This is a genomic window from Thalassotalea loyana (genome assembly GCF_030161435.1).
GTDB classification, from domain to species: domain Bacteria; phylum Pseudomonadota; class Gammaproteobacteria; order Enterobacterales; family Alteromonadaceae; genus Thalassotalea_G; species Thalassotalea_G loyana.
This window is the reverse complement of record NZ_BSSV01000004.1, coordinates 288,356-346,026: the sequence shown is the minus strand read 5'-3', so window position 1 is coordinate 346,026 and position 57,671 is coordinate 288,356. Positions and strand designations below refer to the sequence as shown.

Sequence of the window (57,671 nt, the reverse complement as noted above, 5' to 3'; positions counted from 1 at the left end):
AACCTTTGTTGATGTTGGTACGCCAACTATTTCTGACGATACGGATGAAAATCCAGTCATAAGCGTTGACAGAGACAGTTTTGAATTTTCGTTAGGCGAACATATTGTCACATGGTCAGCCACAGACGAGTCAGGAAATCAAACGCGCCGTGAGCAATTAATTACCGTCATTGATACTACTGCGCCAGTGTTTGAGCAATTATCTAACTTGTCATTTCATGCACAGGGCCGTTTAACTAACATCGCTAACTTAATCGAAGTTATTGCAACTGACTTGGTTGATGGCGAAATTAATGCTTCGATTATTGGTGAAACACGATTGGTTTCTGGGCGTCATACAATTGAGGTACAAGCAAGTGACAAAGAAGGCAATATCGCTATTTCAGCAATAAATGTTGATGTGGTGCCACAGCTAACAATTGCCAATCAATACCCTGTTGAAGCGGGTGGCAGTTATAACGTTAGCGTCCATTTAAGTGGTGTTGCTGCCGATTATCCAGTGCAAATTGCCTATAGTTTGCTAGTTAATGGATTTGTTAATAACCAGCTAGTTGGAAACATAGAACAGGGCCAGTATGGTCAACTAGCTGTCGTTATTCCGGAGGACTTGGATAGTAGCGATGATTTGAAGTTGCAAATAGATAGTAGTGAAAATGCTTTTATTGGTCATACTAGGGAAAGTCAGCTTTTATTAACGCAAGACAATGTTGCTCCTCTACTTGGTTTAAGGGTATTTCAAAATGAACAGCCCGTAAGTGTTATCGACCCTACTAATGGGGTGGTTAAGATTGTTGCAACTGTACATGACATCAACCAGAACGATAGTCATGACATTTTCTGGTCGACAAATCACGCTACTATTACAAATGAAATTAGAGATGCGGATGAGTTAACCTTTGAATTCGATCCTAGCAATATTAATGCAGGGATATATCACCTCGAAGCAAGCGCAATAGAGAGCAACACAAGTGATTCTTTTTCAGTGAGTAGATTTATTCAACTGATTATTGCTGAGCTACCGTTACTTGAAAGAGCGTTTGATTCTGATAATGATGGTATTAATGATGCGGATGAAGGGTATTATGACAGCGATGGTGACGGTATTGCAGATTATCTTGATAACGATGATAACAACACGCGACTGCCTACGAGTGATAATACCCAGCCTTTGCAAACTGAGGAAGGTTTACAGATCTCGTTAGGTTTATTCGTTTCTCGTTTGGGTGTTGAGGTGAATCAATCAGGTATTAGCATTGATGAATTAGCTCAGGTGGTTAGTGATGAAGATGCAGACACTAACGATGAAAGTTTTGAACTCAAAACGCCAGTCTATAACTTTACTGTAAATGGCTTGCTAAAGCACGGTGCAACAGCTGCAATCGTTCTACCGCTAGCAGACGGTGAGTCGATTCCAGCAGAAGCTGTGTATCGAAAATACAGTGTTAGTACCGGTTGGTATAATTTTGTTGAGGATGAAAATAATACCATTAGCTCTGCAGTGTTCGATGACAGTGGCAACTGCCCTGTGGCAAGAAGCACGGCGTATTCTCAAGTATCTGCTCAAGGTCTCGTTGAGGGAAATAACTGTATTCAGTTAATTATTCAAGACGGTGGGCCGAATGATGCTGATGGCATGGCAAATGGTTCTATCGAAGACCCTGGTGCATTAACGACACAAAGAGTAGAAACGGAGCCTAATATTGCACCAGATGTAATAATTGAAGCTCATCAAGTTGAAGTGATAGAAGGTAATAGTATTAGTATTAGTGCCATTGGTAATGATGACAATAATGACCCACTAACTTACTTATGGGAGCAAATTTCGGGACCAGCTGTGTCAATTGATGATGTTTACGGTGCAAATATATCAATTAGCGCACCTGAAGTAAGTAGTGATAGTGTTGTTGAATTGAAAGTGACGGTGTTTGATGGTGAGTTAAGTCAGAGCAAAACAACAAGTTTTACGATTTTGAATAAAGAGGAAGTTATTGTTGTTACTCCTGAGCCGGACGTGGAAACATCAAGTGGCGGCGGTAGTCTATTTTGGTTAACCCTGTTGATGTGGTTCTTGTATATGGGAAAAATATCTATAAAGCTTAAGCGAGGTAAGTAATTGTGTCTTAATCTAATTGTGATACAACATATATTACGCTATGAGTTAAAAAATGCCGCTTGATTAGCAGGTGGCGTTTTTTATATCCAGTATCCAGTCAAAGGTATGTTTTTTGATTATTTTACCTTGTGGACAATAGGTTGTTTCAGATACGTGTATTTTTCCTGATACTGACTGCGTATAAACACAAGACGAGCGTGTTCCGTATTCGGGTCCTTCAATTTTTATTGCACTTAGCTTTCTTTCCCATTCCAGTCCAATACCCGTATCAGGGAGTAATTCATCAGGAGCCCGTTGTGTGTTTTGCAAAATCGATAGTAGAGCATCGTGCTCAATTACTTTATTTTGCGTTACATAGGTTTCTAACGCGATTTCACCTTGCGCCATTTTTGGCCAAATATCGTCGAGAGAGCCATTACATATACTGTGAAAACCACTTTTTATCTCGGTAAACTGCTGTTTTACACTGTCGAAACACATAAGTCCCTGACTATTGCCGTATAGCAAGTTAAAGCCTTGATATTGTCGATGTTCAGTCGTTAGATGTTGATTTATTTCAGCAGAGGAAGATCGTAAAGCCAATAAGGGAAGTTTACCTCGGCTATTGAAGTTCCCTTGAACTAATGGAAGCTTACGGTAATTCGTTAATGCTGATATATCGCCTTGGTTAGTAATGGCTAACCAAGTACCACCTGCCTGCGTATCTTTACCGGCTAACAAATTTTCGCCTTTCCACCAGTGCATTTCCTTAGTAGGCCTTGCGTGAAATTCATCACGGTTTGCGGCGATAATTAATGGATAGTCTGGGTGTTTCTTGACTGCGATAAACAAAATGCACATAGCTGTTTTTTCTTGGCAGAGGGTAGTTGAAAAGTCAACAATACCATCAATTGTCGAAATATGGCGCGATATTGGTGAACTTATTTGATTTAGATTGCGTAGCCGAATAATAAATTGCGTGATAAAGCATACAAATGTTAAAAAAATGTTACAGTAAATATGCTAGAGCTAAAAAGAGCAGTAAGATAAACTGCTTCTGAAGTAAGTATTTAAAATACAAGCCATCATAGTATTTGATGTGTAATTAGTTGAGGAAAAAATCAAATGAAAAAATCATTGGTTGCTGTTGCGTTAGGCACAGCATTATTGGCGGGATGTGGTGAAAAGCCGGCTGACGCGCCAAAAGTTGTAGAACAAAAACAAGAACAAACGACAGCACCCAGTGTTGAACAAGGTAAAGCTGAATTAGGTAGTTTCGGTGTAGATCTAACTGCGCGTAACCTTGATGTTAAACCGGGCGATGACTTCTTTATGTATGCAAGTGGTACTTGGTATGACAACTACGAAATGCCTGCAGATAAAACTCGCTTTGGTGCGTTTACAGCGCTAGCTGAACGTAGCGAGAAGCAAGTGAAGGAAATCATCGATGACATTACAAGTCGTAAAAATTTAAATGCTGAAGAGCAAATGATTTCAGATTTCTATCATTCATTCATGGATGTGGAAACAATTAACAAAAAGGGCATTAGCCCAATTCAAGGTACACTTGACCAAATTGCTGCAGCTAAATCAACCGATGATCTAACAAAGATTTTTGGTAATGCTTGGTTAAATGGCGTCTCTTCACCGTTAGGTGGCGGCATGTGGTTTAACCGTTTAGATCCAAACAAATATGAAATGTCACTGGGTGCTGGCGGTTTAGGCTTGCCTGATCGTTCATACTACCTTGTTGATAGTGAGCGCTTTGCCAAAACGCGTGAAGCTTATGTTGCGCATATTGCAGACATGCTGAAGTTTGCAGGTATTGAAAATGGTACTGAGCGTGCTGAAGCTATCCTAGCATTAGAAACCAAAATTGCTGAAGGACATTGGCCGCGAGAAAAGCGTCGTAATCGTGACTTAACACTTAATCAGATCGAGCGTGCTGACCTTGCAAAAGAATATCTTGGTTTTAACTGGGATTTATACTTTGAACAAACAGGTTACAAGGTTCCACAGTTAAACATGTCGCAACCTGAGCCTATCAAAGCGATGATCGCGCTAATTAATAGCGAAGATATTAATGTATGGAAAGACTACCTGACCTTCCATGCTATTTCGGGCAATTCGAGCATGTTGTCTGAAGACATTTTCAACACTAATTTTGCTTTCTACGGCAAAGAGCTTCGTGGTCAGCAAGAGCCACGCCCTCGTTGGAAGCGTGCTATTTCACAAATGTCTGGTACGCAATCGTTAGGTTTTGCGATTGGTAAAGTCTATGTAGACCGTTATTTCCCAGAGTCATCAAAAGCGCAAATGGCGGAGCTTGTTGAAAACTTACGTACAGCATTAGGTGAACGTATTGATGGTCTTGACTGGATGGGAGATGAAACAAAAGTTAACGCGCGCGCTAAACTTGCAGCGTTCAATCCTAAAATTGGCTACCCAGATGTATGGCAAGAGTTTGATGGTTTAACTATCGATAAGGGTGATCTTGTAGGAAACGTACAAAATATGCGTGAGTTTTTCCGCGCAGACAGTGTTGCTAAAGAGCTTGAAAAAACTGATCGTAACCGTTGGGGCATGACTCCACAACGTGTGAACGCATACTACAACTCGTCATTCAACGAGATCGTTTTCCCTGCTGCGATTTTACAACCACCATTCTTTGATCCAAATGCAGATGCAGCGGTTAACTACGGTGCTATCGGTGCGGTTATTGGCCATGAAATGGGACATGGTTTTGACGATCAAGGTTCGAAATCTGATGCCAATGGTATTCAGCGTAACTGGTGGACAGACGAAGATCGTGCTGCCTTTGATGCTAAAGCAGATGCACTAGCTGAGCAATACAGTAAGTATGAACCAATTCCAGAGAACTTTGTTAATGGTCGTAACAGCTTAGGCGAAAACATTGGTGATGTAGGTGGTTTAGCAATGGCTTATCACGCATACAAACTTAGCTTGAATGGTAAAGAGGCACCTGTTATTGACGGTGTGACTGGTGATCAACGATTCTTCTTAGCTTGGGCACAAGTATGGAAGGAAAAGCGAACTGAGCAAAGTATGTTGAACCAACTAAGAGCGGGTACGCATGCGCCAGGTCAATTCCGTGCATTAGCTCCGCGTAACCACGATGCTTGGTACAAGGCGTTCGACGTAAAACCAGGCGACGCACTATACTTACCTGAAGATCAACGTGTAAGAATTTGGTAATTTTTACGCTAAAAAAAAGCGGCCAATTAGGCCGCTTTTTTATTGTTCAGGGATTTGCTTAAGCATGGGAGTAACTTAAGCAAATGGTTTAAATGTTATGGATTGTAAGTAACATTTAAATCAACACCGCTTGCTGCAGAGTATCCGTAGATGCCAATGTGCCATGTACCTGAAGCTGGGTTGTTGAATGTACAAGTTTCGTTGTTTCCACTCTTATATGGACGACAGTCATACTGTGATGATGTTGGTTGCGAACCTTGACGAATATATAAGTCAGCATCGCCTGTACCGCCACTCATGACAAAGTCTAACGTCGACATACCTGCAGGAATATCAATTGTGTAGTACTGCCATTGACGACGAGATACACTGATGTCAGTAACTGATGCACTACCACCTGTAGCGCCACCGCCACCACCAGTAGTTGGTTCAGTGTAAGAGCCGGTTAATGAAACACCACTAAAAGCAGAGTAAGCAACCACTTTAACGTAGTAGGTACCTGCTTGTACATTTGAGATAGGGCAGCTTTCTGCGTTACCATTTTTGTATGGACGACAGTCGTAGCTATTTGATGTTGGAGCCGAACCAAACTTAACATATAAGTCCGCATCACCTGTACCACCACTCATGTTGAAAGTAAGGTCAGTCGCACCCGCTGGTACTTCCATTGTGAAGTTGATCTCACTGCTTGAACTTAAACCTGTTTTAGCTACACCATTTTCTAATACGTTACCTGTTGGAGGTGGTGGCGTTGTACCGCTACAAGATGAAGCAAGTGAATCAGAAGCAGCTTTAGCTTGCACTAAACCAAAACCAGTTTTGTCATCACGACCCGGTGCATCGATATCTAATGCTGTGCTTTTTAATGCTGAACGAACTTGCTCAGCTGTACAGCTAATATTGTTACTCCATACTAGTGCTGCAACACCCGCGACATGAGGTGTCGCCATTGAAGTACCATTGTAGTATGAGTAATCTTGAGAGCCGACAACATTAACTGTCGCGTTTGAACCTAACTGTCCCATTAATTGTTGACCAAGCGCACGATCTACAGATACTGTTGGTACCGTAACGTCTGAGTTTGCATCAACTAAGAATGGGTTTTGTAAACCAGGGCGATCAGTATTACCGTAAACGATTACCGCAGCTGCACCAGCGTCGGCACAAGCTTTCGCTGGATTAATTTCTGGGTAATTACTACCTTTTTGGTTGTCATTACGCTCAGCTAAACAGATGTTACCATTTACATTACTACAGCTATAGCTACTGCCAGAGATTGTACAGCTTGCTAATGTGCCAGAAGCGCTGCCGTTAATATTAGTTACTGAGAAACTTCCACCACTTTGGATATATCGAGTTTGAGGAACAACAAAGTCATTGCCGTACGTTGTTGAACCAACAGAAATGTAGCCTAATCGACCATCACCAGCCACAGTTGATAATACCGCTTCACCTGGTGCAGAAATTTCTACTTGGCTTGTGTATTGTGAAAATTCAGCGTGTTGGTTATTGCTATCAAGTGCACCTACGGCCATTACTGAGTCGTATGATGCTGGATAAGATAATGTTGTATTACCATCATTACCTGATGCAGCGATTAACAATACGTCTTGATCAGCTGCTGCTTGAAGGGCATTACGCTCAGCATTTGATGAGCCGCTGCCACCTAAACTCATGTTTATCACTTTTGCACCGTTATTTACACAAGTATCAACAGCATCTGTTAAATCGCCAGAATAACCCCAGCCACTTGCATTGAATACTTTAATGATATGCAGGTTAACATTAGTGTTTGGTAAAACACCGACCACACCTTCACTGTTATTTACACCTGCGATAGTACCCGCAACATGAGTACCGTGAGAGCCGCCTGCTTGATACCAATTACCTGTACCTGAGTTATTGGTACCAGAAGCATTGTTAGCCGTTAGATCTGGGTTTGACTGTTGGTAACCTGAGTCAATAATACAGACGGTCATGTTGCCCGCATCGTTATCAGATAGTTGGTCAGATTGCGTTCTTGCAATACCCCAAGGCTGATTTTGTGCCATCAAATAACGTTGGTAGTCAGGTTCAATTGATTCAACAGAAGGGTGTTTGCGCAATTTTTCGATAAACTTTTCAATATCTTTAATTGAGTGCATTTCATCAAGCGCAATAACATGGCTGTTATTTTTCAACACTTTAACGTGTTTCATGTTTAAACCAATTTTCTTGGCTAACCCAGGAGGAACCATTTTTCCTTGGTTCTTATCTTTAAAAGTAATGATTAATCTATCTGTGTAGTCTTGACGATTTAACTTTTCTTGAGCGCGCCATTCAGCAAAGCTTTCTGTAGCATTATCGTTATTACTTACCTTATTAATTTGTGCTTGAGGTGCTGCTTGCGCAGACACACTTGCAATCGCAATTGAGGTCGCTAATGCGCTTAACATTAGCTTTTTATTCTTTCTCATTTTGACAGTAACTCCATCGTTTATTGTATGTTTTCACTGTGCGGTTAAGCTCAGATTTAACACTTTTTATTTTTTGTTTTTTTGACTTTCGTTGATTAGTACAACGTCATTGAGTATTGAATTTTTAAGGCCTCTTTCGATAGCAAAAAAAAGACGTTTTTTACCAAATTTGCGACTTATTACTTTTGTTGGTATTTGTTTAAATTGTTGATTTTAATGAGTTAAGTTGTGTTGTGTCGTATTTGTATGAAAAGCTGTCGGGAAATTGCTAGGGGGGGATTTTGTTGCTGTTACTATCGAGTCAAAGGAAGGCAAAAGCCAACGACGCAGATACTCAAATGGTATCCATTTTATATAACAAAAACATGTCAAAAATATGAAAGTGCGGAATAAGAATAAGCACATTGCATTTTCAATATGAGAGGTAGGTATTTTATGAAAATGAACAAATTCACCACCACGGCTTTAGCGGCTGCATTATCAGTAGCATTTTCAGCTCAAGCAGCTGATGACCGATACATTATCAAAGTTGATGAGAGCAAAAAAGGCGTAGTAAAAGCGTTAGCTAAACAACTTGGTGCAGAATTCAAAGTAGATGGTAATGGCTTTTTTGCTGCTTCATTTGCGGGTAAAAACCTAGAAGATGTAAAAGGGTTAATGAATAACCCTCACATTCAATTAATTGAAGAAGACCACCGTCGTGTGCTGTTTTCAGCTTACAGTGATGACTTAGGTAATCCTATGACTGAGCAGCTGACGCCTTATGCTGTTTATCAGTCTCAAGCAGATCAGGTCAATTTTGTTGCCAATGCAGGCATGAAAGTTTGTGTGATTGACTCAGGCTTAGATCGATCAAATCAAGATTTCGTGTGGAATAACATAACGGGTGATAACGATTCTGGTACTGGTAACTGGGATGAGCACGGTGGTCCACATGGGACACACGTAGCTGGTACTGTAGGTGCTGCAGATAACAACATCGGTGTTGTTGGTATGGCGCCAGGTGTTGATATGCACATCATTAAAGTATTTAACGCAGACGGTTGGGGTTATTCATCTGACCTAGCACATGCAGCAGACAAATGTTCTCAAGCAGGTGCAAATATCATCAGCATGAGCTTGGGCGGCGGCGGTGCAAACAGCACTGAAGAGAACGCTTTCAAATCATTTACTGAAGCAGGTGGTTTAGTATTAGCGGCCGCTGGTAATGATGGCAACTCTGTACGTTCATACCCTGCAGGGTACTCATCAGTGATGATGGTTGGTGCTAATGACAACAACAACGCAATTGCAGACTTCTCTCAACACCCAAGTTGTACAGTAACAACGGGACGCGGAAAGCGCCAAACGACAACAACTGACGAAACGGTTTGTGTTGAGGTTACAGCAGGTGGTGTGGATACATTGTCAACTTACCCTGCTGGTATGGCAACTAGTGCATCAATGAGTGCAGACGGCCAAGCTTTCGCATCTTCTTCAATGGAAAATTCGGGCAATGTTAACGGAAACCTGTATTTCATGGGGACTGCTGAGTCTACAGATGCTGGTGCAAACGGCAATATTTGTTTGATTGACCGAGGCGCAATTTCTTTCCATGACAAAGTGCAGAATTGTGAAAACTCAGGTGGTGTGGGTGCAATTATTGTTAATAACGAAGCGGGTATGTTGTACGGCACATTAGGTGATACGAATGCGACTTCTATCCCAGCAGTTGGTGCTGCATTTGAAGACCGTAGCGCATTGTTAGCGGCTAGTACTGCGACAATTAACATCGGTACAAGTGATTACGGCTTTATGAGCGGGACTTCGATGGCAACACCTGCGGTATCAGGTATCGCTGCGCTTGTTTGGTCAAATCATAACGGTTGTACAGGTACTGAGATTCGTGAAGCATTAAAAGCAACGGCGCAAGATAGCGGCGCTCAAGGCCACGATGTTTACTTTGGTCACGGTATTGTTAAAGCGAAAGCTGCGCACGACTATTTAACACAAAATGGTTGTGGCGGTGACGTAACACCACCTCCATCAGGTGACATTACGTTAGATACATCTACAGGTCGCGCAAAAGGTAAGAACTATGTCGATTTAAGTTGGTCAGGTGCGTCAACATCAAGTGTCGATATTTACCGCAATAGCTCATTACTATCTACAACTGCAAATGATGGCGCTTACCGCGATAGCTTTAGATCATCGGGTACGTTTACATACCAGGTGTGTGATCAAGGAACAAATAATTGTTCGGCTGAAGTCACGGTGACATTCTAACTTTAGAAAGCTAATAAGTACTTGAAGTAGTTCCCAAAGTACTTTTTATCCAGCTCACTTTGTGGGCTGGATGTTTTTGTTTTTAGCGCTCAAAAGATTTCGAGAATTAAAAAACTATTGAGCTGTGTTGGGGATTAGTTTATGTTGCAGTTAAATGTTTTGTTACAATTTGTTAACAATGACTGTGTTAATAAAAGACAAAACAACGGTAATAAAGCTAGTCACCCTAATGTTTATAAAGAATAAGTGATTATTTTTAATGAAGTATTGGGCATAGGGAGTGAATATGAAGAACAACTCTAGATTGAAGCAAACAAGTCTTGTGTCGTTAGTTGCGATTATTGCTTCAGTGTTTTGGTTTACACCAAGCGCTGATGAGCGAGTGAGTGAACGTAAAACGACTTCGTATATTGTTAAGTCAAAAAGCAACCACCAATTAAATGAGGTCATAAAGCAACTTGATTTAACACCAACGCATGACCTTTCAATTATCAATGCGATTGCTGTTCCACTAACGGCTGAACAATTGGCAGTACTTAAGCAAAATAAAGGCTTATCGATTACCGAAAACTATCAAGTAGAGCTAACTAACGGCAATGCATGGGGTAAGCGTAAATGGCAGCCCAAAGCTGTGATCCCTAGTTACATTGATGCTGACTATGCACACATGATTCGTAATTTTGGCGATGGTGTTACGATTGGTTTTTTAGATACAGGTATTGATTCTCTTCCCGGTACCTCATCAGGCTTGGGTTTAGCTACTGACTTGTATGGTAGAGATAAGTTCTGGGGGACGTATGATGCCATTACCAATACATTAAGTAACTACAGTAATGAAGAAAGTGGACATGGTACACACGTAGCCAGTGTAGCAGGCAATGCTGATTACGATGTATATGGAAAAATTTATGGCGTAGCACCTAATGCTGCAATTGTTGGCATTAAAGCGTTTGATTCTGATGGTAAAGCCACCTATGCCGATGTAATCCGTGGAATCGAATGGGCAATTTCCTATAAAGATCAGATTAACTTGCGTGTCTTAAATATGTCATTTGGTGGTCAGCAGCGTTCATACTACTGGGAAGATCCGCTAAACCAAGCTGTAATGAAAGCATGGCAAGAAGGTATTGTGGTTGTTGCATCGGCAGGTAACAACGGACCTGACCCTATGACTATTGGAGTTCCAGGTAACGTTCCGTACATTATCACTGTCGGTGCAATGACTGATAATTTTACTGAAATGAACTTCAATGACGACAAGATTGCAACATTCAGCGCTGCTGGCCCAACACCAGCGGGATTTGTAAAGCCTGATCTTGTTGCTCCAGGCGGTCATGTTGCAGGTTTAATGGCATTTAATACGAAAATAGTTAGCGACCATCCAGAATACCATGATGGTGGTAAATATTTTGAAATGTCTGGAACATCGCAAGCGGCAGCTGTTGTTTCTGGCGTTGCTGCATTAATGATTTCGCAAGATCCAAGCTTGACACCGGACGAAGTGAAATGTCGATTAATTGATAGCGCACACACCGCATTAAATAGTGAAGGTAAAATTGCCTACAGTGTTTTCCAGCAGGGTTCTGGTGTCGTAAATGCGCGTGATGCATTAAAAAGTACTGCATCTAACTGTGCGAACCAATCACTTGATATTGCAAAAGATTTGGCTGGCGAAGAACATTTCTATGGTCCTGCAAACATTAATGAAGATGGTCACTTTTATGTTGAAGGTCTAGGTGATGAGTATGTTTGGAAAATTGATGAAAGCGCTTTGGAAAATGATGCGGTAATCTGGCGTCTTAACTATGATGATAATCCTATGGACTGGAAAAATATGGCATCAACAGATGCAGTAATCTGGCGTTTAGCTTTTGAAACAGATGCTGTAATTTGGCGATTGAATTTTGAAACAGATGCAGTAATCTGGCGACTAAATCTCCATGACCATAACGCAGCACCAATTAGTATTAATAATTGGGTTGAACCTGAATAAAATATCTTAAGCCACTGTTTACAACAGTGGCTTTTCTTTTTATAAGTAATTAACAAGCCTTGTTGTTATAGGACTAGACCTATGTATCGCTTACATTCTTATGTTTTGACACTTGTATTAGCCGTATATTGCCTCGGCATGCCATTGGTTGCACAGGAAATTAAACACTTTAAGAACTTTGGTATCGATAACCCTATGTCCTATAGTTTTGTCCGAGCAATTGCACAAGACAAAGATGGTTTTATTTGGTTTGGTTCATCAGAAGGCTTAGATCGTTTTGATGGTCATCAAACTGTCAGTTTTTATCACGATAAAAGTCGCCCTAATTCACTAAGTTCGAACGTTATTAGCCGATTGATTATTGATAATAAACAGAGACTTTGGGTTGGTACGTTTGGTGGTGGATTGAACCTTTATCAAGAAGCGACACAAGACTTTCTTCACTTTACGACTAAGCAAAAACTCAGAGCACTAAGTAACGATACGGTTAATGCGCTATTTGAAGATACTAATGGCAATATCTGGGTTGGTACTGCCGACGGTTTAAATATTTTAAGCGTAGTCGATGGCCAATGGCAGGTTAAACAGGTTCGTCAGCAGCTTGGTAATCCAAATAGCTTGACCCATAACACGGTACATGCAATTACTCAGACATTTGAAAATCATATTTGGGTTGGCACAAACGGTGGTGGAATTTCGGTATTTGATTTGAATGGTAACTTTATCAAGTCAATAAAATATGGCGATAGTACAAAAAGCCAATATGTGAATAAATTTGTAAGTGCTTTATATGCAGATAATCAGGGACAAGTTTGGATAGGAACCGAAGATAAAGGCTTGCTGCGTTATAGTGCAAACTCAAATGACTTCGTTCATTATCTTTATTCTGAAACAGGTAACACCGACCTGACAAGCAATACGATCAATCATATTTATCAGGACTCAAACAATAATATTTGGGTTGCGACTGATAATGGTTTATCCATTTTTGAACATCGAGAGCAGCGATTTAATCATCATCGCCATTCGCCTCAAAATCCGTTCAGTTTAAGTAATGACTACATACTGACGTTCTTCGAAGATAAAAATCAGATGATGTGGGTAGGTACGTTTACTGGCGTCAATCGTTGGGACCCCAATATTGCGACTTTCAGTCAGTTCACGTCTCACACTAACCCTGTCATGACTAATAATAATGTCACGAGCTTTGCACAACTTAACCAAACCTCGATTTTATTCAGTACCTATGCAGGTGGCATCTACAAAATGTCTACTTATGATCAAGCTATAGAAAAGCTGAGTGACGGTGGGTATTTTGATTCATTGCGTGTGATGAGCCTGTATGTTGATGGCGACAAGCTATGGGTTGGAACTCGTGCTTCCGGTTTGCATGAAATGTCATTATCTTCCGGAGAAGTAAGGAGCTACTTACATGACCCAAAAAACGAGAGCTCTTTGTCTGCTAACAGTGTGACCGACATCATCAAAGATAAACGGGGTAACTTATGGGTATCTACCTTTCATAATGGATTGAATTTGCTCAAATTAGATGGAACGTTCCATCGATTTACCAAAAATGATGCAACACCGGAGCTTGGCCCCTCAAGTAATCATATTTTGCAGCTACTTGAAGATGAACAAGGCTTTATTTGGGCAGCTACTTTTGGTGGTGGTTTAAGCCGATATTCGCACAAATCAAGCTCCTTTTTGCACCTTCGTCATGATGACAATGACCCGCAGAGTTTATCTGATGATTTTACTTGGATTATGCTCCTAGATGATGAGGGTAAACTATGGGTTGGTACGCAAACGACAGGGTTGAACATACTAACCAAAGAGCGCCGATTAAAGAATGAATTCTTATTTGAGCAGATAAATTCTACCGATGGCATGAAAAGCATGACGATTTATGGAATTTTACAGGATTTAAACGGTGATATTTGGTTTACCACGAGTAAAGGTATATCCCGTTATTCTCAGCAGAATATGAGCTTTAAGCACTTTGGTCTTAATCATGGTTTAGTTGATTTGGAATTCACCCATGGCTCTGCATTTAAAAGTCTGGACAACAAATTGTTTTTTGGCTCCGGTAAGGGATTTAACAGTATTGAGCCTGAGAATATTGATTCTTACGTGACACCACCAGAAGTCAGATTAACTAATATTCTCAAGTTAAATGAAGCCATGGAGTTAAATGTTCCATTATCTGAGCTTACCGATTTAACCTTGACGTACACTGATCAAATTGTCTCATTTGAATACGTTGGTCTTCATTATTCGTCACCTGAGTCCACAAGATACAAATATCGATTGAAAGGGTTTGATGAAGAATGGATTGATGCAGGTAAATCTCGACGTGCAACCTATACCAACTTGCCCTCAGGAAGCTATCAATTGGAGATTATTGCAGGGGTAAACGAAAGCTCATGGAGCTCGCCAGGTTTATCATTGAACATTCACGTAATGCCCGCACCATGGCATACATGGTGGGCATATCTACTTTATGCATTGGTTGTAGCGATCGCTTTACTGTCCTATTCACGATTCTTAAACAGAAAGTTAGTGATTGAGCAGGAGCAAAAAGAGTATTTGAAGCAACAGGTTCATAACAAGACACAAGAATTTATGTCGAAGAATATCGAACTTGAACAAGCTAATCACTTACTAGAGGAAGCTGCAACCACCGATAAAGTAACAGGCGTGAAAAGTCGTCGATATCTCGATATATATATTGAGCAAGCGACACAACTAATGACACAAATCCATGAAAATTTGCTTCCTGTACAGCGCCATATTTTACCCAGACTTTATTTATTGATGGTAAAAGTTTCAAGCCAATCATCTATTACTAATAGTCAATTGGTTAACTTGTCAGACTTTTTACTATATAGCCGTAACAATGATGACCTTGTTATTCGGTGGGCAGACGACACGTTTGTGATAATAGGTTTTGAGAAAGAAAATAATGCCCGAGAATTAGCTGAAAGACTGACATCGCGCTGTGAGCAAGCCATAGGAGAGGAGCTCAAAGCCGATGTGGCTTACTCTTTTTATCCATTTAATTTTGAACAACCAATGGCACTTAGTTGGGATCAAGTGAGTGCGATGACAGAACACGCTCTTGGCCTAGCTAAACAGGAAAAATGCCAGTGGATAGGACTATACGGTCCTAAAGTGCAACCATTTAATTATCTCGATGTAATTAAACAAAGGTCGATTAAAGAGCTAAATAACCTCACACAAATAAAGCAAAATTAAGTTTCTTAGTTCAACATTATTCGGATGTTGACTGTTTTATCTCTTGCTGGAATTGCTTGGGTGTCATCCCTGTACTTTCTTTAAAGCATCGACCAAAGTACGTTTGCGAAGAAAAGCCTATGTCAAGCGCTATACGGCCTATTTGAGAGCCATTGGCTAGGAGCTCCTTAGCTTTGCTAATTCTAAACTCTTTTATAAAGTTATTTGGCGTTGTACCCAGTATCACTTTTATTTTTCGCTGTAGTTGGCGTTCACTCATCGCCATATTGTCAGCTAAAAAAGAAATGTCTAATTTTGGTTCGGCGTAATGTTTGGCAATCAAAGATTCAAGTTTATGTAAGAACTTTTCTTCTGCACTAACACTATCGATAGATTGCTCAGTCATTGCATTTGCGTTTTGATAGCTTACTGACATTTTTTGTGCTTTTTGCCCATCAACATAGCTTTCTACATAGCGCTTTTGCAGACGAATGCGATTATCAATTAGGTTCTGAATGCGTGACAAGAGTTCATGATGGTTAAATGGCTTACTTAAGTATTCATCGGCATTTAAATTAAGCCCTTGTAATCGACTTTCTAAGTCTGATCGAGCCGTTAGTAGAATAACGGGAATGTGCGCAGTTATGTCGTTATTTTTAAGCTCCGACAAAACTTCAAAACCGTCAATTCCGGTTAACATTAAATCGCACACTATAAGATCGGGAATGTATTCTTGAGCTAATTCAAGACCAAGCTCTCCACTGCCTGCCAAAATACAGTGATGATGCTGTTCAATTACTTGTTTTATGTGGCTTTGCATGTCTAAGTTATCCTCTATAACTAAGACAACCTGATGAGAGTGATTTACCTGCGTGCTGGAAGCAGAACGCTGTTCGGTTAAGAGAGAGCTAACCTCATTTTCAGATAAGCTCATTTCTACATCGATTTCGGTATCTACTGCACTTGCTAGTGGTATCGACAATGTAAACTTACTACCTTGGCCATATTCACTTGTTAATCCTATTCGCCAATCATGGGCTTTTACTAACTCATGCACTAACGACAGACCAATTCCAACTCCAAAGGTTGCTTTGTTTTTCACATCGTCAGCCCGTTGAAATCGCTCGAAGATTGTTGATTGAGAATTCTTGTTAATGCCTATTCCTGAGTCGATGACGTCGAGGAAAATCGTGTCATTTTCGCTATACGCAAGCACTTGCACTTTTCCACCTTTAGGCGTGTACTTAATCGCATTAGCGAGTAAATTAAAAATGATTTTTTCAAACGCTTGCGCATCACAATCAAGCCAGAGGTCATCTGGTACTTTGCTTTCGAACGTCAGCTCATTTTGACTCGCTAATTGACTAAACGAATCTATTGGCATGGTCATAAGGGTTTTTAAGCGATAAGTATTGAAAGTAAACTCAGGGTTGTCAGTCAAACGAGATAACTCTAGTAGCTGTTCAACCATTCGAACCAGTCTTAAACCGTTTCGTTTGGCAGTCGTTAAGTCTTCATTAGCTTGGTCATGTGTTGCTTGACCTATATAGCGGTCGATTACGCCATTAATGATTGTTAATGGTGTTCTAAACTCGTGAGAGATATTGGCAATAAACTTATCTTTTGATTCTAAGGCGAGTTTTTCAGCATGTTTTCGAGCTGACAAATTGATAAAGGTGATGACAATAAGCGGTTTGTCCGCACGGTCTGCCCACTGTAACTCGGCCTGCGCTGGGAATTCGGTACCATCAGAGCGCAGTGATGTACATTCAACAGAAATACCTATTTCTTTACGTTGTAATGAATAAACATTACTTTGAAAGTCAAAAAAGTAATGCATTTCATCTTTTTCAGCAAAGAGTTGGCTCACAGGTGTGCCACGAAGCTCGTGTTCAAGGCTCTGAAACATCTGCACGGCAGCCGGGTTAGCTGACAAAATATGACCATTGGTAGATGTCGTTAATATCGCATTGTTGGAAGCATTGACAATGGCTTTGAATTCACTATTCGTGAGTGCTTCTTGTAAGCTATCTTTTACCTGCTCTAATTCACTATTGGTTCGATAAAGATGGTTAATCTTTTGCTGACTTTCTTGAGCACCATTTCGCCGGGAAAAGGCATTTAACAAAATAAGCAGGGCACCAGCAATGGCCCAGGATAAGACTATCGTCGTTTGTAAATTGGAGTTAACAATATAAAATAGTTGCTGTTCCTTACCCACTAAATGAAAGCTAATAGGAAGCAACATCAGCAACAGAATATAGGGTTCAGCGATGATATCTTTTTTTGTTGTCGCTTTCTGTTTTTTCGTAATAAGCGTGATAGCACTTGTTAGCGCTAAAAAAGCATATGGCGCCAGATTTAACAACTGACAAAAATATGTTCGCTCTACCTCTGTATTATTAATAATTCGAGTGAAGTTATTGATATTGGCAAAACACAATACAATTGCCCCCACCAACAAAGCCAGGAAAAAATAACGCCAAAATGTAACCTTGCTATCAATAACGCTTAGCAAAATTCTGTAGGTAATGAGCCCGCTAATGACTATGTTAAAAAGTGCTGATGTTCGGCCACTCAAATAAGTATCAGGTGTGAATTGAGCAGAAAGTAAAATGAAGTAACAGAAGCAAACAAGGGTAAAGAATATCGAAGGTATTCGCCCTCCAATATATTTCTCGTCGGCTTTCTTTGATAAGTGTGGTGCACTTTCAATCGCTAAAATAATAAAGAAGTAGGTGAGCAGTGATGTGAAGTCACCAACAAGCACCTTATTAATGTCGTTTGTCATCAATTCATTTGCACTTCCGAGCAATAGCGTTATTAAGGCAAGAAGCATGTATTGCCAAAATAGCTTAAAGGCACGCGAATCTGTTTTTTTAAAACATTTCCAAATTAAAGACACGCAAATGAATTGAATAATAATCAAACCAAAAAACGAAAAATTAGATGAAGGTTGGTTGATAAAGTTAGCCACGGTCGCATGGGGGATTAACACTAATAAGCATATAACTGCAAACATTGAGGTGATGGTGAATGACGGCAAGCGAGTTCCTACTTTTTATTGTGTTATTAGTGAAAGATTGACTGTTAGTCCCTTAGTCTTCTGTTTTACGCATAATTTATAATAACAACATATTAACATCAAGTTTACATTTTTAAGGGGGGGCTTGTAAACTAACGGTTGTTCATGTTGATCAAAATCCAGACTAAGCTCGTATGCCAACCATTGGTAAAAAATAGGAGTGTGGTTTGAGTGGATATAAAAAGGTACCCACTTCAAGGTTGTCGAGATTGGCATCTGTCGGAGGTTTGCTTGCTAAAGTTACCGGCAACGTTATTATCGATGGAACGAAGAAAAAACTCAGTGGTCAATCTCCCACGCTAAATTCGTTAATTTTGCAACCTAAGAACATTGGGAATCTCGCTGACAAACTTGCTGAGTTGCGCGGCGCTGCGATGAAATTAGGGCAATTGTTATCCATGGATGCAGGAGAGCTTTTACCTCCTGAGCTCAGTCAATTACTAGAGAAGTTGCGCTCAAGTGGAAGCGCCATGCCACACAGTCAGTTAGTGAATACGATTGAGGAACAGTGGGGAAAAGACTGGTTAGATAAGCTCGGTTATATGGAGCTTCGACCGTTTGCTGCAGCCTCTATTGGTCAGGTTCACCTGGGATATGGGCTTTCAGGCGAAAAATTAGCAATAAAAATACAATATCCGGGAGTCGCTAAAGCGATAGAGAGTGATGTTGATAATGTTGCAGTTTTGCTTAAGTTATCTGGATTGATACCTCCACAAATTGATATGGAACCTCTGCTACATGAAGCTAAGTTGCAATTAAAGAACGAAGCTGATTATCAATTAGAGGCGAGCTTCTCAAAACGATACCAAACCAAAATTAACGCCAAATACTTCGTTATTCCTGCAGTGATTAATGAACTTTCTACCAACACGGTATTGGCGATGGAGCATGTTGAAGGAATAGAAATACATCACACGATTCATCATGAAGAAGGGGTTAGAAACTTTATTGCCGAACGCCTTATTGAGCTATTCTTTGACGAGCTTTTTGCCTTTCAATTAATGCAAACTGATCCAAATTTTGCGAATTACTTATATCAAGACAGTTCAGGAAAAATCGTCTTACTTGATTTCGGCGCTACTCGGGAAATACCGGAGAAAGTCAGTACAGGTTATCGCCGCTTGATTAGCGCATGTCTGCACAAGGATACTAAGGCAATGATTCAATCAGCGCGTGAGATTGGTTTTTTCAATGACGCAATATCTGAACCTTACCTCAATGACATTCTCGCTATTTTTCAACTTGCGACAGAACCACTGGTCAACGATGAACCTTATGATTTTGCAGAGAGTAACTTAGCTCAACGAATTAAGGATCAAGGACTAAAGATTAATAAGCAGCAGAACCAGTGGCATACTCCGCCGGTAGACGCTATCTTCATTCACCGTAAGCTTGCGGGCTTGTATTTATTAGCGAACAAATTAAAAGCAAGCGTTAATGTCAGAGAATTGTTTGAGGCTTATTTCATTTCAAAAGAGAACTTATGAAAACACCAGAAGAAACTTCAAGAATCATTGAAATGGCGTGGGAAGATAGAACGCCTTTTGAGGCCATTCATGCAACATTTAACCTGTCTGAAGGCGACGTGACCAAGTTAATGCGTCGAGAATTAAATCGCAAAAGTTTTCTAAATTGGCGAGCACGGGTGTCTGGGCGAAAGACAAAACATAAAAAACGTAGCCCCGATACCCACTTACGTGCTTACTGTCCTACTCAATATAAACATCGTTAATTTACATGAAAACGTTTGCATAAAAACATTCATTAGCGTCAACTCGAAAATTCAAAGGGTTTCGCGTAAACTTATTACATTCCTTGGTGTAATGGTGAACTACCATCGCATGTAAATAAGTACGATTGACCTAAGGTATAAGTTGGTTTTCTAGGCGTTATCATGAAAAAACTTTTCTTATCATTGATTCTCATTTTGATGTTTTGCAATACAGTTAGTGCAACAACCGTGCGCTTTGCTGTAGGGCCAGATCATCATGCAATGATGGATAATAATTATGCTATTTATCGGGCTAATTGGGAGTTTTTGGAAAATAGCTTAGATCTATTAGGCGTGAAATTAGTAGCGGTGCCAACGCCATGGGCAAGAGCAAGAGCCTCAGTTGAATCGGGCAAGAATCATGGGCTTTTTTTAGCTGCAAACTTTGCCGAACGAAACCAATGGGCGGAATTATCTAACCCTTTAGGTTACGAAGTATTTGGCTGTTTTTTTCATCGGGATAACCCCGATGGTGACAAGGTTATCGCTGCAGTGCGTCTAGGTGCTAACGACAGGATCTTGTCATATTTGAAGCCTGAAGAGTTATTGAACGTTGCCACTGCGCAACGAGGCTTGCAATTGTTGCAGAACCGCAGGGTTGACCGTTTTATTATGGCAAAAGGATATGGGCAATACCTTTTAAATACAGAGTTGAGTGATATTGAACATGAGCTTTTGTTTGACCCATATCGTGCGGAACTCAGGAGCCTTCATGTCGCGTTTGCTAAAGATAAACCTGAAAGTATTAAGATGTTAAAGCTCGTTGATCAAGCTATCAGTATGGGAATGAAAAGTGGCTTCTATCAGGTCGCTATGGACAAGTATGAAGTGTCAGATGAAATGCGTGTTAAATTAAACTAACATGCCTGGCCTTATCAAAAAGCCCGCTTTACACGGGCTTTTTTACAACATGCCGGTTATCGCTTTGCCGTTGTTGCTTTATTGGTTGGTAATATCACTTGGTCAATCACGTGAATGACACCGTTTGACGCTTTTATGTCCGTCTTAATGACGTTCGCATTATCTACCATAACTTTTCCGTTCATGGCGGTAATATCAATGGCAGCGCCTTGTACCGAGGTCGCGCTATCAATATTGACAACTTGTTTCGCATACACTTTGCCTGGTACAACATGGTAGGTCAAAATAGCAATGAGTTGATCTTTATTTTCTGGTTTCAACAAATTTTCGACCGTACCCGCGGGTAGTTTCGCAAATGCTTCGTTGGTTGGAGCAAACACGGTAAATGGCCCGTCGCTCTTGAGTGTGCTCACCAAGTCAGCCGCTTTTACAGCCGCAACAAGTGTTGAAAATGTGTCATTTGAGGCAGCGATGTCAACGATGTCTTTCTTTTTGTATCCGTAACCGCCTGCAGATACCGTAAGACTGATGAGTAGCAGTAATGGTGTTACTAACTTAACTAAAATTGCTTTTATGCTTTGCATGATATTGTTCCTGTGTAATAAATAATTTGTGTATTTTCATGTTATTTATGGTGAAGCGATCCTGCTTTCTCCCTTCAACCTCGCGCGGTTAATTGTTCTTACGCATGTAGGAAAAAATCAGATTAAAATTTGTTTAAAAAATGTTCATTTTGTTTTTTCTACTAGGCATTAAAGTTAATTTACTTATAGATTAATGACTTATGGTTTGGTTAAAAATTATCGCTTGATCGTTATATAAATAAGAACTATTATCACTTGCGTTTACGTAGAGGTGAGGTGGTTATGTACGTTTGTATCTGCAAAGGTATTACAGATAAGCAGATTAAGAAAATGGTGCTAGAGCAAGGAGTAGGTTCGATCCGCGAACTCAAAGCTAAGCTAGATATCGCATCTCAATGTGGCACTTGTGTTAAGTTAACACAACAGGTGATTGATGACACAATTGTCGACGAATCCCTGTTTGAAAACGTCGGTTAATCGAATAAATTCCGAGTACGTTAGTAAACCTTATTACTAATCATTATCATTTTTATATTATTGAACTTGTTAGCTTTTTTTGCTAAATAGCTAATCCTTTCTATACTGATATTGTCGATCGCTAACTAGGACAATATCATGAAATCAAACACTGAGATTATTGCGACTTTAAACAAAGTCCTAACCTCAGAATTAACCTCGATAAATCAATACTTTTTACATGCACGAATCTACAAGAACTGGGGTTTTTCTCAGTTAAATGATAAATGCTACAAAAAGTCTATTCTCGATATGAAGCAAGCCGATAAAATTATTGAACGTATTTTATTCCTCGAAGGATTGCCAAACTTACAACAACTAGGGCAGCTATCAATCGGTGAAGAGACACCTGAAATGCTTGAGTGTGATTACAAGTTTGAGCTTAACCAGCGCACAACATTGCAAGACGCCATCGCTTTGTGCGAAAGCCAACAAGATTATGTTAGTCGAGATATGTTGACTGAGATTCTCGATGGTGAGGAAGAGTATATTGATTGGATTGAAACCCAGCAATATCAGATAGAGAAAATGGGTATCGAGAAATACCTACAAGCGCAGTTATAAGGAGAGCGTGATGAAAGGTAATAATCAAATTATAGCCGCGTTAAATGAATTACTAGCATTTGAACTTGCAGCAATGGACCAATATTTTATTCACTCTAGAATGTATCATGATTGGGGGTTCAATAAGCTATTTGAGCGCATAGACCATGAATTTGACGATGAAAAAGGGCATGCGTCATTGCTTATCGAACGCATTTTATTTCTTGAGGGAATCCCAGATATGAAATCCCGCGCAGAAATCATTATTGGTCAAGAAGTACCAGAAATGCTGCAGAGTGATTTGAACGTAGAATACGCCGTAGATGCCAAATTGAAAGAGGTTATGGCGCTATGTGAAGATCAGCAGGACTATGTATCACGCGACATGTTGCAAACCTTGATTAATGACACAGAATCCGACCATGCATTTTGGCTTGAACAGCAACTAGGCCTTATTAACAAAATCGGTTTGAGTAACTATTTGCAATCACAAATGTAATTTTTATTAGGTGCTGTGCAATGCAGCACCTAGTGTTTATTATTCACCAAAATTCAACACAATACCTTGTAGCTATCGGTTGTTTTCCAAACAGGAAAACTTCTTTGCTGTGAGCTCCTACTTATATTACTTCCCCCTTGTGTATCTAATTGTTGCTCTATTTTATATCATGTTAAAAATATATGTTTTATCGAAAAACGATAAAAAATGATTGAATATTGGTTTTTGTTATATTATTGTTAATATCGATTTTAGGACTTAATAACAAATAACAGCAACACCAAAGGATGAAAATATGATTGCGTTTCAAAAGTATTGCCAGATTCATCAAACCAAGATGTACTTCTTTACATCGTTTTTAGGCTTCATGACATTTCTGATGTTTATGATGGGGGTAATATCTATTGCAACAGATGGTTTAATCGAAGCAACAAAAGATCCAGTTGTAATGACTGCCTTGGTTGATTTTCCGGTAAGTTTCTTATTGCTATTGCTGTTACACAAGGTCTTCAATTTATATATAAAAGGGCAGTTTTTCACGAGCCATACTCTCAACATCCTGCAAACTATCGCTAAACTTGCCATTTTGTTTGGGATGGTGATTAAGCCGGCAATCGAGATTAGCTTACTTTACTTCACATCTGATCGAGCGCTGTCATTAATGGACTATTTCGCTAGCGTTGATTTAGCCATTTCCATCGTTGGTTATGTTTTACACATAGGTACGGCAACACACAAAATTTCTCGAGAACTTGAGAAAGAACAAGAATTAACGGTGTAGTTATGCCTGTAATAGTTAATTTAGATGTGATGCTTGCAAAACGAAAAATGAAATTAAACGACCTGGCCGAAGCTGTCGGTATCACCGCTCAAAACTTAAGTGTATTGAAAACAGGCCGTGCAAAAGCGATTCGCTTCTCGACATTAGAAGCTATTTGTCACCATTTGAAGTGTCAACCCGGTGATGTTTTGGAATATCAGGAAGAAGAAAAGTAAGAGGGAAAATCATGATTGAGTTCATTTTTAACTATGAAGAACAAGAGATTAAATACACTGTTGACTTACTCGGTCGAGAGAAAGTGTTTGTTGGTGATAAGCTTGTTGCTAAGCCGACAAATATCCTCAGTTCCGTGACTGAAGTTGAGATAACTATCAACAATCAACGGTTGAAGTTAAGTCGAATGGTAAGATCGTACGCAGATGGTGAATATCAAGTTACACTATCGAATGAAGAAAGGATTATTGATAAACAATCTAAATTTGTTATTGATATTTCAATGTCAGGTGAAGAAACAATGTACCGAGGAGATGAGGTAGATTGGTTAAGTGAAGTCAAAGTGCCGCAAGGTGTCATTTATTGTGCTTGGGCACTGTATATGGGCATTATCGTACATTCCTTCGCTGGAGAATTCACTCAAAGTGGCAATATTCTTGATGTGTCGGCATGGGCGATTGTTGGCTTTGCTACAGTATCGGTATGCTTATTCTTTTATTGGGCTGTTAAAGCGATAGCGTCTTCACCAAATGAACAGGAAATAGTTTAACTCAACTCAGTATTATTGAATCATTTGAATTGATGAATGGCTTCAAGACTTTGTTAGCGATTGATAAACTTGAAGAAATTCATCTCGTAACCAGCGGTGGGAAGGGTAGTATTCTACCCCCCAATACCAACTCATATACACACTTGGTTCGTTATAATCAAAAGGTGGGGCAAAGCTTATAAAATCATGAGTTTCACTGAAAGAGTGAGCTAAGGTTGTTGGTAAAGTACAAATCATATCGGTGGCGATAGTTGCATTAAAAATATCGACAAAGCTTTGACTTTTGAATGCTATCTTTCGTTCATATGGAAATTCAGTGAATAAGCTAATGATGTTTTTTGTCGTGTTTCTAGGCAGAATAACGCCATGCTTTTCGTTTAAATATTGTTCTAGTGTTATTTGATAGGTGTTCGCAAGTCGAGGATGTGCTTTGTTTGCAATAATACAAATTTGGTCATTATATATTTTTGTGTAGTGACAGCTTTCATCGTTCAACGGCAACATGTCTACATGTAAATCGTATTCCCTATTTCTAAGTGCTTGTACAGGATCATTAAGGACATTATTCGTCACGATTAAGGTAATGCCAGGAGCCTTTCGATAAAAATACTCGACGATATGTTTCATAAAGTGAGCATTGTAAGGGTTTGTTATATTGATTCTGTACTCGAGTTTTAGTTTATCTGGCGATTGAGCTTCCTTCATTGGTAAAGTACTACCAATATCAAGCAATACCTGATTTAGGAGAGGATAAACTGCCCTAGCTTTACTGGTTGGTTCCATTTTACCCGCTTTTCTCTCGAACAAAGGATCGTTGTAAAGACTTCGTAACCGTTTTAACGCATGTGATACGGCAGATTGGGTCATTCCTAATTCTTCACCGGTACGAGTTAAGTTTTGTTCGTTCATGAGTACCGTGAAAACAACGAGGAGGTTTAAATCTATGCCTCTAAAATTATTCATTGAGTGCTTTGGACTGGTCAAATTTTAGATTTATTATTAATGAAACCGCTAAGTTCTGCTAGTAATTAGTTGTTACTATGAATTAAATTCATGCCTGTGTCTTTTCTTTTCATTTTTTTATCATGCTTCTGCTCCTTATAATCCTTCCATAATTTGCGTTGAACAACACGTTAGAAATAAATCTAATCTTTTGATTTTTATATTTATTTTGAGTTATCTCGAATAGAGGGAGTCAACGCTTAGTTTATAGCAATGGTGAATCAGAGTGGCGAACTCATTTAAATCAAGACAAGCCGCAGGTTTGGCAATGAATTTTCAACAATTTATAGGATAGGTTTATGTCTATTAAGAAAAACTTAAGTCATCTAGCGTTAGGGATCAGTCTGATTGCAGCATCCGGCTTAGCTAATGCTACAACAGATACTTCTCGGCCAAATATATTAGCTATTTGGGGCGATGATATTGGCGTTCACAATATCAGTGCGTATAACCACGGTATTATGGGGTACCATACGCCGAATATCGATCGGCTGGCTAATGAAGGCGCAATGTTCACCGATGCATATGCACAACAAAGTTGTACGGCGGGACGTGCAGCATTCATGATGGGGCAACAGCCATTTCGTACTGGCATGTTAACAATTGGCATGCCTGGCTCATCTCATGGCATTCCTGACTGGACACCGACTATTGCTGATGTTCTAAAGAACAAAGGGTATATGACAGCTCAGCATGGTAAAAATCATTTTGGTGACCAAAATAATCACTTACCAACCGAGCACGGTTTTGACCAATTTTATGGCAATTTATATCACTTAAATGCGGAAGAAGAGCCTGAAACTTATTATTACCCAAAAGATCCAGATTTTCGTAAGTCGTATGGCCCACGAGGTGTGATCAAGTCATTTGCCGATGGCCGTATCGAAGATACCGGGCCAATGACGCGCAAGCGAATGGAAACAGCTGATGAAGAGTTTTTAGCGGAAACCTTGAAGTTTATTGACAAGGCACATCAAGAGAAAAAGCCGTTTTTTATATGGCATAACACGACTCGCATGCACGTCTGGACTCGTTTAAAAGAGGAAGCAAAAGGTAGAACAGGTATTGGGCTATATCCAGATGGTATGGTTGAACACGACGATCACGTTGGTATTTTGTTAGATAAGCTAGATAACTTAGGTATCGCTGATAATACTATTGTAATGTACTCGACCGATAACGGTGCAGAGACTGTTACATGGCCAGACGGTGGTATCACTCCATTCCATGGTGAAAAAGGAACAACTTGGGAAGGCGGGTTCCGTGTGCCACTAATCGTTAAGTGGCCTGGTAAAATTAAACCGGGCAGCACAGTAAATGGTATCGTTTCTCATGAAGATTGGATGCCTACATTTGCTTCAGCTGCTGGGATCAAAGACTTACCGTCGAAAATGAAGCAAGGTTATCATGCAAATGGCAAAGATTTCCGTGTGCACCTTGATGGGTATGACTTATCCGACTATTTATCTGGCGGTACGAAAGAATCCCCTCGTGATGCAATTTTTTACTTCGCAGCGACAGGTCAGCTTAATGCTGTGCGTTGGGAGAATTGGAAGGCTCACTTTGCTGTGCAGGAGGGCGCGATTAACCAAGCGGTACGTACGACACCAGCATGGCCAGTTGTCATTAACTTAAAGTCTGATCCTTACGAAAAAATGTGGGATGAATCACAAATGTATTTACGCTGGTATGCTGATAATATGTGGCTGTTTGTACCACTTCAAAAGAAAGTAAAAGAATTCATGGGAACGATTAAAGGTTATCCGTTCCAGCCGGGCTCTTCGTTATCTGCCTCAGGTATTGATTATGAATTCTTAGTCGATCAGCAAATGAAAAAGACACTTGCTGAGGTTGATGCAGCGGTGAAAAAACTAAGTAAATAGATTTGCACAGGCTATTTCGCCAAGCCTAAAAGCCCAATATGAAACAATATTGGGCTTTTTTTGAGAATAAGAAACGTAATATTACGCTTTCTCTACAACGAACATATGGTAGCCAAACTCATCAGCGTACTGAGTGCAAATGTTAACTTCTTGCTCAATATCGTTAAATGCTGGTGACTTCTCCATTGTTGGTCGAACTTCATCAAGTCGCTTGCTAAGGGGGTGGTAGTAGTTATTCCACGCCTCTTTACTTTGATTGAAATGCTTGAGCACACGATAGCCAGCATTTTCGATCTGTTTGACTCGTGTATCGATTTGCTGCATGTCTGGGTATTCCTGACGCCAAAATGTTTCAGCTACTTCACTTGGTTCGTCTGTGTACCAAACCATATCGCTAAATACAAAATGTCCGCTCGGTTTCAACACCGGTTTCCACAGCGATAGTGCTTTCTCAACGCCGATAATATAAGCACTGCCTTCAGCCCAGGTGAGGTCAAAGCTTTCGCTAGAAAATGGTATATCAGACATGCTCGCGCATACGGTTATTAAACGCTCTGATAGTCCCTCACTTGAAAAACGATTGGTGAGTGCGTCAAGTGCAGACTGTTCATTATCAATTGCCGTTATTTGTGCTTCACTTTCAGTTGCAAGCGTCAGTGTTGCTAAACCCTTACCACAGCCCATCTCCAAAATCTTTTTTGGCGACGGTGAAATGACGTTAAATGCTTTTTTAGTATCTGATTTACTGCCGGGCCCCCAATACTCTAGTGTACTGAAAATGCTCATAAAGTCGTTCATGTAGTTGTCATGTTCATTCATATTTTTTGATAACCATTTAAGTCTAAGTGCTTCTTTTTCGTCAAAGCCTTGCGTTTTTAGCCAGTCAATATGGGCTTCTGGTGCGACGGCATTTAGCTTTTCATGCCAGGGTTTCAATTCCCCTTCGCCAACCAATGCCTGCAAGAAGCTTCTTGCTTGTTGCTTTTGTGCTATTTCCACATTAAGTGCGTCTAAACGCTTATGCAATAACCCTTTATCTAACTTGGCTTCGAGGCATTGCTTGCACTCTTTTAGAGTTAAACCTCCAAGTTGTAGGTGTTGAATGAGCAAAATTCTTTGCAAGTCTTGTTCTGAATAAACACGATAACCGTTATCAAGTCGTTGCCCTTTGATAAGGTTTTGTTTTTCATAGTAAAGCAGTGCTGTTCTAGACAGACCTATTTTTTTGGCAAGCTCTGAAATTTTGTACATCATCGCACCTTGTAGTTTAGACAGTTTTGTACTGTAAACTATAAAGTAATAGACAGGTCAACTGTGACAATTGACAAAAATAAGTTATTCACGCAATAAAAAAACCGAAGCTAGGCTTCGGTTTTTTTTCATGGTTAGTCGCAGAACTTGTTTAGAATTTAACTTCTATCCAGTCTTCATTGTCTTTGAAATACAAAGTTTTTACATCGCCCTTACCTTCAACATTTACCATGTTGATTTGTGTCGGCCAAAGGTCACGTAAAGCACCGTTATAAAGTTTCAGACCTTTTTCTGTCTTAGGCATAGGTGCATCTTGATAAACCCAGAAGAATTTACCATCAACTTCATAACCAACAGTATTTAACGCAACATCTTTGCCCGCTAACGTTTTGGCATAAAACTGTGTCGCAACGTAGTCAGCAAATTGCTGTTGAGTCTTATCTGAATCCAAGATGTCGGCCTGTTTGTCATCAAATAAGTCCTCAACGGCATGCTCTGTGTCATGGAGGTAAAAACGGTGCATTATCTCTAAATGCCCAGAGTTTTTATTGAATAAAACCGTTGTTTCTGCTGCTTTTTGCTGATGTGCATAAGCGCTATTAGTAGTGAGCAGGCTCACGACTAATAGACTTACTGCAGCGAATAAAACGAATAAGCCTTTAGGCATTATTAGTCCTTCTTCTCTTCTTTTTTGTCTTCATCAACTTTAAGTTCAGTTTTGATATCATTCATGATGTCACGACGAACTTTCTGTGTGCTCTTCTTCGCTTTGTATGCTTCAACGCGAGAAGGGATAATGCGACGTGGGTAGTAGTTGTTTTCTACGTCTACGTCAGCTGTTTCCCAACCTGGATCAACCGCAACGCTAACAAGTTCTTTTTCTTTGTCAGTGACAATTAACTTGCGAACGTTTTTCGGAGTACGACGCCAGATTTCAGCTGGAATGTACTGGTCTTCAGTTGAGCCGTCAGCATAAGTTAGCTGTAATAAAATAGGCATAACTAAACCACCTTTATTAGAGAACTCTAATACGTAGTAGTTTTTGTCTTCTTTTACGGCACGATCAAATACTTCACGTTCCCATGGCTTCAAGCCTTTAAGGAATTTGTTGTATGCGTTACGCTCTTTGTTCGTTACAGTGAAACGGTCATTTTCGTCGTAGAAGTCACGAACGTCAGGGTTACGGTCAATCCATAACTCCTTACCTTCAGCTTTGTTACGCTCTACGAATAATGAAGATGGCTTGTCGTTTTCAATGTCACGTAAACGGCCGTAATCGATGTCTGGATTTTTAGTATCCATACGCATCTTGTAAACTTTGTCGATAGAGATATCAACGTGATCTGTTGAGTAGAACCAACCACGCCAGAACCAATCTAAATCAACACCAGATGCTTCTTCCATAGTGCGGAAGAAATCAGAAGGTGTAGGACGCTTGAACATCCAACGCTCTGAGAACTCTTTAAATGCAAAGTCGAATAAATCACGACCTAAGATCACTTCTCGTAAAATGTTAAGTGCAGCAGCAGGCTTAGTGTAAGCGTTAGGACCAAGGCGTAAAACGCTGTCTGATTGCGTCATAATTGGCACTTGGTTTTGCGACTTCATGTAACCAACGATATCACGCGGCTCAACACCCCATGGAATGTTTGGATCCCATTCACGACCTGCAACGCCGTCTAAGAAGCTGTTGAGACCTTCGTCCATCCAAGTCCATTGACGCTCGTCAGAGTTAACGATCATTGGGAAGTAAATGTGACCAATTTCGTGGATAACAACACCAATAAGGAAGCGTTTTTCGGCTTGTGAATAAGTACGCGAGCCATCTTTACGTAATTCAGTACGAGGACCATTAAACGTGATCATTGGGTATTCCATACCACCTACAGGACCATTTACTGATTGTGCAGTAGGGTATGGGTAATCAAATGAATAGCGAGAATAAACTTCCATGGTGTGGATAACTGACTCGGTAGAGTATTTCTTCCATAAGTCGCCACCCTCTACTGGGTAGAAAGACATTGCCATGACAAAGTCTTGTACATCGCCACCTTGTTTGTAACCTTTTGCATCCCACATAAATGTACGTGATGAAGCCCAAGCAAAGTCACGAACGTTATCAGCTTTAAACTTCCAAGTTTTACGCTTGTCAGTGCCTTCTTTCTCGTTCTCTAATGCTTCTTCTTCAGTAACAATAAATACAGGGCGTTTAGCAGTTTTCGCTTCTTCTAAACGGTTGCGCTGTGTTTTAGTTAGTACGTCTTTCGGGTTAGTTAATACACCGGTAGAAGATACGATGTGATCAGCTGGTACAGTGATTTCTACTTCGTAGTCACCGAATTCTAAGGTAAATTCACCACGACCTAAGAATTCTTTGTTGTTCCAACCTTCGTAGTCAGTGTATGCGTGTAGGCGTGGGAACCACTGAGCTAGTAAGAAAATGTCGTTGCCGTCTTCAAATTTTTCGTAACCTGAACGTGCAGATACCGCATTTTCTTCGACAATGTTAAAAGCAAAATCAATTGAGAACTTAACGTTATCGCCTGATTTTAACGGCTTAGGTAAATCGATACGCATTTGTGTACCAACAATAGTAAACGTTAATGGCTTACCTTTGCTGTCTTTTACTGCGCTGATTTCGTAACCAACTTCGTTATCCGCTAAGAATTGCTGACGACGAAGTGTGCCTAAGCTCAATTTTGCTGGCTTGCTACCGTCACCTGCAGAAGCTGCTGGGCCACGATTACCAATACCGCCAAAGTTATTTGACATATTAGCAATCGAGTCTTCTTTGAAAATGTTTTGATCAAGCTGAACCCATAGGTACTTTAATTTGTACGGAGAGTTGTTTTGATAGGTGATTTTTTCGCTACCGGTTAAACGACGCTTTTCTTCGTCTAAAGAGACTTTGATTTTATAGTCAACTTGTTGTTGCCAGTAGTTTTCGCCTGGTTCACCCGCTGCGTTACGGTATACGTTTGGCGTAGGTAAAACTTCTTCTAATTGACGGAACTTGTCTTCAAAGTCACCTTTTGTTTGCTTAATTGCAGAGGCGCTAACCGCACTCGCAAACGTAATTGGTAACAATAAAGCCAATGAAATGTAGTTTTTTACTTTCATGTTTCTTCAGTTTTAATTGTTGGTTTATGAATCCATCTACAGCATGTCAGTTTGGTACTGTGTAAGCTATTAGGCTGACGGCTATACGCGAAGTTATAATCGCAAGTAAGTGCGAGAACACTTATTTTATTTACGATGTGTCGGAAGAGCGATGCTAACCATCGAGAACGTCCACGCACGTCAATTACGTTATCATTTATCGGAATAAATTCACCAATTTATAAGTGTGATAATGTAACAAAACGCTATAACTAGTTAGCCACACATAATGCCTTTACTCCAAAAAATAGTAAAGTGGATATGCTTGCAACTTAGCGTAAAAAACACGCGAACTAACTTAATATACGTGTGTTTATTAAAAATCAGTTGAATTGAGGAAATAAAAAGGAAAATCAAGGTGCTTGCTTGGTAGATTCCTCAATTGCGAGTAATATAAGTATATGGTTTACAAAATATGCTGAGAGAGGGAACTAGCAGCCAGAACAAATGAGTCGTAATAAAAAAATACTTATTGTAGAAGACGATGCTGACATTGCCGATAGCTTGGTCTTATTCTATCAACATCACAATTTTGATACCCACCTCGTCAATGACGGTGCTTATGTCGTTGACACTGTAACAAGCTATCAACCTGACATTGTCATACTTGATATCATGCTACCCAATGTTAATGGGATTGACTGCTGCAAAGCCATTCGAGAATTTAGTAATGTGCCCATAATTTTGCTTACGGCTAAAGTTGAGCAAACAGATAAGTATGTTGGCCTCGAGTCGGGCGCTGATGACTACGTGTGTAAACCTTTTGACATTATGGAACTCATTTTGCGTACTAAAACACTCTTGCAGAGAACGCAGGGGCAGGTGAGCTACAGCAAACTGAGTGTTTTTCCTGAACAAGCTAAAGTAGTATATCAAGACAAGCCTGTCGACTTATCAACGCTTGAATATAATCTCTTTTCGTTGCTTTACAATAACCCTGAACGCATCTATTCGAGAGAGCAAATATTACAACAAGCTTATCCTCAATATCGTCATATTACTGACCGCACAATAGACAGCCATGTGAAGAAAATTCGCAATAAGTTTAAGCAGGCGGGAGTTACTGAAAATCCGATAGAGTCGGTATATGGTGCAGGTTATCGTTTCTCATTATCTTAAACGATTGTTAACAACAATAAAGAATGCAATTAGCTTTAGGCTAATGGTAGCGCTATTTTCTGTTATATCTTTCGGCACGTTTGCTCAAGCTGCTGTTGATATTACAACGGAGCTTGCCCAAATCGATGCAGCGACACCTGAAAATGAGCAAAAGCTTCGCGAGATGTTGAAGTTTGTCGACGGCGATGACGCAGTGCTTGTCAAATTGAGGTTAGCTAGAAGTTACCGAAAAAGTAGTCAAGCTGATAAAGCCAAATTGATTGTTGATGAGTTATTGGTGAATATCGACGACTTGCCTATTGAACTTCAGATCAAAGTGCATGTTAGCAATGCTCAGTATTTTCGGGCAACAAATCAATATGCTAAGGCTGTAGAAGTCATGGAGAAATATGCGTTACCTCTTGCAGAGCCTGACTCTCCCCAACTTGGTATTCTCTACCAACACACCGGTGTTTTCTATCGATTACAAATGAAGTTATTAGACGCTAAAGAGTATTACTTTAAAGCATTAGATAAATATCAGATTTCCCAAGACGAGGAAGGTGAAGCTGAAATTTACGGAAATTTAGGTGTTTTATATGCCTCTGAAGGTGATCTGGTATTAGCAGCAGAATATCAAATTCGGTCGATGCGCTATTTTGAAGAGCGAAATGACGTTGGTGCATTAGCTGGAAATTATTTCAGCTTGGCTGAACTCTATTATAAATCTCAGCAATATGATGAATCTTTGGCGTATTACTTTAAAGCGCTTGAATTCGACTTGAAGCTCAATAGTATGCAAGACGTCGGTTATGACTATCATCGCATTGGGAGTATATATCTCAAACAGGGGTTGCTAGATGAAGCAACTCGCTATACCGAGAAAGCGGCGAATATTTTTGTTAAACACTCTGCGCCACAAGTACTAGCCAGAGCCTATCTACAACTTGCCAAAATTGCTACTCAACAGGAACTGAATACTGAAAGGCTTCTATATATTGATCTTGCAGAACAAGCTGCTCTTGAGTCTGGTGCGGAACACCAGTTAGGGTTGGTTTGGCGTGCCTATGGTCAGTATTTTTTTGATACGGAACAAAATGTTGAAGCTAAAGACTATTTCGAACGAGCATTAGCAATCACTCAAAAGAAAGGGTTGCTTGAAGGACAATTACGAGAGCATGAGCTGTTGAGCCAGGTATATAACAAGCTCGATGAACCTAATGAAGCTTTTGAGCACTTAAGCGCAGCGTACGATTTAAAACAGCAATTAGATTCAGAGCAGAGGATTAATGAATTAGAGCGTCATAAAAGAGATATTAACTTGCTTCAAGAGCAAGTCAAAGTAGCCAAACTCGAAGAACAGAGACACAAAGCTGAGCAACAAATCGTTGAGCAACGCTCGACCATGATTGTGATTGTTTTTATTGCAGCATTGATCCTCGTTTTTCTTGTGTTAGCTATTTATTTACTCGGTCAGCGAAGAAAAATAGCACTATTACGCGCGAAACTTTATGAAGACGCATTAAGTCAGAAAAATCAGTTGCTTGCTGATGTATCACATGAATTACGAACACCATTAACTGCGCTAAAATTGCAAGTAGACTCTCTTCGTTATCACCTTGTCGATGACGTCGATTTAAGTTACCAAAAACTCAGTACGAAAATTACGGATTTGAACCACTTGATTAGTGATATCTATGAGTTGGCGTTGTCTGATGTAGAAGGCTTTTCATTTAATAAGCATCCTGTTGATGTCATACCATTATTATCAGCTTGGTCATCAGAATTTGCCGGTGAAGTAAAAGCACAAAACTTAACATGGACGAGTCAATTTACGGTTGAGCATGCAGTTGTCAATATTGATATTGATAGGATCAAGCAAGTATTTGCTAATGTTGTTTCCAATAGCATTAAATACACAGATAAACCGGGTATGGTTGATTTAAATGTAGCTATAAAAGGCAAAGAAATTGTTTGTGTTGTGCAAGATACAGCGCCAAGTGTCGATGAAGATGAACTCGATAAGATATTCGAACGTCTATATCGAGTAGAAAAGTCGCGCAACCGAAAAACTGGCGGTTCAGGACTCGGCTTAGCCATATGTCGTAATATTATTAACGCTCATCAAGGCAATATTTCTGCGAAAAAAGGACGGTTAGGGGGTATTGCAATTGTCATTAAATTGCCAATCTATGATGGCAAATAACTGGTATGAACAGCCTATTCTGAGTACTTTTAAGCCTTAGCTTCCATATTTACTCCACATTTATTTGTTAACTTTTACTCAGGATGAATTGAAGAAAAGTTAGCTATGTTTTTTATTGTAGTGATGTTCGCGTTAATGTTTTGCTTAGCGTTGTTAATCAAAACCTTATATGAACGCAGGAATGTAAGCGATACATTTAGTGTCGATAGTACGTTAAGACAGGAGGTTTTATCGCAATATAAATCATCTACAAATCATATTTCACGTCAAACGAGTATCGAGAAAAAAAAGCAAATCCACCAGCGTTTGTTAAGTGAAGAAACGGCCACTATTGGACAGGTCAATGAACAGCTTGAGCTTTACAGCATGTTTGATCATAAAAAAATGCCTCCCGCTGTCGTCGATAAGTTGTTGACGATTATTCTGTTGGATCAGTCTTCATGTGGTATTGAAAAATTGATCACGCTTGAGCACCTTAAACAACAAATTCAGCCAACACATTTAGCTAGTTTACGTGCAATTTTTATGCGCTTTCATAGCAAAAACTACTTATTTGATTTAGAAATCTACAAGTTGGTTAAGTACTGTGAAGATTGCGCTCAAAAGCATGATTTACTGATGCTGATTAGTCAAATGTTACCTTCTTGTCCAGACCTTGCAGCTGCAAGAAAACAAGCCTGAGGTGAATAGCATGTCTCAATTGCTTTTAAAAACCTGGGTCAATATCTTAAACAAAACATGTTCTAACTGCGCTTATAAATGGGTCAAATCACATATGTTGAGGCCTGTAGAAACGCACCACAAATGGCCAAAATCGATAAAGCGCACGGTATATAAAACGAAATTTGGTAAGTTACGCACCTATCAAGCAGGACATGGTAAATGTATTTGGCTTGTCCATGGTTGGTCTAATGCACATGAGTATTGGCCGTTAATAGAGAAGTTACTTAAGCAAGGTTATCAATGCATTGCCATTGAAATGTTACCGAGTAAATCTAAAGAAAAAGTACTTTCTTTGCCGAATTGGATTAATGCATTTGATATCGCTACTCGTAGCTTACCTGAGCCGACTCATGTTGTTGCTCATGGCTTAGCTGCATCTATTCTCGGGAATAGTTTATGGTTATCACGCTACCAAGAGAACTTGACGCTGTTGTCACCAGTGTTGAATTTCGACATGAGTGTTGGACGTTATTGCAAACGCAAAGGGTTACCAGACAACATGTTAAATCGTTTAAAGCGGGATATGTATAAACAAGACAAGATCAAGCTCTCGCGCCTTAATGCAACACAGGCGATAAATGACTATGATGGTGAGTTAACTATTTTTTATAGTAAAAAAGATGATATCTCGACGGTTGGTGCAATTGACGATCTCTCACAGAGGTCGAATCAACGCATCGTTCAATTTAAAGGGGCTGACTCAAGTCGCATCATTAATAGCCGTTCTTTAATGAGTGTGATACGACAGCAACCTAAAGCCTTAGATATAACATTGTAACTCATCAATAAAAAAAGCACTTTAGCTTGAATAACTAAAGTGCTTCACGCCTGGGAGAATACCTATTCCTTCAGGTATATATGGGCTTAAACTTAAAACTTCGCACGTACACCAATGGTGTAACGACGGTCAGCTTCGGTATATTTCCATGGGCTACCTAACTCATGCAGGAATACTGATGGTTCACCTGTTAAGTTTGTTGCATTGCCAACCACGGTAAAGTGTTCGTTGATGTCCCAACTTGCCGAGAAGTCCAGTTGACCACGGTCATCTCGGTAATTGTTACCATAAACTAAATCTTCATCTGACACAGAGGCATCTGCATTGATTGCAACTACACGTTTTTCATTTTCTGTATCAAGAAATTTATCACGGTAGTTATATGCCAAACGCACAGCAAAACCTTCATATTCCCAGAATGCTTGCAAGTTGTAAGTATTCTTAGAGATATCTAACAATGGGTTGCCATTAGGTTGTTCACTATCTGAATATGTGTAGTTAGCACTAATACCTAAACCAGACCAAGCACCAGGTAAGTCCTTAAAGTGTTGTTGGTAGCCAATCTCATATCCTTTAACGGTACCGTTTTCACCATTTGTATCTTTGGCTGTATCAATACCCGTTAGGCCAGCATCGCGAAGCGCTTCGACATGAGCAAAACCGTCTGCATCGTTGAATTGCGTGCTATCTGAGTATACAAGGTTTGGATTATCTACCCCTGCAGTCGTTAACTGACATACACTTTGCCATTCAGTTACGTTTTGGCCAGCAGTTGCAGGATCAGCAACACAAGTAGAGGTATTATTTAAGAAAGATTCAACATCTTTGTAAAAGACAGCAAATGAGAACATATTACCGTCACCAAAATAGTGCTCGACAGATAGGTCGTATTGCGTTGCACGGTACGGGTCTAAGTCGATAGCACCTTGGGTCGCTGTAACAATTGAGTTATCAATGTCAAATGCAGGGCTTAATTGACCAAAATCAGCACGGCGCATAACTTTTGCGGCTGCGAAACGGAATAACGTCTCATCAGAATAGTTATAAGTTAAGTTTAAGCTAGGTAAAAAGTCGCTATAGTCGTTTTCACCATTAACTCGCTCGCCATCGCGTAAAATAGCAGACGTAAGATCTGTTTGAATGTAACGGCCACCAACAATCGCTGTAACACTATCAAAGTCTAGGTACGCTGAAATGTAGATTGCTGCTGTATCTTCAGTAATGTCTCTAAATGCACCTTCGTTTCTTTCTAAGTTATCTGCAAGCGAGCCCGTTGTTGCTAAGTTCGTGCCAATCAATAACTGCTGAAGTTGTGCATATGCCTCTGCTGGGTTTGATAAACCATTGTATGTTGCAAAGGTTAGTAGGTCATTTTGGCCTGATAAGCCAATTTGGTCGAAAGCATTGTTGTGGCTAAGCGTTGTAAAACTACCAGGGAACATTGCATTGTAGTCGTCAATCCAAAGTGCTGCAGAAGAGCCATCCGCGTCATTGAATGCCTTTTTATAAATGTCTTTAATTTCTTCTTTATATTGATCGTATTCGTATTCACGTTCCGTGACTCGAATACCAGCTTTCACTTTTGATAACCAATCAATATTGAAAGGTTGGTCCCAATCAACATCTAAACGAAATGCGGTTTCATCATTCTTAGTGATTTTTTCTTCAGATTTAAATGTACGCAGCGAGAGGTTTTCAGCGGCAATATATGCAAGTGGATCTGAATGAATGATACTTGGCAATTGATTACCTGACTGAGAAAATACGCCATCGTAGACATGAGTGACGAGTGAGCCATCAACTAACCATGGTGCTTTTTCAATTGGACGCAATGTGAATTCTGAATCTGGGCGGAAACTTTCTGATGATGCTATCGCAAATTCCCCCGAAATTGTGATTGAGTCAGACACGTACCATTCACCTCCAAAGGCGTGTGAGTATGCATCTGTATCGCGAAAATCACTGTAGGTTTTAGGAATAGCAAAGTCATTTACAAGCGTATAGTTATTCACTTGTCCATTTGCATCTTGCGTTGTACCTGAGTTTGACTCAAAAGCACCGACAACACCTAAAATAGAGTTACCATGTTGCTCACCTGAGCGGTCTGTTGTATTTAGGTCAAGGTAGAACATGCTGTTGCCTGACTGTGGCGCCCACTGCAATGATAAGTTTATCGCTGTGCGCTCACGTTGTTCGACATATTGCTCTACTGTATGTTGGTCTCTAACAGCAAAGTTACCGCTTGCTGTGTTTGATGTTAGACCTGCAATATCAACATCCTGCGGCAATACGCGGCTGAAAAACTCATCTTGACGAATTTCACGGTCTTGGTATGACACCATGAGTAATGCACCGAACGAACCAGCTTCACCTAAATCCCAATTATTTCCAATTGAGCCAGTAAAAATAGGTGCCCAGTTTTCTGTTTTATCGGCAAACTCAGCATCTAAAGATGCGGCACCAGTCAAACCTTCGAGTTCAAGCGGTCGAACGGTACGTAGGCTAACGGTTCCACCTAAAGCGCCTTCAATCATATCGGCTGTTGGTGACTTAACAACTTCTACAGTTTTTAGGAAGCTAGAAGGAAAGTCTTGTAAGCTGATACCGCCACGCGAATCACCAATTGTTGAACGACCATTTAATTCAACACGGTTTTGCGGTAAACCACGAATAGACACACTATCGCCGACACCAAAATCTGTATTTATTGATACGCCCGTAATTCTTTGAAGCGCTTCAGCGATGTTGTTGTCAGGCAGTTTTCCTATATCTTCAGCAACAACGGCATCAACGATACGACCATCGGTACGCTTGAGGCGCGCCGCCTCTTTCATACTGCCAAGCATACCTGTTACTTCAATGACTTCGATATCATCAGTACTGCTTTGATCTTGTGCATCGGCTGCGAGTGCCGTGCCACAAAGTAATGCCGATAACGTAGCGCCAAATAAGGACTTGTTAATTAGCGTAGCGCTGCGATGAGCAAACATAGCGCTTATTTTGTTGATTTTCATACATCTCCCCTCGATGATTAGGCATTTTATTTTTATTGGTCATGCCAATTTGTATATTTTTTAATCTCTATATTTATATCTTACTTACATTGATATGACAAATATTTATTTTATTTAACTCTGTTTTTATGTATTGGTCATGCCAATATTGTTGCCTGCTATGTTGGGTTTATTTGATGTTTGTATTTAAGTTGTTGTTTTTGATGGTTAAATTGTTGTCTTGTTTAATCGAAGGAAACAAGGTTTTCATTTTGAAAATTATTCAGAAACTTTACTGTAAGTACAATTACCAGTTGGTCAGGAGCTAATAGGGAAACCAAGGGTAATTTTGATGGTTGTGCTGTTAATTGGTCAAGTAGATTAGTTGGAGGGGGGACTTGTCATTAACCTTGTTACAAATTAACCATCATTTTCTGCGAATTAGCTTGAATAAGCTTAAATCACGTCAATACTTAGGGTATCACTCTAATTCTGTATACCTGCGGCTGCGTGAAATGGATTTTACTTTTAAACTAGTGCTCTTCATTTTATTGACATTGATGCCCTTCAATTCTGCTGGGGCACAGAAAGCTATCGTTAAAAAAAGACTACATGTCATTGTTAATCAGTCAGTGGCTCTTCAGTCGATAAACAGACAACAACTTAAGTCTATATATTTAGGACAGAAAACGGTGTGGCCTGACGGCTCTATTGTGACGCTCGTCATTTACCGCACGACCGATAAACTGCATAAGGAATTTGTAGAGGACATGTTAGGTATCTACCCCTATCAATTTAACCGAAGGTGGCAAAAATTAGCATTCAGTGGCTTTGGGATTAAACCTATTGTTGTAGAGTCAAAGAGCGCTATGCTTGAAACAGTAGCATCTACACCTGGAGCTATTGGTTACATTGATGTAGAGAACAGTGTTGAAGGAGTGACATATGCACTGCTCCAATAAACAGCTTTTTACGCTCTGGCTTGGTGTTATTGTAAGTTGTTCTGCATCTGCTCAAAAAATAGATGTTGGTGGGTTTGTATCTCAAGGTTTAGTTCATACAACAGCCAATACATTTTTCGATAGTAAAGATGAAACCAGCTATAAGATGACAGAAATTGGTCTTCAAGCAAGCTATGTCACACAAGAGAACTTTAGGCTCTCTGGTCAGGTTATTTATCGAAATTGGGGTGATATAGAGAGCACTTACCTCGATTACTTATTCATTGATTATGGTCTATATAGTCGACCAACCGTTAATTTATCACTGCGTATAGGTAGGATAAAATCGGACTATGGTCTTTATAACGCTACAAGAGACATTCCTAGTGCAAGACCGTCTATTTTCCTGCCACAATCCGTATATCTCGATATATTGAGAAACTCTTCTACTTCATATGATGGGATAAGTTTTTATGGAAACGTTCTTGCGCAATATGGGACGTGGAATTGGGCAGCGTCATATGGGATAAACCCTGTCGACGATGCGTTGACTGAGAGTATTTTTGGCGGCGCTTTACAAGGGGATTTTGATACGCATAAAAGTACCAAATTGAATTTATCGTGGGAATCACCTAATGGTAATTGGCTTTTGGGTTTAGGCTTTGAAGATCAACAGGTTGACTTTAAACCGGTGAACGCACCCAATGCACCGGTAATAGTTTCTCCTGGGTTTATTGAGTATGAGCGATATATATTTTCGAGCCAGTACTTTGCACCTAACTGGGATTTAACACTTGAATATATCTATTTAGACTCAAGCTCTGCAGGGTTCGAATTTTTTGCGCCAAATTTACCTGTAGAATTACAACCTCAGCCCCAAGATCTCGTCCGTTCAACAAATGTAAGCGATGGCGGCTATGTGCAATATCGTTATTTACTCTCAGAACAACTCACGTTGTTATTACGTTACGATGTGTTTTTCCAAGATACGGATAATCGCGCAGGTGAAATTACAGGCGCTGGAGGCATTATTGGTCAAGATTTTGGAGCCTTTGCAAAAGACTTAACGGGAGGAATTAAATGGCAAATAAATGAACGTTGGATTGTTCAAGCGGAAGCTCACTTTGTCGAAGGTACCGGCTATATTTCTCCTTGGGTTGATGTAATACCAACCGTTGAAGATAAGTACTGGGAAATGTTTGCGTTACAGGCATCATATAGTTTCTAGCTGGTGGTGAAATATGGCAAATAAACAGTATTTCGGTAATTTGGGCTTGATATGGAAAGTTTTAGTCGTCCTGTTTATTTTCCAGAGCTTAGTGATTAGTTTTTATGCCTACATTAGTCAAAAGGAGCTCGACGAACGCTTAATTAAAGAAAATCTAGCGGTAAAAGTAGCGTCTCAATCATATTTTACTCGGGCTATCGAAGGACATATTTATACTGTTCAAGATAATCTATATCGCGTACTCAATCTCAAAGGGATAAATGAGCAACAGTTGTTGAGTTTTTTTGACGAACAATGGGAAAACTTGGCTATAGAGTGGGGCGCAACCAACCTAGGGGTCATTAAAAAAAACCAGGTGTTACTTGATAAACATTACAGTAATAACCCCCCCGTTTTTAATTATGCCGTCTATTTTCAAAAGGCGACTGATAATGGTGTTCCTGAAAATGCACTTAATTGTCAGACTGAGTGTTCCATTCATTTTTTCATTCCCATTGTTATCGATAGTAACGATTATGTGGTTCATTTGATCACTAATTTATTTAATCCCATTTTTCAGTTTCGCGAAATTTTGGATCTAAAAACATTAATCGTTAGTCAATCTCAGAGTATCGATAGTGCCGATATTACCTTCTTGCGTCAGGCAGATAACATTAGTTTGAACGTCATGCGAAAGGAGCACAATTTTACTCAGTTTAGTGCGCTAGAAAAGTATGCCGATTCTAATACCTTTAGTGACCTACAAGCCAGCGGAGGTAGAGTCAATATAGGGCAAAGTCACTATTTTATCGAAGCAATTGAAATGCCATTAGAGGTGGGGTCGAAGAGTTATCTAGTCACGTTCAACGACATTAGTAACACTCATCAACTAGATCAACAGTTTTACCGCACGTTTATTTGGTTATCTTTTGCTTCTTTATTGCTGCTGTTTGTCACCATTGTCTTGGTTTTATGGCGTCCCATTGCTCGTATTAAAAAGCTCAAAGACTATTTACCCACATTAGCGAAAGGGCAAAACATTGCTCAATTTTCTCAATCCAACAAGCCTAACTTATTTCAAGATGAAATCGATGTATTAGAAGAGTCATCAAATGAGCTTGCAAAACGCTTGGGTGAGTTAAATCTTGTGGTAAGCCAGCGAGAAGAAGAGCTAAAAGAAATGGCCTTATTCGACAGCCTAACAGGGATCGCCAATCGCGAAAATTTTACGATGACGCTTCAGAAAAAAATAGCCAAAGTTTCTCAAAGTGGTTCCCATATCGCGCTACTGTTTATCGATTTGGATCAGTTTAAACATATCAATGATTCGTTGGGACATCATTTTGGTGATCAAGTCTTAAAAATCGTTGCCAAGCGATTAAAAGGAAGCGTTCGTTCAACTGATTTAGTTGCTCGACTCGGTGGTGATGAATTCACTGTGTTAATTTCAGATATTTATACCAGAACCAATATTGTGAAAGTTGTTGATGATATTTTGCGAAGTTTCAATGAGCCTGCTCATATTGAAGATCACCAGCTTACTATTAGGTTAAGTATCGGCATTACGGTAATTAATGATAACAAGGCATCAATTAATGATGTGATCAAGCAAGCTGACATTGCTATGTACAGTGCTAAAAGTGACAAGAGCACCCATTATGTTTTCTTTAAACCTCACATGGAAAGTGAAATAGCCGAGCAGTTCTCCTTGATCAATGATTTCTCCGATGCAATTAGCGAACATCAATTCAAACTATATTTCCAGCCGTTTTACCATATCCAGCAGGAAAAACTCTTTGGATTTGAAACATTGATACGCTGGAATCATCCGACGAGAGGCTTGCTATCGCCAGACAAATTTTTACCTATTTTAAAAGATACGGAATTGATGGTCGAATTAGAAAACTGGATCATCGAAGAGGGAATCAAACGCTGTAAACAGCTAAATACGATCAATGATTTGGATGTCATTTGCTCTATTAATTTGACCGCTGAAAAGTACATGGCACCTCAAGTCGTTAATGAGTTGGAAAAGTGCATGTACAAATACAATCTAGACAGTAAGTTTCTCTACATTGAAATAGTTGAAGAAACCGTTGTGCACGATATCAATGAAGCGATTAAAAGAAGCCTTGAACTTAAAGCGTTGGGGCTAAAAGTGTCTATTGATGATTTTGGTGTGGGTTACTCATCATTAAATTACTTACGTCGTTTACCTGCAAACAACGTTAAAATTGATCGAAGCTTTGTGAGCGAAATCCCCCATCAAAAATCAAGCAAAAAAGTATTATCAGCGTTAATTAGTCTATTAATTAGTATGAATAAAACTGTGACGGCGGAAGGTGTTGAAACGCAAGAGCAACTTGCTTGGTTACAAGATCAGGGCTGCCATATTGGTCAGGGGTACTTCTTTAGTAAACCGATACCTTTTGAAGAAGCTGTCCGTTTAACCGTTAACGCTGGTGGGAATACGGCAACCATAGCGAACAGTAGCTAGCGTTGACCAATTTGTTACTGAAATTTATCGCAACTGTATCAGTTGGTAACTTAGGCAATCTATCGTTCGCATTCCATTGATAGACGTTGTATTTTAACTAAAATTAAACTAGTAGCTTAACCTTTACCATTTAGAATCTGATGAGTAATTTAACAACAAAATTAGTTTTTATCATTGCTGCTTTTTTGCTTTGCTTCGGAGCATTGTTACCCGCTTATTCCGAATCGCTACCAGATGAAGAGCGCGCATTGGTTGAGTTAGCAAAGACAGATCCTATCTTTGACTGGGTTAGGTTGAAGTCCGGTGAGTGGATAAAAGGCGAAATTGAGGGTTACTATGAAGATGAATTATCATTCGATAGTGACGTATTAAAAAAACTCACCATCGAATATAAGGACATTCACTCCATTATTTCTGCCCGTGTCCACAGTATCAAACTAAGAGACGGCAGCATCATTAGAGCGCCCATCGAAATTATTGACCGTAATGGCTCGTTACTAGGTAAACAAAACGCTTTTACTTTTTTTGAAGTGTTAACTATTGCTAGTGAAAAAGACAAAGGCATAGATATTTGGGATATTAAAGTTAGTTTTGGTTACAGCTTAAATAAAGGAAACACCGATCAGTCTGAATGGACGGCGAGATTTAATGGCAAACGGCGTACCGTTGATTCTCGTTTAATTCTCGATCTATTCACGACACGAGCCAAAACGGATAATGTTGAAACCGAAGATAACACATCACTATCCGCGACTTACGATATTTTCTATACAGAAAAAGTATTTTTTAGGCCAGTATTATTAAACGCTGTAAGAGATCCATTTAAAAACCTAAAAAACGAGTACACGATAGGTGCAGGTATTGGTTATTACTTTATCGACACGCCGAAAACGGAATGGGATATCTCGATAGGCCCCAGTTACCGTAAAACCTACTATGTTAATGTTCAAGAGGGACTACCTAACAGCGAGAAGTCTTTTGGTGGCTTTTTAGAAACGCACTTCGACCGAGAAATAAACAAAGATCTTGATATAGAAGCCAAGTATTCAGTGAATTACGGTGACAAAGACAGTGGCGGTTTGCGACACGAGTTGTTTGTGACATTTGAATATGACTTATTTGAAGATGTCGATCTTGACCTGTCATTTATCTGGGATAGACAATCAAATCCACAGCCTGATGAATTTAATAATATCCCGAAAAAAGATGATTTTAAGACGTATATTTCGCTAGGGATTGAATTGTAAATGGTAAATTAGTCCAATTGGAAGCGCTAGCAATTACAAGGAAATAAATGTAAATTATTTGTTAAATCTAACGCTCAAAGGACTGATATGGAACTCTCTGTTCAACAAGTCACAAAATCATATGGCGATGTTACCGCCGTCAACCAACTCTCGTTCCACGTAAACCAAGGAGAAATTTTCGCGCTGCTTGGCCCAAATGGTGCCGGTAAGTCATCTCTTGTTCGCATGTTAACGGGATTCACGAAACCTGATGATGGACAAATTTCATTAAAGCTTGATGGGCAATTTTTTAGTCATATTCCTTCGCAAGCGCTGGGTTATTTACCTGAAGACCGTGGTCTTTATACCGAAAAATCTGTGATTAAAAACCTAATCTATTTTGCTCGTTTGCACGGTTTAGATAAAGATAATGCGACCAAAGAAGCAAAAACCTGGCTAGAAAAGTTCGACTTAGCTGATCGAGCTGATGAGCCATTAAAATCCTTATCAAAGGGTAACCAGCAAAAAGTTCAATTGATTAGCGCCGTGATTCATAGTCCTAAGTGGGTTATCTTAGACGAACCCTTCTCTGGATTAGACCCAATCAACCAAGAAAAAGTCGTTGAGTTTTTAATTGATTTAAAAGCTAATGGAATGACCGTTATTTTGAGTGCTCACCAAATGGCGATGGTTGAAAAGCTTGCTGACCGTATGATGTTGATGAATCTTGGTGAGGCGGTCTTCTACGGTACGTTGGAAGATATTCGCGCACAAGCGATTACGAATGTCGTTTTGAAAGTCACTTATCGTCAGGTTGATCAACCCTTACTTCAGAGCGTTCAGAGCGAATGGACGCTTAATCAGGTTCAAGAAAATAAGATTGAAGTGTTGCTTAAGTCGGATCAGACCATCAATCAAGTGCTTGAAAAATTATCAAAACTTGGTGATATCCAGTCGATTCAAAGCCAGTCCCTTGATTTACACCAACTTTATTTAAACGCCATTACACAACATAAAGAAGATAGAGCACAAATAACAACGGAGAAGCAATATGCCTAAGAATACGTTAAAGCAAACTTGGCTTGTTGCAAGTTGGGAGTTCATGCACTTTTTTAAGTGGAAGCAGGAGATTATTTCTAAGCTTATTATGCTTGGTTTTGGTGTGATCGTATTCTTATGGCAAACCATTAAGCACGACTATACTGATGAATATCGTGTGGCGATTAAACCTTTAACCACGTTTGAACTTGAAAGTGATAAGTTTACGTTCACTTCGGTAACAGATGATATTGAAGTGCTTAAAAAAGCGCTGACAAATGAAGAGTGGGATGCTGTTGTTATAGAGCAGAAAGGTGACGGCGTAATGCCTAGTTTGCAAATTTTTGGTCGCGACAAACAAAGTTGGCTCAATGATTTACGCAACTCTCTACGTACTTATTATAAAGATCAATATAGCCAAACGTTAGGATTGTCTGATGCGCAATTAAAAGCTATTCGTCAGGGTGCTAGCATGGATATAGAATACTTGGACGAGAGCGTGAAATCTCAAGAAGATTCAAGTGAAACGGTCGCGCTTGGGATGTTAATTATGATAGCTGTTGGTGTGTTTACTTCGTTTGGGCAGCTATTCGTTAGTGTGACGGGTGAAAAGCAACAACGTGTCACTGAGCAACTTTACTCATGCATTAGTCCACAAACTTGGATTGATGGCAAAATTCTCGGGCAAATGCTTCATGCGATTAAAGCGATGATCAGCATAGTGATCACTTTCCTATTAATTATGGCATTCACTGCTGTGGTACTTGAAGGTGAGAGCATAGATTTTTCATTTATTGATTGGAGTTTATTGCCTTGGCTTGTTGTTTTTGCGGTAACGGGTGTGTATTTCTGTACTTGTATTATGGCCGCCATTGCCGCAGCAATAGATGATCCTAATCATAGCGGTAAATCTGCAATGATGTTACTGCCATTGTTGCCACTCATTTTGACGATGGTTACCCTAGATAGCCCTTCAGGTTGGGCATTGTCATTTTTAAGTATGTTTCCTCTTACAGCATTTGCCGCTATGCCGGTAAAAATGTCACTTATTGATGTGCCTGTATGGCAGCCATTAGTTGCACTTGGTTTGACTGTTCTTACGTGTTTTTATATTAGAACAGCGGCTGCGCGATTATTTAAAATGTGTATGACGATGTACGGTAAAGAGCCCAAGATTATTGATATGTGTAAATGGTTTATTAAAGACCCATCGTAATAGTTGTAATAATAAAAAAGGAGCTTTAATGCTCCTTTTTTGTTTCTAGGTGGTGTCAAAATATCATTAACATTTATGGCGTGAAAAATGCATTGCTACAACAAGAAAGATAGTGAGAAGGTATTGAAATGAAATTTATTGTCTTGGCTATAAGTTTATTTGTATTAGCTGCGTGTTCGTCATGGAGTGATGGTGACGATGAGTACGGCTACTTTAACGATCAAGACCGCATGGTGAATGAAGAGGAAGAACGTTCAATTGATGAAGATGAATTGCCGAGTCATCAATTGAATAATGTGGTAGCGGGCCTTACAACGCAAATGCTTGAAAAAAGTAGCTTTGTTAGTCCTAATACACCGGTTGCGGTTGCGTCATTTGTGAATTTATCAGACTTAGAATCAACAAATTGGTTGGGTAATCAGTTGGCTGAAAGCTTTATGCATCACATGCAAAAGAATGGCTTAATTGTTGTTGATTACAAGTCAACAGGCTTTTTTCGCGTAACACCTGAAGGCGATTTTGTTTTTAGTCGTAACTATGAAGAGCTCTCTCAACGTCAAATAATCGACTATGTCGTGACAGGTACTATGGTTGAACAAGCAGATGGCTACATTGTAAATGCTCGAATGATAGGTATGCTCTCACACGTTGTTGTGGCTTCTGCACAAACTTTTATTCCTCGTTGGGCGATGGGCCAAGAAGTCGATAAGCAACACAAAATTGTTAAAGACGGCATTACTATCTTACCGACAGACCAATATGATGAAAGTCGATGGGTTAAAATTGAGCAATAAAAAAAGCGACTTTATGTCGCTTTTTTATTGTAGTTCATAAGTTTTACTTGGTTTTAGCCGCTAACTCATTGCCGTTAATGATGTAAACTTCTTCGCCCTGTGCATAGCCCGGACACTGTGCTTGTGGTTTATCACACCAAACATCGATAGCTTGTAAACGGTCATTAATCTTGATGATATAACGCCAACCATAAACGGTTTGTTGTTTTTTTGAAGCCGCTCGTCTAGCACCCATTAAACCACCAACCACTTTTGCAGCATCATTACCACTACCGTCACCAAAAGCCGAACCAATTCCTACACCAATCGCAGCACCTAAAAGCGGTTTGCCATCTTTACCTGCTTTAGTACTAATAGCATCTGATTGCTCAATAACACCTTCTTGAACGGTTGAAGCTGCAATAGCTGATGTCGATAATAAAATTGCTGTTAGGGTAATGATAAATCGTTTCATATTGGCTCTCCGCATTCTTCAATTAATTTACAGAATCTTTACCTGTTTTCTATCTTTCTACTATCGTGGTTTTTAATGTAATTATCCACGCGGATCTATGTAGAAAAATGTAACTGAAACGGTGATAATTGGTTTTATAATTCAAAAAACAATGGAATTTCATATGCTTCAATCAAATGCTAGTGAATCAGCTACCGCAAGCAGTTTAGCGCCATCAGAGTTACTCAAGGATGAACTTAATCAAGTTACTTATTTCTACCAGTTAATCGTTGAGTTTTTTGCAAATTATAGTTTTCAGCTTGTCGGTGCCTTTATTATTTTTATTTTGGGCTACTACATTGCTGGCAAAATAGCGAAAGTTGTATTGCGCTTATGTGAGAAGCAAAAGCTCGATGTTACCTTGAGTAAGTTTTTAGCCAACACCTCGAAAATGGTCATTGTCGCCTTAGTGTTAATTGTTGCACTAAGTAAGTTAGGCATCAGTGTTACACCTTTTGTTGCGGCAATAGGTGCAATTTCATTAGGTGCAAGTTTGGCATTTCAAGGGCTGCTTTCTAACTATGCCGCAGGCTTTAACATTATACTTATTCGTCCATTTGTGGTTGGTGATACGATTGAAGTTCAAGGCGTCAAAGGTATTGTTAAAGAGGTTTTATTGGCCTATACCATTTTAATTGATGAAGATGATGTTGAGATTACGATACCTAATAAACATATTGTTGGCGAAGTCCTTCATAATTCTAAAGGTAATTCCTTATTGGAGCTTAGTGTTGGGATTTCATATAGTGATGATCCCGTTGCTGTCACTAAGTTAGTCAACGATACCGTGATTTCAATCGAAGGTCTTGAAGACAAGAATAAGTGCCAAGTTGGTATTAGTGAGTTCGCCGATAGTGCAATCAATATTGAAGTGCGAGTTTGGGTGCCTACGACAGAGCTATTTGCTTTCAAATATAAAGCGAATAAAGCAATCTACTTAGCGTTGGCCGAGCAAAATATCACGATACCTTTCCCACAGCGTGATATTCACTTGATCAAAGAAGCCAGTTAAGTCGGCATAAAGCTATTACCTAGATAAAAAAACTCTTAGTGAGTATCAGGTAGTAGCTTGTTTTATTTTTCGAGCGGTAGATAATATAGCCAAGTAAAAAAACAATGTAGCTTTGCTGAAAAGCAACCTGGGAATGCGATGAAAATTCGCAACTGTACCCGCAACTGTGAACAGAGCGATATAACGACCACGAGGAAACTTGGAAGGGTTATATCTAGAGGCTGTAAGTCAGGATACCAGAAAGCGACTATATCAATGAAAACAGATTGAGCGGGAATACTCTATACTGACATACACAGACGCTGTGGAATGTCTTATGCCCGCTTAAAAATAGGCAATATAACATGGCACAATCTTCAGCTTCTAATGTCTCAAGCACAGCTTTGCTTGTCTGCCATGACGTCTCTTTTTCTTACTACAACAATAGCATTCTTAGCCGTATCACATTTGATATTGAGCCGGGCCAGTTTGTTGGCCTTGTTGGCGCAAACGGTGCAGGAAAATCTACTTTACTACGTTGTTTGTATCGCTATTTAACGCCTCAAAGTGGCTTTGTTACGTTCGAACACAAACAAATACAGGATATTCCAAGTAAGTTGTTTGCCCAAGAAGTGGCTGTTGTTGTGCAAGAACCACCTAACAACTTTAATTTGCGGGTTTTTGATGTGGTCGCTTTAGGTCTCACTCCTTATTTGTCAGCATTTTCGTTACTGTCGAGTCAGCAAAAAGAAAAAGTTAAACGAGCGATAACGCAGGTGGGTCTGCAAAAAAAATGTGAGCAAGGGTTTGAGCAATTATCAGGTGGGGAGAAGCAACGTGTTTTAATCGCTAAGGCTATTGTTCAACAACCCAAATTACTGATTATGGATGAGCCGACTAGTCATTTAGACATCAAATATCAAATAGAAATTATGAGGTTAGCCAAATCATTAAACATTGCCGTTATTGCTTCATTTCATGATTTGAATTTAGCAGCGGCTATGTCTGATAAATTGCTGATGTTACATCGTGGTAACTTAGTGGCTATTGGTACGCCTAACGAGGTGGTTACTCAGGAGAATATCGAAGCGTTCTTCGACACAAAGGTGGAGGTGACTACGCGCAACCATGCTGATATACCTCAAGTATTCTATGATTACGGAGCGAGTTAAATGTTGAATACTCGATCTCATTTCATGGTCAGTGTTTTAGTCGCGTTACTCATCTTTTCGCTATTTGCTGGGCTCGCCGTAGGTGCTATCGCTATTCCAGTTACCGAGGTTTTCACAAGCCTGTTAAACGGTGTTGCCTTGGGCGAGTTCACGGGGATTGAACAGCAAATTATCTGGCAGCTGCGGCTTCCACGCACTCTGATGGCATTTGTTGCCGGTGCAGGTTTGGCTTTATCAGGTATGGTGTTGCAGACGGTGACAAGAAACCCGTTAGCCGATCCTTATTTATTTGGTGTATCGTCAGGCGCATCATTTGCGGTTGTCCTAGCGATGGTGTTGTTCAATATCGACCTCTATAGCCAAATCGATTTACTCGACGTCAGTGTTATGTCAACTGCCGCATTTGTTGGGAGTCTAGGCGTTATTGCGTTACTTGTTTTTATTACGCGTTTCCAATCCAACATGCACACCTTAGTATTAGCCGGTGTTGCATTATCATTTTTATTTAGCGCATTAACGTCTTTCTTGCTCTACTTTAGTGATCCTCAAGCCATTAGCGCTATTTTGTTTTGGACACTAGGTAGTTTCGCGCGCACTAGTATTGAAAGTGCTGCGTTATGCTTTAGCGTGTTGATTGTTAGTTTTGTAATCGTTCAAGGATATTATCGCCAACTAAATACCATGATATTAGGGGACGAAACAGCGGTAACCCTGGGTGTTGAGCCTAAGAAAGTGCGAACAAAGATGTTAGCTGTAAGTGCATTGATGACGGCAGTGCTGGTAGCAAACTGTGGTGGGATAGGGTTTGTCGGGTTAATAATTCCACACATCGTCAGGTACTTTCATTCTCAAGGCACATTCTCACATCCACTGGTTGTTAGTATTGTCGGTGGAATTTTTATGATATGGGTCGATACTTTGTCTCGTGTTGTCATTGAGAATCAAGAACTTCCTATAGGTATCATAACAGCGGCAATTGGCAGTATTTTCTTTTTAATCCTTTTGTTGCGAAATAATCGCCATCATAGTGCATTTTTAAAATAGTTTTTATTAGGTTTTGTTATGACAGAAAAGACACAAAATAATCATCAAAAAAGGCAACAAAAACTCAAAGAAAAAGTTGATGAACGTATTGCTAGCGCACAAGACGAAAAGGGTGTTCTTCAAGTAATTACGGGTAACGGTAAAGGAAAAACGACGTCTGGTTTTGGTATGGTGATTAGATGTCTTGGCCATGGCATGCAAGCCGGCGTTGTGCAGTTTATTAAAGGTCAGTGGGACAATGGAGAAAAAAACTTACTGAGCAATATTGGCGTGCCTTTCGCAGTGATGGAAACAGGCTTTACATGGGAAACACAAAATAAGGAAGCCGACACCATCGCCGCTCAACAAACATGGCAACAGGCGAAGTTGATGTTGCAAAACCCTGAAATCGATCTGGTCTTGTTAGACGAATTGACCTACATGCTAAGTTATGACTACCTTGATATAGATGAGGTCATCAGTACGCTTGAGAATCGCCCCGCGATGCAACATGTTGTGGTAACAGGAAGAGGAGCGCATCGACGATTAACTGAGATTGCTGATACGGTTAGCGAAGTCAGAAATGTTAAACACGCTTTTGATGCTGGTGTTAAAGCACAGTTGGGTTTTGACTACTGATGAAAGTCTACATACTTCTTTTTGTGCTAATCGCGACATTGCTGCAACCTGCGTCAGCAAAAAGCGATCTAAAGCTTGTTGCATTGTCGCCACATACCGTTGAAATGCTGTTCGATTTGGGGCTAGGAAACACTATTGTGGGGACGGTTGATTATGCCGATTATCCTGAGCAAGCGAAACTGTTACCTCGAGTAGGTGGGGCTTATGGTCTATCCATCGAGAAAATCATAGCGCTAAAGCCGGATTATGTCGTCGCTTGGCGCGGTGGAAATAAAGCTAGTGATATAGCGGCTCTTGAAAAGCTTGGTCTAACCGTTATCGATAGTAGTCCACAGAATATTTACGGTGTAGCGCAAGACTATCGACGTATAGGCGCATTATTAGGTCGTGCAGAGCAAGGTCAGTTAATCGGCGGAGAAATTGATAAGTCTGCTGAGCAGTTGGAAGCACTGTATCGAAATAAACAACCTGTTCGCACATTCTACCAAATGTGGCCAGAGCCACTGATGACGATAAATAGTGAAACATGGACGCACCGGTTATTGGAATTATGCGGCGCAAAGAATGTTTTTGCGGAACAAGCGGCGGATTACCCGCAAATTAGTCCTGAGCATGTTATTGCGAAGCAACCTGCTGTAATTGTCATCCCCGTAGATAAAAGTCATAACAAAATATCAAATGAAAAATGGCGGGATTGGGATCAAATACCTGCTGTTAAAAAGAACCAATTTGTTCAAGCCGATGCTGATTTACTGCATCGCTTTACAAAAAGAGTATTGCAAGGTGCAGCAAAATTATGCGCCGATATAGATCAATACCGATAGGCTAAATGCCAGAAACTAGCGCTCAAGGAAACTTGGGAATCCCAAGCATGTAGGGGAAGTTGATGGAATTTCAACACTGCCCCCGCAGCGGTAATTGCTTTGCATAAGTCCGAATGCCTGCATGTTTATTACTTAAAACGAAAATGTATTTCAAGGTACGGGTGGTGCCTGAGGAAGAGGTAACATGAAACATCAAAACAAAAAAAATGTATTAACGACTTTATCCCCTATTTGTCTAGCTGTAGCCGCTAGTATAAGTCTGCCTGTGCTTGCAGATGATGAAGTCATTACTGTAACGGCTAGCCGTAGTGATAATCAATTGATTGAGCAATTGGCGAATCAAGTGGTTATTAGCCAAGCTGATATCGCTAAAATTCAGCCAAAATCAATGAGTGAATTATTAGCGACGGTTGCTGGTATAGATATATCAAGCCAAGGCGGCAGAGGGCAAAATGCCTCTCTATATTTAAGAGGCGCTAATGCTAGCCATACACTTTTTCTTGTTAATGGTATGCGTATAAGCTCTGCAAGCTTAGGCTTAACTGACATTCAAACAATTGCCCCTGAATTGGTCGAACGCATCGAAATTATTAAAGGTCCGCGTGCTGCGTTATGGGGATCGGATGCGATAGGTGGTGTTGTTAATATCTTCACTCGAGAGTTAACCCAAGGTGAAGGGTATTTAGGTGCAAGCCTTGGTGCTGATAGTTACCGTCAAGTTAAAGCTGGCTTCGGGTTTAGTCATGGTGAAGGACACAGCTCATTAAGTTTTAATCACGAAGAAAGCGAAGGCTTTGACGTTCTACAAAATGTTCAAGACGATAACGATGGCTATGACTATGACACTGTGGTTTATCGTGGACAACAGTCGTTAAATCAAGCGTTTAATATAGAATGGTTATTCCAAGCGACAGAAGGTGAGAATGAGTATGATAACCCATGGGGCGCTGACCAAACTGAAATAAAACAACATGTTTGGCATGTGAAAAGTGGATATGATTGGCAAGTTGGTCATGTTCAAAATACGTTGAATGTGACATTGGGACAAAATCGCGACTATGCTAAAACATTTGGTAATGGTGTTGAAAAAGCATCAGGTGGTTTTTTTGAAACCCGTCGAGACCAGCTTTCAATTGTAAATAACTCACAAGTATGGCCTCATTTCCAAGTGAACTTTGGCTTAGATTACTATGATGAATCATTGACTAGTACGACTGATTTTTCTGTTACGCAGCGTGATATTTATGGTTTATTTGCACAAGGCTTGTATCAAAAAGATAAACTGACCTACGAGTTTGCTATTCGATACGATGATATTGAAAATGTCGATTCTGAGACGACTTACAATGCTGGTATTGCTTATCAAGCAACAACCGAATCAAAAATTACTTTGAATCTGGGCACTGGCTTTAAAGCGCCAACATTCAATGATTTATATTGGCCAGCAGATCCATATTCGTCAGGTAATCCTGACTTAGTACCTGAAACATCACAAACTGCAGAATTGATTTTTGATACGCGTATTGAAAATGTCGACTTTTCTGCCAGTGCATTTACATCTACCGTTGAGAATCTAATCGATTGGCAACCTGATGCAAACTTCTTTTATCAACCTGTTAATGTTCATGAAGTCGACATTCAAGGTGTTGAAATCGCAGCAAGTTATCAAGGATTCGGCGGCGCACACCAGTTCAATGCGAGCTATATTGATACTGAAGATAAAGCGACTGGTGAACAACTGACACGACGAGCCAAAGAATTAATCGGTTACCAGTTTACAACTTCAGTTGCCGGAATTGACTTATTTTTAGATTATCAGTTTAACGGAAAAAGAGAAGAAGGCGCACAGACGCTAGATAGTTACCATTTATTCAATGCTACGGCGAGCTATGCGCTGAGCGAAAAGTTATCAGCACAAGTTAAATTACTTAATATGTTCGATGAAGAGTATCAAACAGCGGTTAACTACAATACTCAAGACCGTGCTTTATACCTTGGTCTGACTTACCAACTTTAAAATGGGAAAGCCCCAGTTGTAAATTGGGGCTTTATTCTCCATTAATAGTCGCTATAATGCGACGGCTTCCACCATGATTACGGTGTTCGCCAAGGTAAATGCCTTGCCAAGTTCCTAGTGCTAATCGTCCGTTAGCGATCGGAATCGATAAGCTAGCACCAAGAGTACTGGCTTTGATATGGGCGGGCATATCGTCGCTACCTTCATAGGTATGACGGTAATAAGAGGCATTTTCTGGTGTAAATTGATTAAAATGAGATTCAAGGTCTTGTCTGACCGTAGGGTCGGCATTTTCATTAATTGTTAATGAAGCAGACGTATGTTGAATAAATAAATGTAAAATACCAATATCAACGGAAGATATTTCAGGAAGCTGACGTACGATATCGTCAGTAATTAAATGGAAGCCTCTCGCCTTTATTGGTAAAGATAGTTCAGTCTGATGCCACATAATTAAATATGAATTCTGTAATAAATATTAACAATTATGACACATCTGTGTGTAGATTGGACGCGTATTTCGGATTATAACTACTACAAAATTCGTAGCTTTTACACATTTTGCCTAAAAGGTGTATGAGCTAACAAGCTTTCAAATAGAACAAGGAAATAGGGTGTTACCATGTTAAAGTTTATTAAAAAAGCATCAATCATTGCTGCCTCTGCATCAATGTTATTGATCTCACAAGCTTCATTTGCGGGTAAGAAAACCGATGATGGGCTAACAGAAGTGAAGAGTGGCAACTTTTCTGTTGCATATATTCGTGAAGGTTATGACTTTAGTCAGTTTACAAAAGTAAAATTTGTTGAACCACACGTTAAAATGAAAAAGAACTGGCGTCGCGATTACAACCGCTCGCAAAAGTCATTAGCAAGCAGAGCATCTGAGTCAGATGTAGAAGGCATTGTTGATAATGTTAAGGGTGTTTACCGTGATGTTTTAGAGACTGAATTCTCGAAAATGGGCATGCCAGTAGTTCAAGAAAGCGGTGCAGATGTTCTGATTTTATTACCAGCTTTAATCAATTTAGATATTTTTCAGCCTGACTTAAATAATGCTTCTGGCTCAAAAAACCAAATTAAGCAAAGCGGTAGCGCGACGGTATACTTCGAGTTATACAATAGTGCAACAGGTGAAGTACTTGCTAAAATGGCAGAGACAAAAATGCTAGGAGAGCACAGAAAGTCTTTCCAAAATTCTAGCGCAGTGATTATTGATGGCGATATTAAAAAAGAGTTAGAAACTTGGATTAATCAATTACATGACAATGTTATCAAGACTAACGCTAATAAAACTTAGTCATTAGTTTGAGATATAAAAAAACCTCCTATTGGAGGTTTTTTTATATCTATTTAGTAATGCAAATTAATCGAAACTAAATTCGATGTATGCGCGTCCAAATTCAGATTTCATCGGAATAATAACGACAGGGCCATCTGCTTTGTGGTTGATTGTATGGTCTTTACCAGAAACAACCATAGGAGTCGCCATATCAAACTCAAAGCCTTTTTCACTCAGTAAACGCTTCGCGCCACCTGTAACCATGTTGGTGATTTCACCCACTAAATCAATAACTTCTTCGTCGACTTGATCTGGACCTTCACCGACCATTTTTTTCATGGTAGCAATCGCTAATGGCGCTTCAAAGGTAATCGATAATGATCCTTTTGCTTGGTCACTAACCATACCAATTAAACCGGATACGTCACCCTTTGCAATATCACCATCCTTTAACTTTGGTTTTTCAGGTGTTAATTCCATTTGTGCCATTGTCGACATGACATTTAACATGGAAGATAGAAACGGATTAATAAATTCTACATTCATGAAAACTCGA

Annotated in this window: 45 protein-coding genes and 2 riboswitches (1 of these 47 cut by a window edge); of the genes, 33 read left to right on the top strand and 12 right to left on the bottom strand. The window is 39.8% G+C overall.

All coding sequences use genetic code 11. From position 1 onward, the window contains the following. The coding region annotated (locus tag QQK05_RS11335) for a choice-of-anchor U domain-containing protein (RefSeq protein ID WP_322790569.1) crosses the window boundary (this coding region is incomplete at its 5' end): on the top strand, positions 1–2,113 show 2,113 of its 2,614 nt. The annotated region extends 501 nt beyond the left edge of the window. A 63-nt stretch (positions 2,114–2,176) separates the two neighbouring features. Here QQK05_RS11335 and QQK05_RS11330 read toward each other — a convergent pair. Beyond that, positions 2,177–2,953, bottom strand: a complete 777-nt coding sequence (locus QQK05_RS11330; RefSeq protein WP_284298628.1) for an NRDE family protein — start codon at positions 2,951–2,953, stop codon at positions 2,177–2,179. 264 nt (positions 2,954–3,217) lie between these two features. On the opposite strand from QQK05_RS11330, the gene QQK05_RS11325 reads away from it, so the two are divergent. Beyond that, positions 3,218–5,308 carry a M13 family metallopeptidase gene (locus tag QQK05_RS11325; protein ID WP_284298627.1) on the top strand — a complete coding sequence of 697 codons (2,091 nt, stop codon included), beginning with the start codon at positions 3,218–3,220 and terminating at the stop codon, positions 5,306–5,308. Between the two features lie 95 nt (positions 5,309–5,403). On the opposite strand, the gene QQK05_RS11320 is transcribed toward QQK05_RS11325, so the two are convergent. Beyond that, a complete protein-coding gene (locus tag QQK05_RS11320; protein WP_284298625.1) occupies positions 5,404–7,764 on the bottom strand; it encodes a S8 family serine peptidase in 2,361 nt (786 codons plus the stop codon). Between the two features lie 435 nt (positions 7,765–8,199). On the opposite strand from QQK05_RS11320, the gene QQK05_RS11315 reads away from it, so the two are divergent. The 3 genes from QQK05_RS11315 (at position 8,200) to QQK05_RS11305 (ending at position 15,280) form a co-directional block, all read left to right on the top strand. Beyond that, on the top strand, positions 8,200–10,029 hold the full coding sequence (locus QQK05_RS11315; RefSeq protein ID WP_284298623.1) for a S8 family serine peptidase: 1,830 nt from the start codon (positions 8,200–8,202) through the stop codon (positions 10,027–10,029). Between the two features lie 286 nt (positions 10,030–10,315). Then, a complete protein-coding gene (locus QQK05_RS11310; protein ID WP_284298621.1) occupies positions 10,316–12,022 on the top strand; it encodes a S8 family peptidase in 1,707 nt (568 codons plus the stop codon). Positions 12,023–12,103: 81 nt separating this feature from the next. After that, the gene (locus QQK05_RS11305; protein WP_284298619.1) at positions 12,104–15,280 is read left to right on the top strand and encodes a ligand-binding sensor domain-containing protein; all 3,177 of its coding nucleotides are present in this window, start codon (positions 12,104–12,106) and stop codon (positions 15,278–15,280) included. 16 nt (positions 15,281–15,296) lie between these two features. Here the strand turns inward: QQK05_RS11305 and QQK05_RS11300 are convergent, their stop codons facing one another. Next, complete coding sequence (locus QQK05_RS11300; protein WP_284298617.1) at positions 15,297–18,050, bottom strand: ATP-binding protein; 2,754 nt, start codon at positions 18,048–18,050, stop codon at positions 15,297–15,299. 461 nt (positions 18,051–18,511) lie between these two features. Between QQK05_RS11300 and QQK05_RS11295 the strand changes: the two genes are divergently transcribed. From QQK05_RS11295 to QQK05_RS11285, 3 genes are all read left to right on the top strand, one after another. Further along, positions 18,512–19,831: an ABC1 kinase family protein gene (locus tag QQK05_RS11295; protein ID WP_284298615.1), complete on the top strand. Its 1,320-nt coding sequence runs from the start codon at positions 18,512–18,514 to the stop codon at positions 19,829–19,831. Next, the gene (locus tag QQK05_RS11290) at positions 19,828–20,076 is read left to right on the top strand and encodes a TIGR03643 family protein (protein WP_284298613.1); all 249 of its coding nucleotides are present in this window, start codon (positions 19,828–19,830) and stop codon (positions 20,074–20,076) included. Before QQK05_RS11295 ends, QQK05_RS11290 begins: the two co-directional genes overlap by 4 nt. Before the next feature lie 162 nt (positions 20,077–20,238). Beyond that, positions 20,239–20,976: a substrate-binding periplasmic protein gene (locus QQK05_RS11285; protein WP_284298611.1), complete on the top strand. Its 738-nt coding sequence runs from the start codon at positions 20,239–20,241 to the stop codon at positions 20,974–20,976. Positions 20,977–21,032: 56 nt separating this feature from the next. Here the strand turns inward: QQK05_RS11285 and QQK05_RS11280 are convergent, their stop codons facing one another. Further along, on the bottom strand, positions 21,033–21,560 hold the full coding sequence (locus tag QQK05_RS11280; RefSeq protein ID WP_284298609.1) for a fasciclin domain-containing protein: 528 nt from the start codon (positions 21,558–21,560) through the stop codon (positions 21,033–21,035). A gap of 282 nt (positions 21,561–21,842) precedes the next feature. Here QQK05_RS11280 and QQK05_RS11275 point away from each other — a divergent pair, with 282 nt between their 5' ends. The 6 genes from QQK05_RS11275 to QQK05_RS11250 all read left to right on the top strand — a co-directional run bounded on the left by QQK05_RS11275 (position 21,843) and on the right by QQK05_RS11250 (position 24,662). After that, positions 21,843–22,037, top strand: a complete 195-nt coding sequence (locus tag QQK05_RS11275) for a (2Fe-2S)-binding protein (RefSeq protein ID WP_284298606.1) — start codon at positions 21,843–21,845, stop codon at positions 22,035–22,037. 138 nt (positions 22,038–22,175) lie between these two features. Continuing rightward, the gene (bfr, locus tag QQK05_RS11270; protein ID WP_284298603.1) at positions 22,176–22,640 is read left to right on the top strand and encodes a bacterioferritin; all 465 of its coding nucleotides are present in this window, start codon (positions 22,176–22,178) and stop codon (positions 22,638–22,640) included. A 10-nt stretch (positions 22,641–22,650) separates the two neighbouring features. Then, positions 22,651–23,118: a bacterioferritin gene (bfr, locus tag QQK05_RS11265; RefSeq protein WP_284298601.1), complete on the top strand. Its 468-nt coding sequence runs from the start codon at positions 22,651–22,653 to the stop codon at positions 23,116–23,118. 295 nt (positions 23,119–23,413) lie between these two features. Beyond that, positions 23,414–23,899: a DUF2975 domain-containing protein gene (locus QQK05_RS11260; protein WP_284298599.1), complete on the top strand. Its 486-nt coding sequence runs from the start codon at positions 23,414–23,416 to the stop codon at positions 23,897–23,899. 2 nt (positions 23,900–23,901) lie between these two features. Further along, positions 23,902–24,114: a helix-turn-helix domain-containing protein gene (locus QQK05_RS11255; protein WP_284298597.1), complete on the top strand. Its 213-nt coding sequence runs from the start codon at positions 23,902–23,904 to the stop codon at positions 24,112–24,114. Between the two features lie 11 nt (positions 24,115–24,125). After that, positions 24,126–24,662: a hypothetical protein gene (locus QQK05_RS11250; protein ID WP_284298595.1), complete on the top strand. Its 537-nt coding sequence runs from the start codon at positions 24,126–24,128 to the stop codon at positions 24,660–24,662. 42 nt (positions 24,663–24,704) lie between these two features. Here the strand turns inward: QQK05_RS11250 and QQK05_RS11245 are convergent, their stop codons facing one another. After that, positions 24,705–25,625, bottom strand: a complete 921-nt coding sequence (locus QQK05_RS11245) for a LysR substrate-binding domain-containing protein (protein ID WP_284298593.1) — start codon at positions 25,623–25,625, stop codon at positions 24,705–24,707. Positions 25,626–25,963: 338 nt separating this feature from the next. Between QQK05_RS11245 and QQK05_RS11240 the strand changes: the two genes are divergently transcribed. Then, the gene (locus tag QQK05_RS11240) at positions 25,964–27,547 is read left to right on the top strand and encodes an arylsulfatase (RefSeq protein ID WP_284298591.1); all 1,584 of its coding nucleotides are present in this window, start codon (positions 25,964–25,966) and stop codon (positions 27,545–27,547) included. A gap of 81 nt (positions 27,548–27,628) precedes the next feature. Here the strand turns inward: QQK05_RS11240 and QQK05_RS11235 are convergent, their stop codons facing one another. From QQK05_RS11235 to QQK05_RS11225, 3 genes are all read right to left on the bottom strand, one after another. Next, positions 27,629–28,798, bottom strand: a complete 1,170-nt coding sequence (locus QQK05_RS11235) for a MerR family transcriptional regulator (protein ID WP_284298646.1) — start codon at positions 28,796–28,798, stop codon at positions 27,629–27,631. A 151-nt stretch (positions 28,799–28,949) separates the two neighbouring features. Then, positions 28,950–29,465 (bottom strand): DUF6702 family protein, encoded by a 516-nt coding sequence (locus tag QQK05_RS11230; RefSeq protein ID WP_284298589.1) that lies wholly within the window; start codon positions 29,463–29,465, stop codon positions 28,950–28,952. Positions 29,466–29,467: 2 nt separating this feature from the next. Continuing rightward, complete coding sequence (locus QQK05_RS11225; RefSeq protein ID WP_284298587.1) at positions 29,468–31,918, bottom strand: M1 family metallopeptidase; 2,451 nt, start codon at positions 31,916–31,918, stop codon at positions 29,468–29,470. A 486-nt stretch (positions 31,919–32,404) separates the two neighbouring features. On the opposite strand from QQK05_RS11225, the gene QQK05_RS11220 reads away from it, so the two are divergent. From QQK05_RS11220 to QQK05_RS11205, 4 genes are all read left to right on the top strand, one after another. After that, on the top strand, positions 32,405–33,076 hold the full coding sequence (locus QQK05_RS11220; protein WP_284298585.1) for a response regulator: 672 nt from the start codon (positions 32,405–32,407) through the stop codon (positions 33,074–33,076). Continuing rightward, positions 33,045–35,261: an ATP-binding protein gene (locus QQK05_RS11215; RefSeq protein ID WP_284298582.1), complete on the top strand. Its 2,217-nt coding sequence runs from the start codon at positions 33,045–33,047 to the stop codon at positions 35,259–35,261. The genes QQK05_RS11220 and QQK05_RS11215 overlap by 32 nt, the downstream gene beginning before the upstream one ends. A 105-nt stretch (positions 35,262–35,366) precedes the next feature. Beyond that, positions 35,367–35,942 (top strand): hypothetical protein, encoded by a 576-nt coding sequence (locus QQK05_RS11210; RefSeq protein WP_284298580.1) that lies wholly within the window; start codon positions 35,367–35,369, stop codon positions 35,940–35,942. Between the two features lie 10 nt (positions 35,943–35,952). Then, the gene (locus QQK05_RS11205) at positions 35,953–36,762 is read left to right on the top strand and encodes an alpha/beta fold hydrolase (protein ID WP_284298577.1); all 810 of its coding nucleotides are present in this window, start codon (positions 35,953–35,955) and stop codon (positions 36,760–36,762) included. Positions 36,763–36,854: 92 nt separating this feature from the next. Here QQK05_RS11205 and QQK05_RS11200 read toward each other — a convergent pair whose 3' ends face one another. Further along, positions 36,855–39,776, bottom strand: a complete 2,922-nt coding sequence (locus tag QQK05_RS11200; protein WP_284298575.1) for a TonB-dependent receptor — start codon at positions 39,774–39,776, stop codon at positions 36,855–36,857. Between the two features lie 539 nt (positions 39,777–40,315). Here QQK05_RS11200 and QQK05_RS11195 point away from each other — a divergent pair. From QQK05_RS11195 to QQK05_RS11165, 7 genes are all read left to right on the top strand, one after another. Further along, the gene (locus QQK05_RS11195; RefSeq protein ID WP_284298573.1) at positions 40,316–40,717 is read left to right on the top strand and encodes a type 2 periplasmic-binding domain-containing protein; all 402 of its coding nucleotides are present in this window, start codon (positions 40,316–40,318) and stop codon (positions 40,715–40,717) included. After that, on the top strand, positions 40,701–41,924 hold the full coding sequence (locus QQK05_RS11190; RefSeq protein ID WP_284298571.1) for a hypothetical protein: 1,224 nt from the start codon (positions 40,701–40,703) through the stop codon (positions 41,922–41,924). Before QQK05_RS11195 ends, QQK05_RS11190 begins: the two co-directional genes overlap by 17 nt. A 13-nt stretch (positions 41,925–41,937) precedes the next feature. Continuing rightward, positions 41,938–44,400 carry a putative bifunctional diguanylate cyclase/phosphodiesterase gene (locus QQK05_RS11185; protein ID WP_284298568.1) on the top strand — a complete coding sequence of 821 codons (2,463 nt, stop codon included), beginning with the start codon at positions 41,938–41,940 and terminating at the stop codon, positions 44,398–44,400. 140 nt (positions 44,401–44,540) lie between these two features. After that, the gene (locus tag QQK05_RS11180) at positions 44,541–45,647 is read left to right on the top strand and encodes a DUF481 domain-containing protein (protein ID WP_284298566.1); all 1,107 of its coding nucleotides are present in this window, start codon (positions 44,541–44,543) and stop codon (positions 45,645–45,647) included. Positions 45,648–45,734: 87 nt separating this feature from the next. Continuing rightward, positions 45,735–46,685, top strand: coding sequence for an ABC transporter ATP-binding protein (locus tag QQK05_RS11175; RefSeq protein ID WP_284298563.1), 951 nt, complete (start codon positions 45,735–45,737; stop codon positions 46,683–46,685). Continuing rightward, complete coding sequence (locus QQK05_RS11170) at positions 46,678–47,880, top strand: ABC transporter permease (RefSeq protein WP_284298561.1); 1,203 nt, start codon at positions 46,678–46,680, stop codon at positions 47,878–47,880. Before QQK05_RS11175 ends, QQK05_RS11170 begins: the two co-directional genes overlap by 8 nt. A gap of 128 nt (positions 47,881–48,008) precedes the next feature. After that, the gene (locus tag QQK05_RS11165) at positions 48,009–48,674 is read left to right on the top strand and encodes a FlgO family outer membrane protein (RefSeq protein ID WP_284298560.1); all 666 of its coding nucleotides are present in this window, start codon (positions 48,009–48,011) and stop codon (positions 48,672–48,674) included. A gap of 43 nt (positions 48,675–48,717) precedes the next feature. Here the strand turns inward: QQK05_RS11165 and QQK05_RS11160 are convergent, their stop codons facing one another. Then, on the bottom strand, positions 48,718–49,128 hold the full coding sequence (locus QQK05_RS11160) for a hypothetical protein (RefSeq protein WP_284298559.1): 411 nt from the start codon (positions 49,126–49,128) through the stop codon (positions 48,718–48,720). A gap of 163 nt (positions 49,129–49,291) precedes the next feature. Between QQK05_RS11160 and QQK05_RS11155 the strand changes: the two genes are divergently transcribed. The 6 genes from QQK05_RS11155 (at position 49,292) to QQK05_RS11130 (ending at position 55,833) form a co-directional block, all read left to right on the top strand. Continuing rightward, entirely contained in the window at positions 49,292–50,179 is an 888-nt protein-coding gene (locus QQK05_RS11155) for a mechanosensitive ion channel family protein (protein WP_284298558.1), read from the top strand. Between the two features lie 96 nt (positions 50,180–50,275). Continuing rightward, a riboswitch (cobalamin riboswitch) is annotated at positions 50,276–50,436 on the top strand. A gap of 87 nt (positions 50,437–50,523) precedes the next feature. After that, a complete protein-coding gene (locus tag QQK05_RS11150) occupies positions 50,524–51,330 on the top strand; it encodes an ABC transporter ATP-binding protein (RefSeq protein WP_284298557.1) in 807 nt (268 codons plus the stop codon). Continuing rightward, on the top strand, positions 51,331–52,374 hold the full coding sequence (locus QQK05_RS11145; protein WP_284298556.1) for a FecCD family ABC transporter permease: 1,044 nt from the start codon (positions 51,331–51,333) through the stop codon (positions 52,372–52,374). Positions 52,375–52,392: 18 nt separating this feature from the next. Beyond that, positions 52,393–52,992 (top strand): cob(I)yrinic acid a,c-diamide adenosyltransferase, encoded by a 600-nt coding sequence (gene cobO / locus QQK05_RS11140; RefSeq protein WP_284298555.1) that lies wholly within the window; start codon positions 52,393–52,395, stop codon positions 52,990–52,992. After that, positions 52,992–53,816, top strand: coding sequence for a cobalamin-binding protein (locus tag QQK05_RS11135; protein WP_284298554.1), 825 nt, complete (start codon positions 52,992–52,994; stop codon positions 53,814–53,816). Before cobO ends, QQK05_RS11135 begins: the two co-directional genes overlap by 1 nt. Beyond that, positions 53,816–53,955: riboswitch (cobalamin riboswitch) on the top strand. It overlaps the preceding gene by 1 nt. Before the next feature lie 45 nt (positions 53,956–54,000). Continuing rightward, on the top strand, positions 54,001–55,833 hold the full coding sequence (locus QQK05_RS11130) for a TonB-dependent receptor domain-containing protein (RefSeq protein ID WP_284298553.1): 1,833 nt from the start codon (positions 54,001–54,003) through the stop codon (positions 55,831–55,833). A 31-nt stretch (positions 55,834–55,864) separates the two neighbouring features. Here QQK05_RS11130 and QQK05_RS11125 read toward each other — a convergent pair whose 3' ends face one another. After that, a complete protein-coding gene (locus tag QQK05_RS11125; protein ID WP_284298552.1) occupies positions 55,865–56,284 on the bottom strand; it encodes a secondary thiamine-phosphate synthase enzyme YjbQ in 420 nt (139 codons plus the stop codon). Positions 56,285–56,455: 171 nt separating this feature from the next. On the opposite strand from QQK05_RS11125, the gene QQK05_RS11120 reads away from it, so the two are divergent. Continuing rightward, on the top strand, positions 56,456–57,133 hold the full coding sequence (locus tag QQK05_RS11120; RefSeq protein ID WP_284298550.1) for a DUF3313 family protein: 678 nt from the start codon (positions 56,456–56,458) through the stop codon (positions 57,131–57,133). A gap of 66 nt (positions 57,134–57,199) precedes the next feature. Here the strand turns inward: QQK05_RS11120 and QQK05_RS11115 are convergent, their stop codons facing one another. Then, on the bottom strand, positions 57,200–57,661 hold the full coding sequence (locus QQK05_RS11115) for a chemotaxis protein CheX (protein WP_284298549.1): 462 nt from the start codon (positions 57,659–57,661) through the stop codon (positions 57,200–57,202). Positions 57,662–57,671: the final 10 nt, after the last annotated feature.

Coding starts and splice junctions, on each gene's coding strand:
- QQK05_RS11235 (WP_284298646.1), bottom strand. CDS start 28,798: ATGTACAAAATTTCAGAGCTTGCCAAAAAAATAGGTCTGTCTAGAACA.
- cobO (WP_284298555.1), top strand. CDS start 52,393: ATGACAGAAAAGACACAAAATAATCATCAAAAAAGGCAACAAAAACTC.
- QQK05_RS11245 (WP_284298593.1), bottom strand. CDS start 25,625: ATGAATAATTTTAGAGGCATAGATTTAAACCTCCTCGTTGTTTTCACG.
- QQK05_RS11205 (WP_284298577.1), top strand. CDS start 35,953: ATGTCTCAATTGCTTTTAAAAACCTGGGTCAATATCTTAAACAAAACA.
- QQK05_RS11255 (WP_284298597.1), top strand. CDS start 23,902: ATGCCTGTAATAGTTAATTTAGATGTGATGCTTGCAAAACGAAAAATG.
- QQK05_RS11135 (WP_284298554.1), top strand. CDS start 52,992: ATGAAAGTCTACATACTTCTTTTTGTGCTAATCGCGACATTGCTGCAA.
- QQK05_RS11280 (WP_284298609.1), bottom strand. CDS start 21,560: ATGCAAAGCATAAAAGCAATTTTAGTTAAGTTAGTAACACCATTACTG.
- QQK05_RS11240 (WP_284298591.1), top strand. CDS start 25,964: ATGTCTATTAAGAAAAACTTAAGTCATCTAGCGTTAGGGATCAGTCTG.
- QQK05_RS11250 (WP_284298595.1), top strand. CDS start 24,126: ATGATTGAGTTCATTTTTAACTATGAAGAACAAGAGATTAAATACACT.
- QQK05_RS11145 (WP_284298556.1), top strand. CDS start 51,331: ATGTTGAATACTCGATCTCATTTCATGGTCAGTGTTTTAGTCGCGTTA.
- QQK05_RS11195 (WP_284298573.1), top strand. CDS start 40,316: ATGCCCTTCAATTCTGCTGGGGCACAGAAAGCTATCGTTAAAAAAAGA.
- bfr (WP_284298601.1), top strand. CDS start 22,651: ATGAAAGGTAATAATCAAATTATAGCCGCGTTAAATGAATTACTAGCA.
- QQK05_RS11305 (WP_284298619.1), top strand. CDS start 12,104: ATGTATCGCTTACATTCTTATGTTTTGACACTTGTATTAGCCGTATAT.
- QQK05_RS11190 (WP_284298571.1), top strand. CDS start 40,701: ATGCACTGCTCCAATAAACAGCTTTTTACGCTCTGGCTTGGTGTTATT.
- QQK05_RS11215 (WP_284298582.1), top strand. CDS start 33,045: ATGGTGCAGGTTATCGTTTCTCATTATCTTAAACGATTGTTAACAACA.
- QQK05_RS11180 (WP_284298566.1), top strand. CDS start 44,541: ATGAGTAATTTAACAACAAAATTAGTTTTTATCATTGCTGCTTTTTTG.
- QQK05_RS11230 (WP_284298589.1), bottom strand. CDS start 29,465: ATGCCTAAAGGCTTATTCGTTTTATTCGCTGCAGTAAGTCTATTAGTC.
- QQK05_RS11260 (WP_284298599.1), top strand. CDS start 23,414: ATGATTGCGTTTCAAAAGTATTGCCAGATTCATCAAACCAAGATGTAC.
- QQK05_RS11200 (WP_284298575.1), bottom strand. CDS start 39,776: ATGAAAATCAACAAAATAAGCGCTATGTTTGCTCATCGCAGCGCTACG.
- QQK05_RS11325 (WP_284298627.1), top strand. CDS start 3,218: ATGAAAAAATCATTGGTTGCTGTTGCGTTAGGCACAGCATTATTGGCG.
- QQK05_RS11285 (WP_284298611.1), top strand. CDS start 20,239: ATGAAAAAACTTTTCTTATCATTGATTCTCATTTTGATGTTTTGCAAT.
- QQK05_RS11315 (WP_284298623.1), top strand. CDS start 8,200: ATGAAAATGAACAAATTCACCACCACGGCTTTAGCGGCTGCATTATCA.
- QQK05_RS11185 (WP_284298568.1), top strand. CDS start 41,938: ATGGCAAATAAACAGTATTTCGGTAATTTGGGCTTGATATGGAAAGTT.
- QQK05_RS11120 (WP_284298550.1), top strand. CDS start 56,456: ATGTTAAAGTTTATTAAAAAAGCATCAATCATTGCTGCCTCTGCATCA.
- QQK05_RS11290 (WP_284298613.1), top strand. CDS start 19,828: ATGAAAACACCAGAAGAAACTTCAAGAATCATTGAAATGGCGTGGGAA.
- bfr (WP_284298603.1), top strand. CDS start 22,176: ATGAAATCAAACACTGAGATTATTGCGACTTTAAACAAAGTCCTAACC.
- QQK05_RS11165 (WP_284298560.1), top strand. CDS start 48,009: ATGAAATTTATTGTCTTGGCTATAAGTTTATTTGTATTAGCTGCGTGT.
- QQK05_RS11300 (WP_284298617.1), bottom strand. CDS start 18,050: ATGACAAACGACATTAATAAGGTGCTTGTTGGTGACTTCACATCACTG.
- QQK05_RS11220 (WP_284298585.1), top strand. CDS start 32,405: ATGAGTCGTAATAAAAAAATACTTATTGTAGAAGACGATGCTGACATT.
- QQK05_RS11125 (WP_284298552.1), bottom strand. CDS start 56,284: ATGTGGCATCAGACTGAACTATCTTTACCAATAAAGGCGAGAGGCTTC.
- QQK05_RS11320 (WP_284298625.1), bottom strand. CDS start 7,764: ATGAGAAAGAATAAAAAGCTAATGTTAAGCGCATTAGCGACCTCAATT.
- QQK05_RS11175 (WP_284298563.1), top strand. CDS start 45,735: ATGGAACTCTCTGTTCAACAAGTCACAAAATCATATGGCGATGTTACC.
- QQK05_RS11150 (WP_284298557.1), top strand. CDS start 50,524: ATGGCACAATCTTCAGCTTCTAATGTCTCAAGCACAGCTTTGCTTGTC.
- QQK05_RS11330 (WP_284298628.1), bottom strand. CDS start 2,953: ATGTGCATTTTGTTTATCGCAGTCAAGAAACACCCAGACTATCCATTA.
- QQK05_RS11160 (WP_284298559.1), bottom strand. CDS start 49,128: ATGAAACGATTTATCATTACCCTAACAGCAATTTTATTATCGACATCA.
- QQK05_RS11210 (WP_284298580.1), top strand. CDS start 35,367: ATGTTTTTTATTGTAGTGATGTTCGCGTTAATGTTTTGCTTAGCGTTG.
- QQK05_RS11115 (WP_284298549.1), bottom strand. CDS start 57,661: ATGAATGTAGAATTTATTAATCCGTTTCTATCTTCCATGTTAAATGTC.
- QQK05_RS11310 (WP_284298621.1), top strand. CDS start 10,316: ATGAAGAACAACTCTAGATTGAAGCAAACAAGTCTTGTGTCGTTAGTT.
- QQK05_RS11225 (WP_284298587.1), bottom strand. CDS start 31,918: ATGAAAGTAAAAAACTACATTTCATTGGCTTTATTGTTACCAATTACG.
- QQK05_RS11170 (WP_284298561.1), top strand. CDS start 46,678: ATGCCTAAGAATACGTTAAAGCAAACTTGGCTTGTTGCAAGTTGGGAG.
- QQK05_RS11130 (WP_284298553.1), top strand. CDS start 54,001: ATGAAACATCAAAACAAAAAAAATGTATTAACGACTTTATCCCCTATT.
- QQK05_RS11275 (WP_284298606.1), top strand. CDS start 21,843: ATGTACGTTTGTATCTGCAAAGGTATTACAGATAAGCAGATTAAGAAA.
- QQK05_RS11155 (WP_284298558.1), top strand. CDS start 49,292: ATGCTTCAATCAAATGCTAGTGAATCAGCTACCGCAAGCAGTTTAGCG.